This window comes from Lentzea atacamensis, from assembly GCF_003269295.1.
GTDB lineage: Bacteria > Actinomycetota > Actinomycetes > Mycobacteriales > Pseudonocardiaceae > Lentzea > Lentzea atacamensis.
On the sequence record NZ_QLTT01000003.1, the window covers coordinates 57,672 to 113,160 of the forward strand.

General features: G+C 68.5%; 58 protein-coding genes (1 of these 58 running past the window's edge). 36 read left to right on the plus strand and 22 right to left on the minus strand.

Translation table 11 applies throughout. From position 1 onward, the window contains the following. Window positions 1–439, plus strand: the 3' portion of a protein-coding gene (locus C8D87_RS15115) for a DNA-3-methyladenine glycosylase family protein (RefSeq protein ID WP_233442108.1). The gene continues 422 nt to the left of window position 1, outside the view; only the last 439 of its 861 coding nucleotides appear in the window; the start codon falls outside the window, past its left edge; it ends in the stop codon at window positions 437–439. On the opposite strand, the gene C8D87_RS15120 is transcribed toward C8D87_RS15115, so the two are convergent. Beyond that, on the minus strand, window positions 345–1,295 hold the full coding sequence (locus C8D87_RS15120) for a serine/threonine-protein kinase (protein ID WP_109641862.1): 951 nt from the start codon (window positions 1,293–1,295) through the stop codon (window positions 345–347). The genes C8D87_RS15115 and C8D87_RS15120 overlap by 95 nt on opposite strands. Window positions 1,296–1,311: 16 nt before the next feature. Continuing rightward, window positions 1,312–2,694 (minus strand): HsdM family class I SAM-dependent methyltransferase, encoded by a 1,383-nt coding sequence (locus tag C8D87_RS15125; RefSeq protein ID WP_215732316.1) that lies wholly within the window; start codon window positions 2,692–2,694, stop codon window positions 1,312–1,314. Between the two features lie 52 nt (window positions 2,695–2,746). Between C8D87_RS15125 and C8D87_RS15130 the strand changes: the two genes are divergently transcribed. The 3 genes from C8D87_RS15130 to C8D87_RS15140 all read left to right on the plus strand — a co-directional run bounded on the left by C8D87_RS15130 (window position 2,747) and on the right by C8D87_RS15140 (window position 4,987). Continuing rightward, a complete protein-coding gene (locus C8D87_RS15130) occupies window positions 2,747–3,442 on the plus strand; it encodes a PP2C family protein-serine/threonine phosphatase (RefSeq protein ID WP_109641867.1) in 696 nt (231 codons plus the stop codon). 68 nt (window positions 3,443–3,510) lie between these two features. After that, complete coding sequence (locus C8D87_RS15135; RefSeq protein ID WP_109641869.1) at window positions 3,511–4,107, plus strand: RNA polymerase sigma factor; 597 nt, start codon at window positions 3,511–3,513, stop codon at window positions 4,105–4,107. Continuing rightward, entirely contained in the window at window positions 4,100–4,987 is an 888-nt protein-coding gene (locus C8D87_RS15140) for a CU044_5270 family protein (RefSeq protein WP_112227124.1), read from the plus strand. Before C8D87_RS15135 ends, C8D87_RS15140 begins: the two co-directional genes overlap by 8 nt. A gap of 52 nt (window positions 4,988–5,039) precedes the next feature. Here C8D87_RS15140 and C8D87_RS15145 read toward each other — a convergent pair whose 3' ends face one another. The 3 genes from C8D87_RS15145 to C8D87_RS15155 form a co-directional block, all read right to left on the minus strand. Beyond that, window positions 5,040–6,812, minus strand: coding sequence for an alpha/beta hydrolase (locus tag C8D87_RS15145; RefSeq protein ID WP_233442109.1), 1,773 nt, complete (start codon window positions 6,810–6,812; stop codon window positions 5,040–5,042). A gap of 178 nt (window positions 6,813–6,990) precedes the next feature. Next, window positions 6,991–7,875 carry a helix-turn-helix transcriptional regulator gene (locus C8D87_RS15150; RefSeq protein ID WP_233442110.1) on the minus strand — a complete coding sequence of 295 codons (885 nt, stop codon included), beginning with the start codon at window positions 7,873–7,875 and terminating at the stop codon, window positions 6,991–6,993. 35 nt (window positions 7,876–7,910) lie between these two features. After that, the gene (locus C8D87_RS15155; RefSeq protein ID WP_109641873.1) at window positions 7,911–8,732 is read right to left on the minus strand and encodes an oxidoreductase; all 822 of its coding nucleotides are present in this window, start codon (window positions 8,730–8,732) and stop codon (window positions 7,911–7,913) included. 94 nt (window positions 8,733–8,826) lie between these two features. Between C8D87_RS15155 and C8D87_RS15160 the strand changes: the two genes are divergently transcribed. Continuing rightward, a complete protein-coding gene (locus C8D87_RS15160) occupies window positions 8,827–9,348 on the plus strand; it encodes a TetR family transcriptional regulator (RefSeq protein ID WP_233442111.1) in 522 nt (173 codons plus the stop codon). A gap of 40 nt (window positions 9,349–9,388) precedes the next feature. Here C8D87_RS15160 and cobF read toward each other — a convergent pair whose 3' ends face one another. The 3 genes from cobF to C8D87_RS15175 all read right to left on the minus strand — a co-directional run bounded on the left by cobF (window position 9,389) and on the right by C8D87_RS15175 (window position 11,224). Beyond that, window positions 9,389–10,132, minus strand: a complete 744-nt coding sequence (gene cobF / locus C8D87_RS15165; RefSeq protein ID WP_112227665.1) for a precorrin-6A synthase (deacetylating) — start codon at window positions 10,130–10,132, stop codon at window positions 9,389–9,391. A 93-nt stretch (window positions 10,133–10,225) separates the two neighbouring features. Then, window positions 10,226–10,903: a hypothetical protein gene (locus C8D87_RS15170; RefSeq protein WP_112227125.1), complete on the minus strand. Its 678-nt coding sequence runs from the start codon at window positions 10,901–10,903 to the stop codon at window positions 10,226–10,228. A gap of 51 nt (window positions 10,904–10,954) precedes the next feature. Next, window positions 10,955–11,224, minus strand: a complete 270-nt coding sequence (locus C8D87_RS15175; RefSeq protein ID WP_146771715.1) for a phenylacetate--CoA ligase — start codon at window positions 11,222–11,224, stop codon at window positions 10,955–10,957. Between C8D87_RS15175 and C8D87_RS15180 the strand changes: the two genes are divergently transcribed. Next, on the plus strand, window positions 11,213–11,599 hold the full coding sequence (locus C8D87_RS15180; RefSeq protein WP_112227127.1) for a hypothetical protein: 387 nt from the start codon (window positions 11,213–11,215) through the stop codon (window positions 11,597–11,599). The genes C8D87_RS15175 and C8D87_RS15180 overlap by 12 nt on opposite strands. A gap of 99 nt (window positions 11,600–11,698) precedes the next feature. Here C8D87_RS15180 and C8D87_RS15185 read toward each other — a convergent pair whose 3' ends face one another. Next, entirely contained in the window at window positions 11,699–12,346 is a 648-nt protein-coding gene (locus C8D87_RS15185; protein WP_112227128.1) for a peptidylprolyl isomerase, read from the minus strand. A gap of 41 nt (window positions 12,347–12,387) precedes the next feature. After that, window positions 12,388–13,053: a DUF2306 domain-containing protein gene (locus C8D87_RS15190; RefSeq protein WP_112227129.1), complete on the minus strand. Its 666-nt coding sequence runs from the start codon at window positions 13,051–13,053 to the stop codon at window positions 12,388–12,390. Window positions 13,054–13,165: 112 nt separating this feature from the next. Here C8D87_RS15190 and C8D87_RS15195 point away from each other — a divergent pair, with 112 nt between their 5' ends. Beyond that, complete coding sequence (locus C8D87_RS15195) at window positions 13,166–14,779, plus strand: hypothetical protein (RefSeq protein ID WP_112227130.1); 1,614 nt, start codon at window positions 13,166–13,168, stop codon at window positions 14,777–14,779. Window positions 14,780–14,822: 43 nt separating this feature from the next. Here C8D87_RS15195 and C8D87_RS15200 read toward each other — a convergent pair whose 3' ends face one another. Further along, window positions 14,823–16,589 (minus strand): tetratricopeptide repeat protein, encoded by a 1,767-nt coding sequence (locus C8D87_RS15200; protein WP_112227131.1) that lies wholly within the window; start codon window positions 16,587–16,589, stop codon window positions 14,823–14,825. Window positions 16,590–16,690: 101 nt separating this feature from the next. Here C8D87_RS15200 and C8D87_RS45115 point away from each other — a divergent pair, with 101 nt between their 5' ends. From C8D87_RS45115 to C8D87_RS15215, 4 genes are read left to right on the plus strand one after another with little or no spacing between them, the layout of a single operon-like run. Continuing rightward, window positions 16,691–16,930 (plus strand): hypothetical protein, encoded by a 240-nt coding sequence (locus tag C8D87_RS45115; protein ID WP_146771716.1) that lies wholly within the window; start codon window positions 16,691–16,693, stop codon window positions 16,928–16,930. Window positions 16,931–16,979: 49 nt separating this feature from the next. Continuing rightward, window positions 16,980–17,411 (plus strand): hypothetical protein, encoded by a 432-nt coding sequence (locus tag C8D87_RS15205; RefSeq protein ID WP_109641894.1) that lies wholly within the window; start codon window positions 16,980–16,982, stop codon window positions 17,409–17,411. Continuing rightward, on the plus strand, window positions 17,405–18,529 hold the full coding sequence (locus C8D87_RS15210; RefSeq protein ID WP_146771717.1) for a C40 family peptidase: 1,125 nt from the start codon (window positions 17,405–17,407) through the stop codon (window positions 18,527–18,529). The genes C8D87_RS15205 and C8D87_RS15210 overlap by 7 nt, the downstream gene beginning before the upstream one ends. A 14-nt stretch (window positions 18,530–18,543) precedes the next feature. Beyond that, complete coding sequence (locus tag C8D87_RS15215) at window positions 18,544–19,398, plus strand: M23 family metallopeptidase (protein ID WP_109642011.1); 855 nt, start codon at window positions 18,544–18,546, stop codon at window positions 19,396–19,398. 238 nt (window positions 19,399–19,636) lie between these two features. Here C8D87_RS15215 and C8D87_RS15220 read toward each other — a convergent pair whose 3' ends face one another. Then, the gene (locus C8D87_RS15220) at window positions 19,637–22,309 is read right to left on the minus strand and encodes an AfsR/SARP family transcriptional regulator (RefSeq protein WP_146771718.1); all 2,673 of its coding nucleotides are present in this window, start codon (window positions 22,307–22,309) and stop codon (window positions 19,637–19,639) included. A 53-nt stretch (window positions 22,310–22,362) separates the two neighbouring features. Between C8D87_RS15220 and C8D87_RS15225 the strand changes: the two genes are divergently transcribed. From C8D87_RS15225 to C8D87_RS15245, 5 genes are all read left to right on the plus strand, one after another. After that, window positions 22,363–22,824 (plus strand): (2Fe-2S)-binding protein, encoded by a 462-nt coding sequence (locus C8D87_RS15225; RefSeq protein WP_459178191.1) that lies wholly within the window; start codon window positions 22,363–22,365, stop codon window positions 22,822–22,824. Next, the gene (locus C8D87_RS15230) at window positions 22,821–24,623 is read left to right on the plus strand and encodes a molybdopterin cofactor-binding domain-containing protein (protein ID WP_170166434.1); all 1,803 of its coding nucleotides are present in this window, start codon (window positions 22,821–22,823) and stop codon (window positions 24,621–24,623) included. The genes C8D87_RS15225 and C8D87_RS15230 overlap by 4 nt, the downstream gene beginning before the upstream one ends. Window positions 24,624–24,753: 130 nt before the next feature. Then, window positions 24,754–26,883 (plus strand): bifunctional diguanylate cyclase/phosphohydrolase, encoded by a 2,130-nt coding sequence (locus C8D87_RS15235; protein WP_233442112.1) that lies wholly within the window; start codon window positions 24,754–24,756, stop codon window positions 26,881–26,883. Window positions 26,884–26,910: 27 nt separating this feature from the next. Next, window positions 26,911–28,881, plus strand: a complete 1,971-nt coding sequence (locus C8D87_RS15240) for an APC family permease (RefSeq protein WP_112227668.1) — start codon at window positions 26,911–26,913, stop codon at window positions 28,879–28,881. A 46-nt stretch (window positions 28,882–28,927) separates the two neighbouring features. Beyond that, window positions 28,928–30,499, plus strand: coding sequence for a tannase/feruloyl esterase family alpha/beta hydrolase (locus C8D87_RS15245; protein WP_112227135.1), 1,572 nt, complete (start codon window positions 28,928–28,930; stop codon window positions 30,497–30,499). Here C8D87_RS15245 and pip read toward each other — a convergent pair. The 3 genes from pip to C8D87_RS15260 all read right to left on the minus strand — a co-directional run bounded on the left by pip (window position 30,496) and on the right by C8D87_RS15260 (window position 32,688). Further along, a complete protein-coding gene (gene pip, locus C8D87_RS15250) occupies window positions 30,496–31,443 on the minus strand; it encodes a prolyl aminopeptidase (protein ID WP_112227136.1) in 948 nt (315 codons plus the stop codon). The two genes, C8D87_RS15245 and pip, sit on opposite strands and share 4 nt — an antisense overlap. Before the next feature lie 137 nt (window positions 31,444–31,580). Beyond that, window positions 31,581–32,126, minus strand: a complete 546-nt coding sequence (locus C8D87_RS15255; protein ID WP_109641910.1) for a DUF305 domain-containing protein — start codon at window positions 32,124–32,126, stop codon at window positions 31,581–31,583. A 79-nt stretch (window positions 32,127–32,205) separates the two neighbouring features. Beyond that, window positions 32,206–32,688, minus strand: a complete 483-nt coding sequence (locus C8D87_RS15260) for a hypothetical protein (protein ID WP_112227137.1) — start codon at window positions 32,686–32,688, stop codon at window positions 32,206–32,208. A gap of 256 nt (window positions 32,689–32,944) precedes the next feature. Between C8D87_RS15260 and C8D87_RS15265 the strand changes: the two genes are divergently transcribed. The 3 genes from C8D87_RS15265 to C8D87_RS15275 are packed head-to-tail and all read left to right on the plus strand — an operon-like array spanning window position 32,945 to window position 35,323. After that, window positions 32,945–33,661, plus strand: a complete 717-nt coding sequence (locus C8D87_RS15265) for a lytic polysaccharide monooxygenase (RefSeq protein WP_112227138.1) — start codon at window positions 32,945–32,947, stop codon at window positions 33,659–33,661. Between the two features lie 4 nt (window positions 33,662–33,665). Beyond that, window positions 33,666–34,265: a DUF305 domain-containing protein gene (locus tag C8D87_RS15270; RefSeq protein ID WP_112227139.1), complete on the plus strand. Its 600-nt coding sequence runs from the start codon at window positions 33,666–33,668 to the stop codon at window positions 34,263–34,265. Between the two features lie 35 nt (window positions 34,266–34,300). Beyond that, window positions 34,301–35,323, plus strand: coding sequence for an FAD-dependent monooxygenase (locus tag C8D87_RS15275; protein ID WP_112227140.1), 1,023 nt, complete (start codon window positions 34,301–34,303; stop codon window positions 35,321–35,323). Here the strand turns inward: C8D87_RS15275 and C8D87_RS15280 are convergent. Both C8D87_RS15280 and C8D87_RS15285 read right to left on the minus strand, forming a co-directional pair. Further along, window positions 35,292–37,889, minus strand: a complete 2,598-nt coding sequence (locus tag C8D87_RS15280; protein ID WP_112227141.1) for a BTAD domain-containing putative transcriptional regulator — start codon at window positions 37,887–37,889, stop codon at window positions 35,292–35,294. The genes C8D87_RS15275 and C8D87_RS15280 overlap by 32 nt on opposite strands. 4 nt (window positions 37,890–37,893) lie before the next feature. Beyond that, a complete protein-coding gene (locus C8D87_RS15285) occupies window positions 37,894–38,655 on the minus strand; it encodes an AraC family transcriptional regulator (RefSeq protein WP_112227142.1) in 762 nt (253 codons plus the stop codon). A gap of 49 nt (window positions 38,656–38,704) precedes the next feature. On the opposite strand from C8D87_RS15285, the gene C8D87_RS15290 reads away from it, so the two are divergent. From C8D87_RS15290 to C8D87_RS15300, 3 genes are all read left to right on the plus strand, one after another. Next, window positions 38,705–39,103 carry a DUF2000 domain-containing protein gene (locus C8D87_RS15290; RefSeq protein WP_211337759.1) on the plus strand — a complete coding sequence of 133 codons (399 nt, stop codon included), beginning with the start codon at window positions 38,705–38,707 and terminating at the stop codon, window positions 39,101–39,103. Window positions 39,104–39,235: 132 nt separating this feature from the next. Continuing rightward, complete coding sequence (locus C8D87_RS15295; protein WP_215732317.1) at window positions 39,236–39,814, plus strand: Pr6Pr family membrane protein; 579 nt, start codon at window positions 39,236–39,238, stop codon at window positions 39,812–39,814. A 27-nt stretch (window positions 39,815–39,841) separates the two neighbouring features. Then, window positions 39,842–41,047, plus strand: a complete 1,206-nt coding sequence (locus C8D87_RS15300) for an MFS transporter (protein WP_112227143.1) — start codon at window positions 39,842–39,844, stop codon at window positions 41,045–41,047. Here C8D87_RS15300 and C8D87_RS15305 read toward each other — a convergent pair. Both C8D87_RS15305 and C8D87_RS15310 read right to left on the minus strand, forming a co-directional pair. After that, the gene (locus tag C8D87_RS15305) at window positions 40,957–41,784 is read right to left on the minus strand and encodes an alpha/beta fold hydrolase (protein ID WP_112227144.1); all 828 of its coding nucleotides are present in this window, start codon (window positions 41,782–41,784) and stop codon (window positions 40,957–40,959) included. The genes C8D87_RS15300 and C8D87_RS15305 overlap by 91 nt on opposite strands. Further along, entirely contained in the window at window positions 41,781–42,464 is a 684-nt protein-coding gene (locus C8D87_RS15310) for an SRPBCC family protein (protein WP_112227145.1), read from the minus strand. Before C8D87_RS15310 ends, C8D87_RS15305 begins: the two co-directional genes overlap by 4 nt. Before the next feature lie 137 nt (window positions 42,465–42,601). Here C8D87_RS15310 and C8D87_RS15315 point away from each other — a divergent pair, with 137 nt between their 5' ends. Further along, entirely contained in the window at window positions 42,602–43,186 is a 585-nt protein-coding gene (locus tag C8D87_RS15315) for a DUF998 domain-containing protein (RefSeq protein WP_112227146.1), read from the plus strand. 61 nt (window positions 43,187–43,247) lie between these two features. Here the strand turns inward: C8D87_RS15315 and C8D87_RS45890 are convergent, their stop codons facing one another. Further along, a complete protein-coding gene (locus tag C8D87_RS45890; protein ID WP_170155346.1) occupies window positions 43,248–43,472 on the minus strand; it encodes a zinc-ribbon domain-containing protein in 225 nt (74 codons plus the stop codon). Between the two features lie 85 nt (window positions 43,473–43,557). Between C8D87_RS45890 and C8D87_RS15325 the strand changes: the two genes are divergently transcribed. The 8 genes from C8D87_RS15325 (at window position 43,558) to C8D87_RS48565 (ending at window position 49,467) form a co-directional block, all read left to right on the plus strand. Then, a complete protein-coding gene (locus C8D87_RS15325; RefSeq protein ID WP_215732318.1) occupies window positions 43,558–44,064 on the plus strand; it encodes a GNAT family N-acetyltransferase in 507 nt (168 codons plus the stop codon). Between the two features lie 36 nt (window positions 44,065–44,100). After that, complete coding sequence (locus C8D87_RS15330; RefSeq protein WP_109641939.1) at window positions 44,101–44,691, plus strand: nucleotidyltransferase domain-containing protein; 591 nt, start codon at window positions 44,101–44,103, stop codon at window positions 44,689–44,691. Next, complete coding sequence (locus C8D87_RS15335; protein ID WP_109641942.1) at window positions 44,654–44,902, plus strand: BON domain-containing protein; 249 nt, start codon at window positions 44,654–44,656, stop codon at window positions 44,900–44,902. Before C8D87_RS15330 ends, C8D87_RS15335 begins: the two co-directional genes overlap by 38 nt. Next, window positions 44,899–45,621, plus strand: a complete 723-nt coding sequence (locus C8D87_RS15340; RefSeq protein WP_112227148.1) for a metallophosphoesterase family protein — start codon at window positions 44,899–44,901, stop codon at window positions 45,619–45,621. Before C8D87_RS15335 ends, C8D87_RS15340 begins: the two co-directional genes overlap by 4 nt. Next, window positions 45,618–47,375, plus strand: a complete 1,758-nt coding sequence (locus C8D87_RS15345) for a thiamine pyrophosphate-requiring protein (protein WP_112227149.1) — start codon at window positions 45,618–45,620, stop codon at window positions 47,373–47,375. Before C8D87_RS15340 ends, C8D87_RS15345 begins: the two co-directional genes overlap by 4 nt. Beyond that, window positions 47,372–48,322 (plus strand): TIGR03557 family F420-dependent LLM class oxidoreductase, encoded by a 951-nt coding sequence (locus tag C8D87_RS15350; protein ID WP_112227150.1) that lies wholly within the window; start codon window positions 47,372–47,374, stop codon window positions 48,320–48,322. The genes C8D87_RS15345 and C8D87_RS15350 overlap by 4 nt, the downstream gene beginning before the upstream one ends. A gap of 27 nt (window positions 48,323–48,349) precedes the next feature. Then, window positions 48,350–49,015, plus strand: coding sequence for a DUF6766 family protein (locus tag C8D87_RS15355; RefSeq protein ID WP_112227151.1), 666 nt, complete (start codon window positions 48,350–48,352; stop codon window positions 49,013–49,015). Window positions 49,016–49,332: 317 nt separating this feature from the next. Then, window positions 49,333–49,467, plus strand: coding sequence for a hypothetical protein (locus C8D87_RS48565; RefSeq protein ID WP_267899863.1), 135 nt, complete (start codon window positions 49,333–49,335; stop codon window positions 49,465–49,467). Between the two features lie 81 nt (window positions 49,468–49,548). Here the strand turns inward: C8D87_RS48565 and tuf are convergent, their stop codons facing one another. Continuing rightward, the gene (tuf, locus tag C8D87_RS15360; protein ID WP_112227152.1) at window positions 49,549–50,733 is read right to left on the minus strand and encodes an elongation factor Tu; all 1,185 of its coding nucleotides are present in this window, start codon (window positions 50,731–50,733) and stop codon (window positions 49,549–49,551) included. A 205-nt stretch (window positions 50,734–50,938) separates the two neighbouring features. Then, window positions 50,939–51,811, minus strand: a complete 873-nt coding sequence (locus C8D87_RS15365) for a LysR family transcriptional regulator (RefSeq protein ID WP_112227153.1) — start codon at window positions 51,809–51,811, stop codon at window positions 50,939–50,941. A 70-nt stretch (window positions 51,812–51,881) separates the two neighbouring features. Between C8D87_RS15365 and C8D87_RS15370 the strand changes: the two genes are divergently transcribed. From C8D87_RS15370 to C8D87_RS15390, 5 genes are all read left to right on the plus strand, one after another. Further along, window positions 51,882–52,910, plus strand: a complete 1,029-nt coding sequence (locus C8D87_RS15370; RefSeq protein WP_112227154.1) for an FAD-binding oxidoreductase — start codon at window positions 51,882–51,884, stop codon at window positions 52,908–52,910. Window positions 52,911–52,915: 5 nt separating this feature from the next. Continuing rightward, on the plus strand, window positions 52,916–53,536 hold the full coding sequence (locus C8D87_RS15375) for a response regulator transcription factor (protein WP_109641960.1): 621 nt from the start codon (window positions 52,916–52,918) through the stop codon (window positions 53,534–53,536). 70 nt (window positions 53,537–53,606) lie between these two features. After that, a complete protein-coding gene (locus C8D87_RS15380) occupies window positions 53,607–53,972 on the plus strand; it encodes an ATP-binding protein (RefSeq protein WP_112227155.1) in 366 nt (121 codons plus the stop codon). A 16-nt stretch (window positions 53,973–53,988) separates the two neighbouring features. After that, window positions 53,989–55,014 (plus strand): PAS domain-containing sensor histidine kinase, encoded by a 1,026-nt coding sequence (locus C8D87_RS15385; protein WP_233442113.1) that lies wholly within the window; start codon window positions 53,989–53,991, stop codon window positions 55,012–55,014. Next, a complete protein-coding gene (locus C8D87_RS15390; RefSeq protein WP_325049674.1) occupies window positions 55,011–55,379 on the plus strand; it encodes a response regulator in 369 nt (122 codons plus the stop codon). Before C8D87_RS15385 ends, C8D87_RS15390 begins: the two co-directional genes overlap by 4 nt. Window positions 55,380–55,489: the final 110 nt, after the last annotated feature.

Genomic DNA, 55,489 nt, shown 5'->3' on the forward strand with positions numbered 1-55,489 from the left:
GCGCACGCACGCAGCCCGTCTCGTGGCGCGTTACGGCACACCGGTGGGAGACCTGCGCCTGTTCCCGCTGGAGTTCGATCCCGCGGAACTCGCGATGCCCGAGTCCCGCCGCCGCACGATGGCCGCGTTGCTGGAGGCGCTGCAGTCCGGTTTGGACCTGTCGCCGCGAGCCGACAGAGGCGTTGCGCGCGAGTGGCTGGCCACGTTGCCCGGGTTCGGTCCGTGGACTGTGGAATCGATTGCAATGCGCGCGTTGGGGGATCCGGACGCGTTCCTGCCGACCGATCTCGGAATTCGGCTGGCGGCCAACGCGTTGGGCCTGCCGTCGACGCCCGCGGCTCTGGTCAGGCGCTCGGAGGTGTGGCGACCGTGGCGGGCGTACGCGGTGCAGCACCTGTGGGCGACCGGCGATCACGAGGTGAACCGGATCCCGGCCTGAGCTGGACGCTCGCGTACATCGCCGCGGTGGAGGCGTTCTGCACGAAACCCGGCAGCGGCGGCGGGTTCTGCGCGAACCCTTGCAGGTCGGCGAATACGTCTCGCGCGGTCGCGGGCCGGTCGGCGGGCTCCTTGGCGAGCATCCGCTGCACGATCGGGTCGAGCGTGCTGCGCAACCGACGCGGCGGCTCCTTGACGTGCTTGTCGAACACCGCGTAGGCCGTCGGTCCGGTGAAGAGCTGTTCGCCGGTCAGCATCTCGTGCAGCACGCAGCCCAGCGCGTACAGGTCGCTGCGCGGTTCGGCGGTACCGCGCTGGATCTGTTCGGGTGCCATGTAGGACGGTGTGCCGAGGATCTGGCCGGCCCGGCTGAACGGCGCGACGTCGCTCTCCCGCAGCAGCGCGAGCCCGAAGTCCAGCACCTTCACCGCGCCGTCGGGGCACAGCATCAGGTTGGTGGGCTTGAGATCCCGGTGGCAGATGCCGTGTTCGTGGGCTTCGGTGAGGACCGCGGCGGCCTGCGCGGCGATGGTCGCCGCCCACGCTTCCGGCAGCGGGCCGAACTCCTGAACGAGGTCCGCGACCGTGACGCCGTCGACGAACTGCATGACCTGGAAGAGGCGCTGGTCGTAGGTGCCGAAGTCGTACAGCACGGGGACTCCGGGGTGCTCCAGCTTCGCGACGATCCTGGCTTCCCGCGCGAATCGTTGCCGTACCTCGTCATCACTGCCGGGGAGCCGCAGGAGCTTGACCGCGACGCGCCGATCCAGGCGCAGGTCCCGTCCCTCGTGCACGGCACCCATGCCTCCCCGCCCCAGCGGCAGGTCGTCGATCTCGTAGCGGTCGGCGATCAGCACGCGCGAAGCCTAACTCTCACGCCGGGCCGACCTGCCCGCCCAGCAGGCCCGCGTACCCGAGCCGGACGAGCCCCGCGGCCTCCTGCAGCCCGTCTTCGAGTGCCTTGAGCTGGGCGAACACCTGCCCGTACCGCCGCTGCCGCGCGATCGGCAGTGACGGCACCTGCGTCCGGCGCACGTCGAGGCGCGTAGATCCGGTGGGGGTGCGGGCGAACGCGGCGCGCAGCACGCCTTCGAGGAAGTCCGGGTCGACCTTGCCGGGGTCGATCTCGTACGTCGCGCCGGTGGGGGAGGTGACGACGTGCGTGCCGGGTGCGTTGCGCACCAGCTCGCCGATCGTCGTCATCGGCGGGGCGGACTGTTCCCGCAGCTCAGGAAGGCTGGGGATGGCGAACGCCGGTTGGGCGGCGAGATAGGCCGTGGCGTCGGTGCGGCTGCGGCGGGCGGGGCTGAGGTCGACGTCGTCGTCCAGCAGGTCGATGACCCGCGTGTTGGGTTCGACCGGACCCGGCTCCTCGAGGAGCGCGATGTGCTCGGGTGCCTTGCCCACCGGTTGCCGCAGGAGCCAGAGATCGCGGCCGGGCTGCACGGTGATCACCGCGCGGATCGCCCCCGCGCGCAACAGGTTCCCGCGGATCCGCTTGCCCGGCCGTCTGGACGCGGCGGCCGACGGCAACAGCACCGCCACCTGGCCGCCGGGCTTGGCGAGCGAGAGGCAGTGCTGCAGCCACGCCAGCTCCGGTTCTCCGCGCGGTGGCAGCCCGTAGGTCCAGCGGGCGTCTCCGATGAGCTCCTCGTGGCCCCACGTGCGGTCGTGCCACGGCGGATCGCAGATCACCGCGTCGGCCTTCCGATCGACGCCGTTGTGCCGCAAGGAGTCGCCGGTGATGATCTCCGCCTCGGGCATCCGGCGGCGTGCGATGGCCGCAGAGACCGGGTCGAGCTCCTGGCCGGTCTTGTGGCGTGCCTTCGAGGCTTTCAGCAGGCTTCCGGTGCCGCACGCCGGATCGGACACCGTGTCGCCGTCGGCCAGGCTGACGACGAGGTCGATGACCTCTGGCGGTGTCGGGTTCAGCAGCCGCGAGTGGGCTTCGAGGTAGCGCTCGTGCAGGAACTCGAAGGTCTCCGCGTCGGCCCCCACGCCGGCCAGCGCCTCGCCGAGCTTGAGGTCGTCAACGGTCCGCAGCTGGGTCCAGAGGCGTTCGGCCGGCGACACCCGGAACGGCTTGCCGTTGCGCCGCAGCCACGCCTCGACGTCGCGCAACAGGTACAACGGACTTGAGGCCGTCCCGCCCACCGGGGCGGGGAAGTCCTCGAACCGCCGCCGCCAGTTCGACACGGCCGCCCGCCCCACGTCGGCGAGGCGCGCGATGTCCCCGGCATTGACCGTCTCATCCATGTTCACAACCGTATTGCTTGTGAAGTGAGTTCACAACTGGTCTACTGGATGTATGACACACGAGCTGCGCACCGCCGTGGCGACCGATACCGGCCTCGTGCGTGAGCACAACGAGGACTCGGTCTACGTTCGCCCGGACCTGCAGGCCGTGGCCGACGGCATGGGCGGCCACGAGCACGGCGAGGTCGCGAGCGCCATCGCGGTGAACGTCCTCGCCGCGTGGCGGGGCGATCTCGGCCCCGCGGTGGCCGAGATCGCGCGCAGGCTCGACGCCGAGGCCCCGCAGGGCGCCGGCACCACGCTGACCGCGATGCGCTGGGAGGGCCTCGCGTTCCAGCTCGCGCACATCGGCGACTCCCGCGCGTACCTCTTGCGCGAAGGCGAACTGCGGCAGATCTCCCACGACCACACCATGGTCCAGGCGCTCGTCGACGCCGGCCGGATGACACCGGAAGAAGCTCTCGTGCACCCGCGGCGCGCGTACGTGCTGCGGGCGTTGCAGTCGGGCAACTCGCACGACCCGGACCTGTCGTGGCACCAGGCGCTGATCGGTGACCGGTACCTGTTGTGCAGCGACGGGTTGACGGACTACGCGCATCAGGAGGACATCCACGACATCCTGCTGTCCACTGAGGACGGCACGGAAGCCGCCTGGCAGTTGATCGCGCTGGCCAACGAGAACGGCGGCCCGGACAACATCACGTGCGTGATCACGGACGTCGCGAAGAAGAAGTGGTGGCAGCGCTGACCGTGAACTCGTAACGGGGAACCTGCGAATAACGCGGTGAACAGCCCGTCACGACGAAAGGTCGGTCATTGAGCTCACCGGGGGAGGATGCCGACGATGCGACAGTCATCGAGGCATCGCTGCGAGACCCAGAGCGGTTCGCCGTCATCTTCGACCGGCACGGCCCGCACATCTGTCGATACCTGGAACGCCGGCTGGGCCGGCAGGTCGCCGACGACCTGGTGGCGGAAACGTTCCTGACCGCTCTGGCCAAGCGGTGGCAGTACGACCTGAGCCGGCCGGACGCCCGGCCGTGGTTGTACGGGATCGCCACGAACCTCGTCAGCCGGCACTGGCGGGCCGAGGCGCGTGAGCTCAAGCTGCGTGACCGCGTGCCCGGCGAAGAGCCGGAAGCCGGGCACGCCGAGCGGGTCGCCGAGCAGGTCACCGCGCAGGCGATGGGCAAGCTGCTCGCCACGGCACTGGCCGGGCTCGCCGTCGCCGAACGCGATGTGCTGCTGCTGATCGCGTGGGAGGGCCTGGCCTACGACGAGGTCGCCGCCGCGCTCGACATCCCGGTGGGCACCGTCCGCTCCCGGCTCAACCGCGCTCGCCGGAAGGTGCAGCGCACGTTGCGCACCGCTGACGACATCGCGACTCCGGAGGAAGCCAACCACCATGGATGAGATCCAGCTGATCCGCAGCATGGTCGCGGAGACCGAACTGCCCAAGTCCGATGACCTCTCGCCCGTTCGCGAACGCCTGATCGCCGCAGCCCGTGCCGAGACCGGTCCGGCTGTCGCACGCCGCCGCGGTCGTCGCTTCACGCTCGTCGGCGCGGTCGGGATCGCCGCGGCGATCGCTGCCGTGGTCGTCCTGGCGCCGTTCGGCGGTCCGGCACCCAGTGCCGAGGCTGCCGGAGTGCTGCGCCGTGCGGCTGATGTCGTGCGCGGCCTGCAGGAGGCCGCACCACGAGCCGACCAGTTCGTGTACACGAAGACGGAGCACCCCGACGGCGTCCGGGAAGCCTGGCAGTCGGTGGACGGCACGAGGGACGGCATGGTCCAGAACGACCCGTCGGAGGAGCCCGCCTGGCTGCCCGGCTGCCGCGACGGCAAGGCACAGGCCACCAAGGGCGGCAGGCCGGTTCCCGGCCGGTTCACCGACTGCACGCCGGAGCCCGCGTACCGCCCGGACATGCCCACCGACGTCGCGGCCATGCTCGTGTTCCTCAACCGCAACGGCCTCGACGACCTGGACAGGTCCAGTGCGAACGACCGGCCGGTCAACGGTGAGGACGTGGCTTACCTGCTCCGCGAGAACTACCTGTCGCCGCGGTCCAGGGCCGCGTTGTTCGAAGCCTTGGCTCTCGTCCCCGACCTCACGCTGGAGCAGGACGAACGGGATGCGGCGGGCCGTCGAGGAGTGAAGATCTCGTGGCCGGACACCGATGATCACGGGGGTGGTGACCTGATCCTCGATCTGGAGACCTACACCGTGCTCGGCAGCGAGGACACCGCCGTGCTGGCGAGGGGCGTCGTGGACCAGGTCGGTCAGCGGCCCTGAATGGAAACGGGCCCCGGCACGCCGTGCCGGGGCCCGCAGCTCTACAGGGGTGTTACAGGTTGGCCGGCATGCCCGACTCGTCGGCAGCCGCCGTCGAGGAGCCGCCGAGCAGGTCCTTGACGATCTTGTTGGCTTCCTTGACGGCAGGCGTGATCATCTTGATCTTGATCTTGCCGTTGGTCATCTTGCCGCCGACCTCGAAGGTCTTGTCCTCGTTCGGCAGCGGGAGGCCCTGGCAGCCGGTGAACTGCTTGCGCGGGGTCGCACCGGTCTGGAAGTAGAAGACGATCGGGTCGTCGACGCAGTCCGTGTTGTACGGGAACAGGCCGTGCGAACCCTCGTTGTCAACGCTGATCAGCTTGGCGTTCGGCAGAGCCTTGGCCGTGGCGAGACCACCCTCGTACGCGGTGGCGGCGTCGAGCTCGCTCTGCGCGATCAGCAGACGCGGGAACGTCTTCTTGTCCGGCTTAGGCATCGAGTTCTTGGTCGGCCAGTACGCGCACAGCGGCGTGTCCATGAACGGCGCGATGAACGGCGCGTTCACGGTCAGGTCGGCCAGCCAGTACTTCCAGTAGTGCAGGTTCTGGTTCCACTGGCCGTCCTGGCAGCGGATCGCCTCGAACGTGGCGTCCCAGGTCTCGACCTCGGCGGCGGCGGTCGTGGACTTGACCGCGACGCGCTCCTTCTTGGCGATCGCGGCGAGCGCGTTGTCCTTGGCCTTGGCGATGAACGCCTTGTTCTCGGCCGTGAGGTCCGGCGTCGTGAGCATCTTGGAGACGATCTGCTCGACCTTCTCCGAGGCGGTGCCCTGCTCCTTCGAGGCGTCGATCACCGAGGCGACGGCGGAGGCGGCCGCGTGGTACTGCGAGGTGTCGTACATCGCCGGGATCACGAACCAGGCGACGAAGAGCTGACCCACGAACTCACGGGTGCCGCCGGCCTTCTCCCAGTTGCGGCGGATCTCCATCGGGTCGGTGCCCTGGCCGTACTTGGCGTCGTTGCGCGCCATGAACGGCAGCAGCGCCTCCTGGAACTGGCGGTCGCGGGTGCGCGGCTGCAGGTCCCAGGTGTTCTCCAGCGTCGACTGCGAGGCGTCGACGGCCGAGTCGAGCAGGAAGCGGTGCGTCTTGCCCGGGAACGTGGCGGCGTACCAGGTGCCGAGCCACGTGCCGTAGGAGTAGCCGATGTAGCTCATCTTCTTCTCGCCGAGCAGGACACGGATGAAGTCCATGTCGTAGGCGGTCTGCTCGGTGGTGATGAACTTGGTCAGCGGGTTCTCGAGGCAGCCGTCGACCTTCGCCTTGTTCAGCACGTTGACGTCGGTGCTGTTCGGGACGGTGTAGCTGCACTTGAGCGGCGTGGAGAGGCCGACACCGCGCGGGTCGAAGCCGATGAAGTCGTACTGGCCGGCGAGCACCGGGGTGCGCAGGGCCATCGCCGCTCCCCACGGCAGGCCGGAGCCACCGGGGCCACCGGGGTTGACCAGCGCGATGCCCTGGCGGCTGGTGCCCTTGTAGGCAGTCTCGGTCTTGGAGACCCGGATGCCGATCGTGTTGCCGTCGGCGGGGTTGTGCCAGTCGCGCGGCACCTGGATGGTGGCGCAGGCGAGGCCCTTGACGGTCTTGAACTTCTTGACCGTCTCCTCAGCCACGCCGGGGAACGTGCACTCTTCCCAGGTGACCTTCTGGGTGGTCAGCGCACCCGCCAGCTTGGCCGTGTCCGGGTCCTGCTTCGCCGCCGCGCTCGCCGCCGGCGCGAGCACGAGGCTGCTGGCCGCCAGCACCCCCGTCAGCGCGGCGATGCCGCCTCTGAAGTACTTCCTCACGGTGGAGATCCCTTCCTGCCCCCGACACGGCTGGGATCAGCCGTGCCTTCAGAAGGGAGGAAGGGTTTTCAACGCGTTTAACACTCGTGGGTGATGGCAGAAAGTCGCCATGTCTGGAAACTGTCACCAAAGGTGTTCGCAGAGTGATGAACACTTTTCGCGCTATCACCCTGGGTGACTAAAGCCAGCCGCGCCGTGACGCCTGCACGCCGAGCTGGAACCGGGTCTGCGCACCCAGCAGCTGCTGCAGCCGACTCACGCGACGGTGCACCGTCCGTTCGCTGACACCGAGCTCGCGTGCGATCGACTCATCCGTCAGACCGGCGCTGAGCAGCGCCATCAGCCTGCGCGTGGCCGTCGTCGGCTCCTCGTGGGTGTCTTCCTGACTGCCGGGGGTGATCGACACGGCCATCCGCCAGAACGCCTCGAACAACTCGATGAGGGCACTCAGCAGCACGGACGGGTGAATGAGAAGTGCCACGACGTTCCCTCCGGTGACCGTCGGCACCGCGATCAACGCCCGGTCCGAGTCGGCGATCACGAGCTTGAGCGGCACCCCGGGAAACGCCCGCGCCTGCTCACCCACGGCGATGCTCGCCCGCACAGAGGCGAACCCCGGCTCGGTCTGCAGGAGCGAGGAGTCGTAGACGACCCGGTACCCGACACCGCGGGCCAGCGCCGGAGGCTGCGCGGGACTCGCCTGCGGCTGCGGGCTCAGGTACGAACCGGGGTCGAGCGCCCGGATCTCGGTCTTCGCCTGGCTCTGCATCTCCTCGAACGCGCTGATCACCTCGTCCGCGTCCTTGAGCACCTCGACGAAGTCCTGCGACCCGTGCTCGGCATAGGCCTTCGCCAGCACGTCGGCCGTCTCCCTGGCCCTGATGGCCGCAGCCTCGTAACCGGAGGCGACGGCAGCCAGCGCCGATCGCGGCGGCCGCACCTCACCGTTCCTGATCAGTCCGAGCCGTTCGAGCTCCTCGCGCGCCGCACCGGTTTCGGCGTTGTCCCCCGCCAGCATCGCCAGGTACAGCTTCTCGGCTTCCGGCGACAACCCCTCGTGCACACGTCTCCCCTCGGTACCCAACCGAAGGTACCTGCTCAGACCTTGGCAGCGCGCCGCATCGCTCCGAGGAACAGCGCGTCGAACGCCCGGTCGGACAACACCCTTCGTGCGAAGAGAATCGGCCCGGCACCGAACCCTGCCGCGTACCGCGTGCGCGGCCTCCGTGCCCGCGCCGCCTTGACGATCACGTCCGCGATGACCTTGGGCTCCGACCCGCGGTCGGCCTGACCGAAGAACGCGCTCAGCTGCCGGACCTGCTCCTTGTACGCGCCCGCACCGGACGTCTTGCGCAGGTTGTCGAGCGCGATGTCGGCCCACTCGGTCTTGATCGCACCGGGCTCGATCACCACGACGTCGATGCCGAACGGCTTCAGCTCCAGCCGCAACGAGTCGCTGAGCCCCTCCACCGCGAACTTCGTCGAGTGGTACCACCCGCCGAGCGGCTCGTAGATCTTGCCGCCGATCGACGAGACGTTCACGATCCGGCCGCTCCTCCGCTCCCTCATGTGCGGCACCACCAGCTGCACGAGCCGCGCCAGGCCGAACACGTTGACCTCGAACTGGTACTTGCCCTCGGACAGCGGCACGTCCTCGAACGCGCCGTACGAGCCATAGCCGGCGTTGTTGACGAGGAGGTCGATCCGCCCGGTGTCGGCGATGATCCGCTTGACGCCCTCGACCATCGAGTCGTCGTCGGTGACGTCCATCTCGACCACGCGGATGCCCTGGGCGGCCAATCCCTCCATCCGCTGCACCCGGCGTGCCGCCGCGTACACGACGTAGCCGGCTTTGTGCAGCTCAATCGCGGTGGATTCGCCGATCCCCGACGACGCGCCCGTGACCAGTGCGACCTTCATCGCCCACTCCTAACTAACCAGTTGGTTGCTTTCCTTCAGGCAACCACGACACGGCTCGCGTGTCAACCAACTAGTTGGTTAGACTGTGGCGGTGGTGAGGGACAGGGAAGCGACCAAGGCGAAGCTGCTGGAAGCGGCGCTGGCCGAGTTCGCGAAGCACGGGATCGCCGGTGCGCGAGTTGATCGCATCGCGGCCAAGGCCGGGTGCAACAAGGCGATGATCTACGCCTACTTCGGCAGCAAGGAGGACCTCTTCGACGAGGTGCTCCGGATCCAGATCGCCCGTGTGGTCGAAGCCGTTCCCATCACCCCTGACGACCTGCCCGGCTACGCGGGCCGCCTCTTCGACGTCTACCAGCAGCAGCCCGAACTGCTCAGCCTCGCCGGGTACCACCGCCTGGAGAACGGCTTCGAGGCGATCAGCAAGGCCGAGGGTGACGCGCACACCGAGAAGGTCGCCGCCGTCGCCGAGGCTCAGCGCAGCGGAGTGCTACCGCAGGACTTCGATGCCGAGGAGCTTCTCGCTCTCGTCGTGCACATGTCGATACTGGCGTTCTCCACCCCGGTCGCGACTCGCGAACTCGTCGTGAGGGCGGTAGCCCGGCTTCTGAGCTAGCTGCCGGTTTGCAGCGCTGGATTCGCCTGCAGAACCTGAATCAAATCCTGCGCAGCAGGTAGGTGTCCATGATCCAGCCCTTGCGCGCACGGGCCTCGTCCCGCGCCGCCCGGATCTGCGAGGCCACGTCCCCGACCCGCCCGGAGATCAGGATCTCGTCCGGCATCCCCAGGTAAGCACCCCAGTAGATCCACGTGTCGGGATCCACACCCTCGAACGAGTATGACGCGTCCAGCATCACCGCCACGTCGTCCACATCGGAGGGCCAGCCGGCCGCCAGCCGCCGCCCGGTGGTGATCTGCACGGGCTTGCCGACCTGGTTCAGCGACACCTTGTGCCCGGCCGTCAGCGCCGCCACCGACGTGACGCCCGGGATCACCTCGACCTCGAACGACTCACCGCGGCCCAGCAGGTCGTCGAGGATCGCCAGCGTCGAGTCGTACAACGACGGGTCGCCCCACACCAGGAACGCGCCCACCTCGTCGGCGCCCAGTGACGACAGCAGCCCCAGGCACACATCGGCCCGTGCGCGCCGCCAGTCGTCCACCGCCTGCACGTAGTCCGTGGCGGTGCGGTCGCGCTCCGGATCGCGGCCCTCGAGCCAGCGGTACGGGCGCGTCACGTGCGCTTCGAGGATCGACGCGCGCAGGTCGACGAGCTCCTGCTTCACCGTGCCCTTGTCCAGGACGAAGAACACGTCGACGGTCTGCAACGCCTTGACGGCCTGCACCGTCAGGTGGTCGGGGTTGCCCGCGCCGATACCGATGACCAGGATCTTTCGCACGGGCCACACCCTAATCCCACGGCGCGGGGCTCTACCCGCGCATGCCGGGATCGCGGGCCGGCGCGCGTCAGCGCCGTCCGGCCGGCTGAGCGGTCAGCAGGGGTGTTCGTCGATCAGCCGCAGGGTCTTCCCGCTGCGGGGGTTGACCTCGAGCGCCCCCACCCACTCGACTTCCAGCGGTGCCACGGTTCCGCGTCCGGTCTGGAGCTCGAACCGCGGGCTGATCACGTGCACCTGAGCGCGGACGGCCTCGAAATCCTGCACCTCACCGGCGATCCGCAGCACCAGCTGGTCCCGCGCGTCGACCCGCCGGATCACGACCTGAACACCGTTGTGCACCACGCCGGCACGGTCGACCGCGGCGCGCAGGTGGTCGAGGTGCAGGGTCACCGGACCGTGACGTGATCGGCCTGCCGGTCTCGGTGTCGACGATCTCCAGCACCGAGCTGTCCACAAGGATCGGAACACGCGCGGGTCGTCGGAGCCCAGCACGGCGGTGCCGATGATGCCGCCGTCCACGCTGCCGTAGACGAACGACCGGAACTCGGCGTTGGGGAACGCCTCGGCCAGCAGAGCCCGCTGGTCGTCGTACAACGCCTCGCCGCTGAACAGGATCAGCCGCACCAGCGGCAACGCGCCGGCCTCCGCGACCACGTGCGCCGCCAACCGGCACAACGTCGTCGGGAAGCCCGCCACGACGTTCGCGTCGAAGTCCTGCATCGTCGTCAGCGTGAACTCGACGGGCGCGCTGCCGGTGACCGGTAGTTGCACCAGGTCGATCGGCGACCGCTGCAGCGAGTTCAGCGCGAAGATGAAGCTGGGTTACAGCTCACCGGCCGCGAACAGGTTCGCGATGCGGTCGCCGTGCCGCAGTCCCGCCGCGGGGAGCGTTTCCGCGTACGTGCGGCACATCGCGTCCCATTCCCCGTTGGTGTAGAAGGACACCCGAGGAGCCTTGGTGGTGCCGCCGGTCTTGAAGATCAGCCCGTCGGTGTGCGCGCGGGTCAGCACCTGGTTGTCCCGGATGGTGTTCGCGGCCCAGAACGCGGCCTGGTCGACCACCGGCAGGTCGGTCAGCAGGTGCTGGCGCACTACCTGGCGTCGATCTTCGTCGCGATCCGGACGGACGCCCCCAACGTGGCCACCGAGATCGAGATGCTGGCCTGGTACGCCTTCGCGCACGGCCTGCCGCCCCGCATGGAGCTGTCCGAGTACATCGCCCTGGCCGAGCAGACCGAAGGCGTGCGGCTGGGCGAACTGCTCTCCGCCCTGCCGCAACGCCTGCCCGACGAACTGCAGGTGGCCGACCGCGCGATGACGCGGGCGAGCCAGGTCATGCAGGACTGGAGCCCGTTCCTGACCGCGGTGGTGCTGCGCGCCGTCGGGGACGACCGGCCGGGGGTGGAAGAACCTGGGAGATCGGGTTCACCGGCCTGGAACAGAGCGCGGGCACGGGGCCGCTGGTGACTGCGCTGCGCCGTGTTCTGGCCGGTGAACGAGGCTCAGAGCTGTTGGACGGTCTGGGTTTGCTGCCGTACGGGCTCGTGTCGAAGGCGCTCGACGCGATCAGTGAGCAAGAACGTGCAGGATCCTGACCGGCTTCTTCGGCGCGCCGTCGAGCGTCCCGTCCGGCTGGGGCACGATCCCCGCCTTGACGATCCGGTCCAGCGTGTCCATGCCATGGGTCACATGCCCCATCACCGTGTACACGGGCCGGATGTTGGCGAACGAGTGGACGATGAAGAACTCGCTGCCGTTCGTGCCGGGCCCCTGGTTGCCGTACGCGATGGTGCCGCGCGGGTAGGTCTCCTTGCCCGTGACCTCGTCGGCGAACCGGTAGCCGGGCCCGCCCTCCTCGGCGCGGTAGATGTCGCCGCACTGCAGGACGCCGAGGCGCGCGGTGTCGGTCAGCCGCCAGCACCGGGTCATCGTGTAGAACCAGCTGCGGGCCAGGTGCGCGAAGTTCTCCACGCCGCACGGGGCGTTGGCCCGGTCGAGTTTCGCGATCACCACGCCGTAGTTGGTCACGATGGTGACCTTCACGGTGCCCTTCGCGGGCACCGTGGCCGGCGGCGGCTGAACCGGGCGGGCCGCCGGGTTCTCCGGGGTCGGGATGAACTCGCACTTCGCGGTCGGTGGTCCGGAAATCGGCTCGGCCTGGGCCGTGGCGGGTGCCAGCACGGCCGTCATCAACACAGCGAGCAGTAGCCTCATGAATGCCGACCGTAGTCGCGGTGATTCCCCTTGTCAGCTGCTCACACGCTGACCGGTTCGCGCTGCTCGACCGCCACAGCCGTCTTCCGCCGGGGCTCGCGCTCCAGCCACCACTGCGAGATCAGCAACGGCACCACCCACCCGGTCCACGTCGCGATCCCGGAGATCGCGTTCGGCAGCTCCGCCTCCGGCACCCGGTCCGCCAGCGCCATGAACGCGAGCACGCCCCAGATCCGGTTGGTGAGGATCGAGACGGTCAGGGTGAAGCTGCGGATCATCCACTTGCGGTGGTCGCGGAACTGCCGCCGCCGCGCCGCGCGCCAGGCCAGCCACGTGAAGAGCAGCCACAACACGGCCAGGATCACGTTGCTGACCATCGCGACCGGGCCGAACGGCGTCATCCAGCCGATGACCAAGCCGGACAGCCCGGCAGGAAACACACCGGCCCACACGTAGACGCGGCCGACACGACGGTGCCATGCGGGGAAACGGCCGCGGAACCACGGCCAGATCTGCACCACGCACGTGATGATGGCGATGGACGCGAAGACGACGTGCACCACCAGCAGGGGGTAGTGCGGTCCCCAGTCCGACTGCACACGCGCCGATGCACGGTCACCGGTCAGATACGGCGGTAGCGAGAACGCTACGAACGCCACCACCACGAAGGCCAACGGGCCCACCCAAGGCTTGCGCAACCACGTCATGGCACCACCATCGCGAGTGGCGCTTACCGATCGCGCACCGCTCGCTGACGTCCATGAATTGTCCACTGATTGGTCGTTTCGCGACACACTCGGTCGGCTCCAAACTTGCGTGATGACTCCCGAGTCGTTGGCCGCCGCCCTCGACACGATGCCCGAGCAGCGGCAGGCCATCGCCGACGGGATGGCCACCACGGAGACCTACGAGGCCGTTGCCCAGCGGGTGGCGGTCTTCGAAGCGTTGAACAAGAGCTGCACCCAGCTCGCCGAGATCGGCGAAGAGGACTGGGTCGTGATGCAGCAGCACGTGCTCACGTGCGCGCTGTGCAAGCCCGCGGACCCGAAACGGCTCAGGGAACGGGTCGAGTACCTGGCGCCGGGGCTGGTCGCGGTGCCGGAGGACGAGGAACGCCGGTGGCTCGCGTTCTTTCAGAGTCCGGTGCGCTCGGTGTCCGACGTGGTCACCAAGCCGGTCAAAGCGCTGACCGATCTCATCACGAAGAACGGCCCGGTGCTGGCCGACCCGCACGTCTGGAAAGCCGCGGCCGCCGTCGTGGGATTCGTGGTGTTCCTGCTGGCGATGCCGAGCTCGGAACGGGTGGAACCGCCGCCATCGCGCCACGAAGCGCAGAAGATCACCGAGCCGGCTCAGACCCTGCTCGAAGCGACGCCGCCGCTGGTCGCAGGTCCGTCGGTGTCGACGGTGCCACCCACCACCGAAGCGCCCACGCCGGGACCGGTCGTGTCCACCGCGCCGAAGGCGACAACAGCCGGCACGACGAATGCGCAGCAGCCGGGAGGGTCCACAGAGGACAGGAAGCGGGCAGCGGCTCCCACCGGATGGGCCTACGCGAGCACGCCCTATTTCGCCTACGACCAGCCCGTCGGTCAGCAGGTCGAGCTGCATCGGCAGTGGCAGTGGGGAACCTGGCGCCGAAACGGCGTGGAGCGCTATCTCTCGCTGGTGAGGAAGGGCGAGGGTGCATACGAGGTGCGGTTGCCGGAACTCGGCGGGACCAGTGGCACGGTGCACACCGCGCTGAGCAACGGCTGGGGCTACCCGCAGGCGTTCTCGTGCCAGACCGAGGCAACCCGCAGCGACGGACGCGACCTGCTCGCCGATGTGGCCTGCTTCAACCCGAACGGGACGAGGAAGAACCTTCCGTTCGCCATCGTGTTCGTGAGTGACGGACCGGCCGTGGCCTATCGCGGTGGTGCGCCGGGAGTCGCCCGGACCGGAACTGGGCAGTACGAGGTGACCACGTTGGGCGGCAACGGGTTCGCGATGGTCTCGCCGGTCGGCTCGGCGCGGGCGACGTGCCGCTCGGCGGTGGAGGCGACGCGTGTGCGGGTGTCGTGCGACACCGACACCAGCTGGAACCTCACCTACACCGAGAACGCGGCGATCCACCACGACCCGTCCGCGATGGCGGCCTACCTCACCACCGGCATCAACAGGTCGTGGAGCAGCAACGGCGAGACGCCGTCGGTGACGAGGACGGGCACGGGTCAGTACGACGTGCGGTACCAGGGCATCGGCAACCCGAAGGTCTATCCCGCCGACGCCGTGCTGGTCAGCGCGAGCGGGCCGGAGCCGAGGTACTGCCGGATCTGGGCGTGGAACGGCTACTCGTACCCGCCGGGGGTGCTGGTGCAGATCCGCTGTTACGACCAGGCGGGCGCGGCGGCCGACTCGTCGTTCGCGCTCGCCTACGTGCGAAGCCCGTGACTTGTCCACTGATCGGCTGTATCCGCGTGGGTCGAATGGCTCCTCACGGTGACTCGTCCACTGCGGTGAGGTACAGCGACTCCGCTTGCCGCATCCTCCGCAACGCCTGCTCGACGAACCCGGCGGCATGCAGTGAACGTGCGGCATCGGCGAGCAGCTCCTTGTCCCGCATCCGAAACGCGTACTCGGCCGCCCTGTCGTAACAACCGAGCGCCTCTGGGGAGTTCAACGCCTCGTACGCGAGTCCCATGTTCAACAGGAAGGAACCGTCCATGCAGGACTCCAGTGCCAACGAGTAGCACCTGATCGCCTCCTCGTACGAGCCCTCCTTCTGGTGAAGGTTGCCCATGCCGTTGTACGCCCGGCCGAGCCGCACGACGTCACCGATCCGTTCGCAGATGTCACGAGCCTGCTCGTAGTGGTGGATCTTCCCGGTGGCCTGTCCCAGGCTCAACAGGGTCCGTGCCTCGCCCTGCGCGTTACGAGACGCGACCCGAACGGCCAGCACCTCCGTGAAGAGTCTCGTCGCGGACTCCGCATCCCCGATCGCCAGGCAGAGGTTCCCCATCCCCGTCAACGCACTCGGCTCCCGGCAGATCGCCAACGCCTCCGCGTGACATCCCTCCGCCTCTTCGAGGTGCCCGCGTTCGAACCACGCGTGTCCGAGATGCGCGAGCGCCAACGCCTCGGCAGACCGGTCCGCCAGTGACCGCGCCGCCTCCACCGCCGCCGTCTGCACCTCCACCGACATCTCTTCGACGAGACGACCGGCCAACGCCAGCCGGCGCCGGTCGTCAGCCACGAGCACAGCGGCGACGGCGTTCTCGGTCTCGGTGTCCGCGACCGACACGTAGTGGTCGAGCAGCCGGTCGAGCGCCTCGGGTTCGCGCGGTTCCAGCGTTCTGGCGTACTCCCTGAGCAGGGAGTGCATCGTGATCCGGTCGCCCGGCGCGTTCTCCAGCAGGTGCAACGAGAGCAGCCTGTTGCGTGTCGGCCGGACGTCACCGCCGGCCAGCGCGTTGAGCGCGTCGATCGAGAACTCGCGCTCGAAACCGTCCCCGAGCAGCCGGAACACGCGGGCGTCTGCGGGGGAGAGCTGCCGGTACGCCCACTCGAACGCGCCGTACACCTTGCCGCGCTCGGCAGGGATCTCTTCGACCAGCGTCGCAAGCTTCGCCGTCGTGCGAAGCAGAGCGAACCTGGCGGCGACGACCAACGCAAGCGGCAGCCCGCCGCACGCTTCCACGAACCCGCGCGCGGCATCGGGTTCCGAATCGACGCGCGACCCGAGATGGGCGCGCAGCAACGTCAGCGAGTCCTCGGTGCTCATCGGCCCGAGCACCAGGCCGCCCAGCCGTTCGCGGCTCGTCGCGATCACGTTCCGGAACAACGAGAGATCATGTTCCGCACCCGCGTTGTCCAGCAGGAAGAGCACCCGCCGGGTACCGAGCACCTCACGCAGCTGTGCGTGTAGATCGGCCCACAGCCGGACGTCGGGATGGGTGAGCGCCCTGATGAACCCGGCCAGCACGTCGTCCAAGCCCAGCACGGAGAGGTCGGCGCGCAGCTGACCGTCGGGGAACCGGTCCGCGACCGAGTGCGCGAGCCGGAGCGCCAGCGTGGTCTTGCCCGTGCCCGGCGGACCGCACAGTACCGCGACGCCGCTGGAGTCCAGGACGTCCAGCAACAGAGCCAGCTCGCGCGCGCGGCCGTGCACCACCGGATCGGGGCCGAGCTGCCGCGGCGAGCGGCCCGGCGGGTCTGGCAGGGAGAAGCTGCTGCTGGACGCGTCAACTGGGTACTTCGGCACGCCGTCGAACGTAGCGTGTGCAGGCCTTCTGACACCTCGCTGACACCTGACGGGGTGTAGCTGTCAGGTCGCTGTGAGCGCAGTTCAGCAATGTCTGCGCCATGAAGCCGACCAGCCAGATCGCCGCCGCGGTGCGGACGCTCCCGAGCAGCCACCCGGCGCCGGACGCCCGAGCCGCGTCCTGCGGCGGACGTGCCCGCCACGGCCGGGCCGAGCGGCTTCATCGCGCCGGGAACGCCCGGCAACGACTGGGGAACTTGGCTCAAGCGCCCGGCTGCCGCCCGGCCGCAGTCGAGCGACTGCTGAGGGGGCGCGCCGTGACCGGCTACATCACCGACTGACTTTTCCGCCTGCGTCAAAGGCTTTCGCAAAAACCGTTGAGGGAGAAGCATGTTCAGCAAGATCGCCAGCGCACTCGGTGCCGCCGTCATCGTCGGTGGCGCGCTGCTCGGGCTCACCGCGCCCGCACAGGCAGAGTCGGCGCCGGGGTGCGGCGCGGTGACCCAGATCGGGTCGACCGCGTACATCAAGAGCGGCAGCACCACCATCGGCTCGGTCAAGCAGTTCAAGGGTTGCAACAAGAACTGGGCCTACACCTACGTGTGGGAGGGCTTCCGCTCCTCGCACTCGAACTGGGAGGTCTGCGTCTCCGTCGCCACCGGCGCGAGCGCTCCCTACTCGCTCGAAGGCCTGCAGTGCCACGGCAAGAAGGCCGACAACTGGTCGTCGGGCACGAACACGCTGAACGTGTGCACCCACGCCGTCGGCAACATCAAGTGGGGCGGCAACACGCCCACGGCCCGCACGAGCGTCCGTTGCTGAACCTGAAGAAGACCGTTCTCACGGCGATCGCCGCCCTGTCCGTGCTGGCGCCTCTGATGAGCGCCGGCACCGCGCAGGCGGAGGTCCGCTCGTTCACCGCCACGACCACCCTCGACGGCCGCACCGTCAAGGACCCCGACGTGCCGGTCGGCAAGAAGCGCGTCGCCGACATGTACGCCAAGGGGCAGAAGGTCAACGTCGTCTGCCAGGACACCGGTCCGGACTACGGCGGCAAGAAGATCTGGGACCTCACCACCGAAGGCCTGTGGATCCCCGACGGCTACACCAGCAACCCCTCGGACACGATGGTGCTGCCGAAGTGCGCCACCTCGAAGTCCTTCCCCGCGAAGGCCGACCTCAACGGCCGCAAGAACAAGGGCGACGCCGCAACCGCACCCGGTTCGGTCGTCGACAAGTACGAGGCGGGACAACAGGTTCCGGTCAAGTGCCAGGCGCAAGCCGAGAACGGCACGATCTGGGACCTCACCACTGACAACCTTTGGGTGCCGGACCACTACGTCAAGACCGGAACCGAAGGTTACGTGCAGGGCCTGGCGCGTTGCGACACCGACGGCATCGAACCGGGCGAGCAGCCGCCCGGCAACGCCGTCCACGGTCGTAGCAACGGCCCGGCGGGCCCGACCACGGGCACCAACGCGGAGAAGGTCCAGCGCGTGCTGGACATCGCGAAGGCGCAGATCGGCAAGGGTTATCTCTACTCATGGGGCGCGGGTGGCAAGGGCGGTGCGTCGTACGGCGTCCACCACTACCCGGACAACGACCCGTCGCAGGGTGACGACTACAACCGCCTCGGCTTCGACTGCTCCGGTCTGACGCTCTACGCCTTCTGGAAGGGCGCGGGCATGGACATCGGTGCGTGGACCGGTGCGCAGAACACCAAGGGCCGCGCGGTGACGATCGCCGACCGCAAGCCGGGCGACCTCGTCTTCTGGGGTCGTTCGGACAACGACTCGGACGTCACCACGCACGTCGCCATCTACCTGGGCGACAACAAGATTCTGGAAGCCGCGCCGCCGCGTGACGGCAAGAGCATCCGGATCAGCGATCTGAACAGTCACGGAACGCCGTATTCCAAGGTCCGCCGGATCTTCGGGTGAACGAGGGGAAAACCATGGACATCAAGAGAATGCTCTCCGGAGTGGCAGGGCTCGCGATCGGGCTCGGGGTGCTGGTGATCGGTGGCCCGCAGGCCGGCGCCGCCACCAACTTCGAGATGCCGTTCCCGTGTGGACAGACCTGGCAGGGCAACACCAGGACCGGACACAGCCCGGCACAGGCGGTCGACCTGAACCGCAGCGCGGACGAGGGTGACGCGGTCGTGGCGTCCGCGTCCGGCAAGGTCACCAAGGTTCGCAACGAGGGCAGCACGAGCTACGGCCGCTGGATCGAGATCGACCACGGCAGCGGCTGGACCACGCGCTACGCCCACCTCTCCGCGCAGCGGGTGTCGGTCGGCCAGAGCGTCTCGCAGGGCCAGACCATCGGCAACGTCGGCAACACCGGCGGTTCGACCGGCGCCCACCTGCACTACGAGCAGCTGCTGAACGGTTCGCCGCAGAAGATCAAGTGGAGCGGTGACACGATCCTGTACTACGGCACCAAGAACTACAAGTCGAACAACAAGTGCGGTGGCGGTGCCCCGACCAACCCGTACACGCCGGAAGAGGCGTGCGGCGACGGCTACAAGGTGATCGACGGCGCGAACGTCGAGGGTGCCCGCGTCTCGCTGCTGTACAACGCCGCCAACGGCTACAACTGCGTCGTCGCGATCAAGACCACGAAGCTCGGTACCGCGTCGGACGTCGGTGCGTTCCTCGAGGTGCAGGGTGAGGCTCGCACGACCGACCGCGACGAGTACGGCTACTACGCCGGCCCGGTCAAGAAGAAGGCGCCCGGCAAGTGCGTGAAGTGGGGCGGCATGGTCGGTTCCTCCACCTACACCAGCGGCTTCGAGCACTGTGGCTGATCTCAGGGCTGACGTCAGGCTCTGATCTCTGATCCAACAGGTTGTCCTTTCACAGACCGGGTGCGCCGAGCGATCGGCCGCCCGGTCTGCGGGTGTTTCAGGTGTGATTCACTGCCACTGACGTCCCGGTCTCGAGAAACGCCGCTCCTGGGAGGAGTGGTGCGTCGGCGGAGTGCGAGGGGACAGGCTTCGGTCAACGCCCTGGGAACGGAGGAGCTGATCGGCCTGCCGCACGGCGTCAGCTGATCACGCTCTCCAGCAGGTTGTCCTTGCGCAGTCCGGGTGTGCCGAGCAGTTCGGCCGCCCTGTCCTCGTGCTTCTCCGCCCCGGTCTTCGCGAGCGTGCGGTGTGCGAGGCCTTCGCCGTACCGGTCACCTCGGGCGCTGGTGATCTCCAGGCAGCGCTGGGCGTCCTTTGTGGCCTCTTCGGTCTTTCCGGCCGCCAGCAACACTTCCGCGCGGCACAGCAGCGCCTGCCACTCGTCGTTGTGCTCGCCCGTCGCCCGGCACAGCTCGATGCACTCGCCGAGCGCGACCTCCGCCTCGTCCAACCTGCCGAGCTTGAACAGCGCCTGTCCCTGAGACGCCAGCGCGTATGCCGTACCGGCGGCGTCCTGGTGCTCACGGGCGTGCTTCAGGCTCTCGGTGGCCGCTTCGAAGGCCAGTGGGTAACGTCCGGCGACCTGGTGCACCTGCGCCAATGCCGACAGCGGAACCCGTTGTGCGCCAGCGGGTCCGTGCTTCTCGATGAGTTCGACGGCCCGCGCGAGGGTGACCGAGGCCTCGTCCAGTTCACCCAGCTCACGCTGGATCGTGCCGATGCCGGCGAGCGCACGGCCCTGGCCGAACGGGTCGTCGGCCCGCGCTGCCAGCACCTCTGCCAACTGGGCGCGGGCGGTCTCGAACGAGCCGATCCGGCGGTTGGCCGCGGACTGCACCAGGAGCGCCGTCTGCAACGCGGCCGACGTGTTGATCGTCCGTGCCGCCTGGTTCGCGATCTGACCGAGCTCGATCAGGTCGGCGACTCTGTCCTGTTTGAACAGATGCGGGTACAGCATGTGCGCGATGGCCAGGGCGTGTTCGGCCAGCGCCGGCTCGGCCATCGTGGATCGCGCGGCCGCGAGCAGGTTCTCCGCCTCGTCGTTGAGCCACTGCAACGGCTCGTCGAGGTCCTGCCGGGTGACGGAGTTCGTGAGCGCGCCAAAGGCGTGCGGGCGCAGTTTCTTCAGCGCCGCGGTCAAGGTCTCGCGGTAGTGCGTGAGTGCGCGGGTGAGGGCGGCGTGCTTCTCGTCGTTGGCGTGCTCGGCGCCGAACAGCCGCAGGAGATCGTGCACGCGGTACCGCTCCGGCCCGCACGGCTCGACGAGCTTGGCGTCCACCAACGGATCCAGCACCCGGTCCACGTCGTCCTGCCCGAGCAGCGCCTGCGCCACCGGCTCGCTGACCGTCGGCACGTTCAGGCAGCACAACAGGATGAACGCCCTGGTCGAGGCGTCGTTGAGGCCCTCGAAGCTCAGCTGGAAGCTCGACCTCACGCCGAGGTCGTCGAAGTTCAGCTCGTCCAGCCGGTGCCGCTGGTCCGCGAGCCGGCGAGCCAGCGACCTCGTCGTCCAGTCCGGCCGGCTGCGCAGTCGTGCGGCCGCGATGGTGAGGGCGAGCGGCAGGTGGTCGCAGGCCTTGGCGACCTGTTTCGCGGCCTCGCCGTCGTCGCCGAGCAGCTTCACCGCGTCGGCCTCCGGCAACGGGTCGAGCCGGACGTGCCGCGCGCTGAGCGTCGCCAGCATCCGGCGGCTGGTGATCAGCACGGTGGAACCCGCCTCGCCCGGCAGCAGCGGGCCGACCTGTGCCGCGTCCACCGCGTTGTCCAGCACGATCAGGACCTTGCGCCTGGCCAGCGTCGACCGGTAGAGCGCGGCGGCTTCCGAGGTGTCCGTGGGCACCGCGAGCGGTGGTGTGCCGAGCGCGCGCAGGAATCTCCTGAGCACCTCGGCGGAGGACAGCGGCGAACGTCCTGGCGTGGCGCCGTGGAGGTCGACGTACAGCTGGCCGTCCGGGAAACGTCCGGCCATCGTGTGCGCCGCGGCGGTGGCGAGGGCGCTCTTGCCCTGCCCGCCGGGCCCGTGCACGGCGATCACCGTGTCAGCACAGCTGGTGATCAGCTCGATCTCGTCGCGGCGCCCGACGAACGGTTCCGGAGCCTTGGGCAGTTCACGGGGCACGGCCGGGATGTCGCCCTGCAGGATCGCGGCGTGCAGGTCCTTGAGCTCCTGCCCCGGATCGAGCCCGAGCTCCTCCGCGAGATGCCGCCTGCCCTCGTCGTACACCCTGAGCGCGTCCGCCTGCCGTCCGCTGCGGTGCAACGCGACCATGAGCGCGCCCCGCAACCGTTCCCTGGTCGGATGCTCGGTGACGTACCCCGTCAGCTCGCTGACGACCTCGTGGTGCCGGCCCTGCTTGATCGCTTTCTCGACACGTCGCTCGATCGCCCCGAGCCGTTCCTCCTCCAGCTGGTTCGCGAGCTGCGTGTTCGTGGTCAGCTCGGCGAGGGCCGGGCCGCGCCAGTGACTCAGCGCCTCGTCCGGGTCCTCCGCCTCGCGGAACAGCTGCAGGTCGAGCGACCGGTCGGGGATGTCGAGCCGGTACCCCTGCCGCGACCACTTCAGTGAGACCCCGGGCAGGTCCTTGAGAGCGCGCCTGAGCTGGGAGACGTGCACCTGGACGGCCTTGCGTGCGCTGACCGGCGGATCGCCGTCCCACAGGATCGACATGAGGTGGTCGACGCTGACGGTCTGACCGGCGTGCAGAAGCAGCAGTACCAGGACCTGGCTGGGCTGACCGGGGGAGATGCGCACGTCCCGCTGCCCGTGCGTGACGAGCAGCGGCCCAAGCACCCCGAACCGAACGCCGTCCACGGGTGCCACGATATCCGGTTCAAAACCGTGTTGAGGCCGCTACGCTCGGTGACGTGACCATGCACCGGCTGCGAATCAACGGTCAGATCCACGACGTCGACGCCGACCCGGAAACCCCGCTGCTTTGGGTGCTGCGCGACCACCTCGGTCTCACCGGCACCAAGTACGGCTGCGGGGTCGGTGCGTGCGGTGTGTGCACGTCCATAGTGGACGGACAGGCGTTCCGGCCCTGCGAACACCCCGTCGCCGGCCTGCGGGAGCAGGACGTCCTCACCGTCGAGGGCGTCGAAGACCATCCGGTGCAGCAGGCGTGGCTGGACGAGGACGTCACGCAGTGCGGGTACTGCCAGCCCGGCCAGATCATGGCCACGATCGCGTTGCTGACCAAGCACCCCGACCCGACCGACGAGGACATCGACGAGGCGTTGCGGCACAACGTCTGCCGGTGCGGCACCCATCCCAGGATCCGCAGGGCGATCAGGAACGCCGCCGCGCGGATGAGGGCCGACTCGTGAACCCCTTCGTTCGCATCGACCCGGAGTCCGGCCGGATCACGGTCACCGTCCCGGTTCCGGACACGGGCCAGGGCGTGCGCACGGCCGTCGCGATGATGGTCGCGGAGGAGCTGAAGGTCTCCGTCGAGAGCCTCACGATCGAGCAGGCGGAGGGCGACCCGGACACCTACGGCGAGCAGATCTCCGCCAACTCCAACACGATGCAGCGCCTTCACGAGCCGATCCGCACCGCCGCCGCCACCGTCCGGCAGCTGCTGGTCGAGGCTGCCGCGCAACGCTGGCGGGTCCCAGCGGCCGACTGCCGTGCGTCCGACGGCTTCGTGCGGCACGGCGACGACCGCCTCAGCTATGGCGAACTGGCAGAGGAGGCCGCGAAGCTCACGCCGTCCGATGTCGTCCTGACGCCACGCGGCGAATGGCACGTTCTCGGCAACCCGCAGATCAAACGGGTCGACCAGGACGCGATCGTCACGGGCAAGCTCGCGTACGCCATCGACCAGCCGGCCGACCTGGTCGCCGTCGTCGCCAGGCCACCGTGGATCGGCGCCACGCCAACGGGTTTCGACGACACCGACGTCCGCAACGCCGAGGTCGTCCAGCTGGACAACGGTTTCGCGTTGCTCGCCAGGGACACCCACACCGCCCTCAAAGCCAGGAAAGCGCTCAGAACGACCTGGCAGGGCGGCTCTCCGCACGCGGACAGCGACGAGTGGCTGGCCGCCCTCGAAGCCGCCCTGCCGGAAGGGAAAACGCCACCGGGCGACTACGTGGAGAAGATCTACGTCATGCCCATGCTCGCCCACGTTCCGATGGAACCGCCGACGGCGACGGCCTCGGACACCGAAGTCACCGTGTGGGCTCCGACCCAGGCGCCTGATCAGGTGCGCAAACTTCTCGAAGCGGACTTCGCGAAGGTCAGGGTGATCCCGACGCGCGCGGGCGGCGCGTTCGGGCGGAAGTTCGAAGTCGACTTCGTGCTGGAGGCAGTCCAACTCGCACGGCACACCGGCAGGACGGTGAAAGTGCTGTGGACAAGAGACGATGACATGCGACACGACTCGTACCGTCCATTGTCGGTCCATCGCGTACGAGCAACGGTCAACGACGAAGGTCTACCCACGTGGCGGGATCACGCCGTTTCCACATGGCCTCTCTCGTCGGTGCTCGAAGTCACGAGCAACCCCCAGATCATGCAGATGATGGCGAACAAGTATCCGTACGACGTAGAGGGAGAGGTCCACTTCGCCATCTCGCCACCACCGATCAGAACAGGGTTCTGGCGCAGCGTCTACGCAGGTCAGTCCGTTTATGCGGAAGAGATGTTCCTGAGTGAGCTGGACATGGCGGACAACCAGCTCGAACGCCGGTTGAAGCTGTTGACTGACCGGCGCGTCAGAAAAACTCTCGAAGCGGCTGCGGAAGCCCATCACGGAGAACCACAAGCCGTGGCCTGTCATCGTGACTACGGCTCGGCGGTCGCGGTGATCGCCGAAACAACACGGGACAGGCGTACGAAAATCACCGCGGCGGTGGACGTCGGCCCGGCACTGCACCCCTCGGGTGTACGCCAACAGGTCGAAGGCGCGATCATGGACGCGGTCTCGGTGGTCAAAGGTGTGCGAATCACCGTCAAGCAGGGAAAAGTCGTGCAAAAATCGTTCGGGGACTACCCGTGGGCGCGGATCGGCGACACACCCGAGATCAACGTCGTCGTGATGGCGTCGGACGCACCTGTGGGCGGATTGGGTGAGCTGGCGTACCCGGCTGCCGCAGCGGCACTCGGATTTCTTTCGCTCTGAAAACAGAACAGGGATTTGCGGTAGCGTCCGTATTAGTGGGTCACCTCATTGGAGTAACGGCGGTGCCGCGATCATCCCAAGTCGGGCATCATCACCTGGCTCGACCAAGTCGTAGAACGAGGGGTCTCGTGTGACCATCTTCCGTGCCGGCCGGACCGGAGCGTGGTGGATGTACCTGGTGGCAGGTCACCTGCTGCTGGGCGTCTACTACCTGATTCCGGTCAGCCCTGCGGGGACAACGGGTCAAACGGTACGAGTGGTGCTCTACTGCACGATCAGCGCCTCGGCGGCGATCGCCACATTCACGGGGGTGCGCCGCAACCGTCCCCAATGGAGGCGGCCTTGGGTGTTCCTCGCACTCAGCCAGGTCGTTTACGCGATCGCCGACCTCACGTTCTACACATCGCACTACGTCTTCGAGTACACGGTTTACCCGTCCTACGCCGACATCTTCTACCTCGGGCACTACCCGTTGATGGTGGCGGGCGTGATCCTGCTGATCCGCCGCCGCACCCCGGGGCTCGACCTGCCGAGCCTGCTCGACGCCGCCGTGCTCGCGGTCGTCGCGGGCATGGCGTCCTGGCTCTACGTGATCGGCCCGCAGGCCCGGCTCACGTCACCGGTGCTGGTGAAGGTCGCGTCGCTCGGCTACCCGATGATGGATCTCGCGCTCTTCGTGGTGGCACTGCGTCTGATCTTCGGCGCCGGCCCGCGCCCGCGCGCGTTCATCCTGCTCACGGCAAACCTGCTGGGAATCCTGACCGCGGACACGATCTACGTGCTGCAGCGTCTCGACGGCAGCTACCACGCGGGCAACTTCCTCGACGCCATCTGGTTGTCGGCCAACCTGTGCATGGGTGCAGCCGCACTGCACCCGACGATGGCGCGGCTCGTCGACCGCGCGCACGTCAAGGACGTCGGGCTGAGCCGCGGCCGGATCATCGCGCTGTCGTCGGCGGCGCTCGCCGCCCCGGTGCTGATGCTGATCCACGACGTCGGCCAGTCGTCGCAGGACGTGCTGGTGCTCGCGGCGGGCGGCGCGCTGCTGTCGTTGCTGATCATCGCGAGGCTCGCGGGGCTCGTGGCGGACCAGCGCAAGCTCGCGATCACCGACAGCCTCACCGGGCTGCACACCCGCAGGTTCTTCGAAGCCCAGCTGCCGCTGGAGATCGCCCGCGCGCGGCGCAGCGAGGGCTCGGTGGCGGTGTTCATCATCGACGTCGACCGCTTCAAGTCGATCAACGACAACTACGGCCACCCGGCGGGTGACGACGTGCTCATGGAGGTCGCCGCACGGCTGCGCGCGGCTTCCCGATCAGGTGAAGTGCTCGCGCGGTACGGCGGCGAGGAGTTCGCGCTGCTCGTGCCGGACGCCGGGCCCGGCCGGCTGTCCGTGATCGCGAACCGGCTGCGTGAACGCGTCGCGGAGAAGCCGATTCCGGTCAACGCGGGCAACGACGACATCCCGTTGTCCGTCACGGTGTCGGTCGGCTCGGCGAGCTTCCCGACGCACGGCGACGGCCCCGACGACATCGTGGTGATCGCGGACCGGGCGCTGTACGCGGCGAAGGCCGCGGGGCGCAACCGGATCGCGGTCGGCCCTGAGCCGCTGCCCGCGGTCGACCCGGACACCGACGGCGCGATGGCCGAGTTCCTCTGCCAGGTCGCCGACCGGGTGGACGGGTGGCTGCACCGCTACGACCACAGCCGCTCGGTCTCGCGCTGGGCGGGTGTCGCCGCCGGCGAGTTCGGGCTCGACGCGCCGACGATCAGGGTCGCGCAGCTCGCTGGCCGCCTGCACGACATCGGCAAGATCATCATTCCCGAGGTGGTGCTCACCAAGCCGGGGGCGCTGTCGGAGGAGGAGTGGCGGCTGTTGCGCCAGCACCCCGACTTCGGCTACCGGCTCGCACGGATGGTGCCGGGGTTCGCGGGCGTGGCGCACGTGATCAGGCAGCAGCACGAGCGCTACGACGGCGACGGCTACCCGGACGGGCTGCGCGGCGCGGACATCAGAGCCGAGGCGCGCATCCTGTCCGTTTGCGTGGCTTGGGCCGCGATGCGGTCAAATCGTCCACATCAGACAGCGCTGGACGAGAACCGGGCGCGGCGCGAGCTGTGGGCGGGCCGAGGTCAGCAGTTCGACCCGGACGTCGTGGACCTCTTCCTGGACCTGCACACCCAGGGCAGCATCGGAATGCTCCGTCCGTCCGGATTGTCCATTCAGGAGGCTGGCTTCCCCGCCGACTTCAGGCCGTGATCGCCGGGTGATGGCATGCTCTGCGCCATGAGCACGGAGTACGCCATTCCCGCTGAGGTGCCGAGCCCGGAACGTCCGGCACCGCCGGGTGGGCCGCTGGGGAAGTGGTTGCTCGCGGATCGCGTGGCGCCGTCAGGGCCGGAGAGCCACGACTCGCACGCGAAGCCGCACGCGTGGTGGAAGGTCATGACGCTGACCGGCGTCGACTACTTCTCCACGCTGTCGTACCTGCCGGGCATCGCGGCACTGGCCGCGGGAGCGTTGTCACCGCTCGCGACGCTGCTCATCGTGGCGTTGACGCTGCTCGGCATGCTGCCGATGTACCGGCGGGTGGCGCGCGAGAGCCCGAACGGCCAGGGCTCGGTCGCGATGCTGGAGGACCTGCTGCCGTTCTGGCGGGGCAAGGTCTTCGTGCTGGTGCTGCTCGGCTTCGTGGCGACGTCGTGGATCATCACGATCACGCTGTCCGCGGCCGACGCGTCGGTGCACGCGCTGGAGAACCCGTACGTTCCCGAGTCGTTGCGCGGTTACGAGCTCGCGCTGACGATCGTGCTGCTGCTGATCCTCGGCGGCGTGTTCCTGATGGGCTTCAGCGAGGCCGTGGGCGTCGCGATCCCGTTGGTCGCGGTGTTCCTCACCCTGAACGCCGTCCTGGCCGTGGTGGGCCTCGTGGACGTCTTCGCGACGCCGGACGCCCTCGATCGCTGGATCTCCGCGCTGGGGGCGCACGGCGGCGTCTTCGGAGTCGTCGGCCCGGCGATTCTGGCGTTTCCGTTGCTGGTGCTCGGTTTGTCCGGCTTCGAGACGGGCGTCAGCATGATGCCGCTGGTCTCCGCCTCCGGGAAGACGCCGGAGGAGCGCATGGAGAGCCGGGTGCGCAACACCCGCAAGCTGCTCACCACGGCCGCGTTGATCATGTCCGTGTACCTGATCGCGACGTCGTTCATCACGACGGTGCTGGTGCCGCAGGACAAGTTCGCGGAGGGTGGACCGGCGAACGGCCGCGCGCTCGCCTACCTCGCGCACGAGCTGCTCGGCGAGGCGTTCGGCACCGTCTACGACATCAGCAGCATCCTGATCCTGTGGTTCGCGGGCGCGTCCGCGATGGCGGGTCTGATCAACATCGTGCCGCGTTACCTGCCCTCCTACGGCATGGCACCGGAATGGGGCCGCGCGATCCGTCCCGTGGTGATCGTCTACACGATCATCTGCATCATCATCACGATCATCTTCAACGCCGACGTCAACGCGCAGGCCGGCGCGTACGCCACGGGAATCCTGGCGATGATGGTGTCCGGCTCGTTCGCGGTGACGGTGTCGGCGTGGCGCAAGAAGCAGCGCCGAGCCACGATCGGCTTCACCGTGCTGACGCTGGTGCTGGTGTACGCGCTGGTGGAGAACGTGATCGAGAAGCCGGACGGCATCACGATCTCGTTCGGCTTCATCATCGGCATCGTCGTGATCTCGTTGGTGTCCCGCGTCTCCCGCACCACCGAGCTGCGCGTCGACAAGATCAAGTTCGACGAGCAGGCTCGCCGGTTCATCACCGAGACGATCGCGCACGACGACCGGATCACGTTGATCGCTAACCGCCGCCAGGCCGGTGACAGGGCGGAGTACGACGAGAAGGAGAACGAGCAGCGCGGCATGAACCCGGTGCCCGGTACGGCGGACGTGATCTTCCTGGAGATCGACATCGTCGACCCGTCGGCGTTCAGCGACGTGCTGTGCGTGCGGGGCGTGGAGATCGACGGGCATCGCGTGCTGCGCGCCTCCGCTCCGGCAGCGCCGAACGCGATCGCGGCGATCCTGCTGGCGTTGCGCGACTCGACCGGAGTGATCCCGCACGCGCACTTCGAGTGGTCGGAAGGCAATCCGCTCGCGCACCTGTTCCGCTACCTGATCCTCGGTCGCGGTGACACACCACCGGTCGTACGCGAGATCATCCGCTCGGCCGAGGCGGATCCGTCCCGACGGCCACGCGTGCACGTCGGATAGCTGGCAGACTTCCCCCGTACGTCCGACTAATAGGGGGAAGGACGCCATGCATCGCAGGTTTCTGCTCGTCGGTCTCGCTCTCGCACTGGTGGCGGCGGGGATTTCTCCAGCCGCCGCAAGCGAGTCCGCCGAGACGACCGTCCGGCCTGTACGTTCGTGCGCCGATCTGGTGCGCTCGTACGACGTGCCGGACGCTCGCACACGTGTCGCCTCGGCCGTCGTGGTGCCCGCCACCGCAACAGATCCGGAGCACTGCGCCGTCAAGGGAACGATCGAGCCGAACATCGGCTTCGAGCTCAAGCTGCCCACCACGACCTACCGCGGCCGGTACCTGCAGTACGGGTGCGGCGGCTTCTGCGGCGCCGTCATGTTCTTCGGCCAGGTGTTCCCGGAGTGCGGTCCGGCCTTCGGTGACGCGGCCGTGGCGGCGACCGACGACGGCCACGAGGCCCCGCCGGAGTACGTGTTCGACACGAAGTGGGCCGCGAACAACCAGCAGGCCCGCGACGACTACTTCTTCCGCGCACCACACGCGTTGTCGAAGGTGTCGAAGCGGATCATCTCGGTGTTCTACGGCGCCGAGCCGCGCAAGTCGTACTTCAGCGGCTGTTCCAACGGCGGTCGCGAGGCACTCCTGCTGGCCCAGCGCTACCCGCACGACTTCGACGGCATCATCGCGGGGGCGCCGGCGTTCACCTACACCGGCCTGATCGGCTACCAGGCGTGGCTCGCCCGCAACGTGATCCCGCAGGACAAGATCGTCCTCTTGCACGGCGCGGTGATGAAGGCGTGCGACGGCCTGGACGGCCTGGTGGACGGGCAGCTCGAGGATCCCCGGTTGTGCAAGTTCGATCCGGGTTCGCTGGCAGGTCAGCTGACGCCGGACGAGATCGAACGCGCCCGGCGGCTCTACGCCGGACCGGCCGACCACGGCGTGCGTCTCTACCCCGGCGGTCAGGCCTACGGGTCGGAGCTGTCGTGGTCGTCCTGGATCCACCCGTCGCCCCAGTTCGGCGAGGCGATCGCCGCGGGTCTCGCGGACAACGCGTTGAAGCACCTCGTGTACCCGATCGGCAAGCCGCACTCGTCGCTCGCGACGTTCGAGTTCACCGTGCGCGAGTTCCGGCGGCTCGTACCGGAAACGGTGAAGGCGAACGCGATGTCACTGGACCTGCGCGAGTTCCGGCGGTCGGGCGGCAAGCTGATCATCTGGCACGGTGCGGGAGACCAGGCCATTCCGGTGGAGGGCACGCTCGACTACTGGCAGCGGCTGACCGGCGGCCGTACGCCGGACTGGGCGCGGCTGTTCGTCGTGCCGTCGATCTGGCACTGCCAGGGCGGCGACACCCTGACCGACTTCGACCCGTTCAAGGAGCTCGTCTCGTGGGTCGAGGGAGGCCAGGCGCCTCATCGCGTGGTCGCCTCGGGCCGTGACGCTGCGGGCAACGTCGTGCGCACACGCCCGGTGTTCCCGTATCCGTTGCGCGCCAAGTACGACGGCTCGGGATCGGTGGACGACGCGGCGAACTTCGTGGCGGCACCGGGCTTCGGCTTCTCCGACCGGATCAGGTGGGCCGGCGAGGATCTGTACCACCGGCCCGGACCCGTTGCGCCCTAACGGAACTTCTCGACGGCGGCGGTGATGGCCTGACTCATGCCGTTGCCGTCCTTCGCCTGGTGGCCCGCGTCGTTCAGAATCACGAGTTCGGCGTCGGGCCACCGCTTGGCGATCTCCCACGCGGTGGTGAGCGGTCCGCCGAAGTCGTTGCGGCCGTGGATGAGCACGCCCGGGATGCCGTTGAGCTGGTCCAGGTTGTCCATGATGTAGGTCGGCTCGAGGAAGCAGTCGTTGCCCCAGTAGTGCGTGACCGTCCTCGCGAGCCGGTACCGCACGACCGGGTCTTCGTACGGGGTGCCTTCGAAGTCGTTGTCGCCACCGGTGATGGTGGACAGGTCCCACTTGTTCCAGTCCCACGCGGCTTTCTCGCGCACCTGCGGGTCCGGGGAGTTGAGGAGCTTGTTGTAGGCGAGGGCCAGGTTGCCCTTCCGGTCTTCCTCGGGGACGCCGTTCTGGAAGGCTTCGAAGTGGTCCGGGAAGAACATGCCGAGGCCGCGGGTGATCCACTCGATTTCTTCCGGGCGGCCGGCGGTGACCGCTGGGATGACGATCTCGCTGACGCGGTCCGGGTGCTGGATGGCGTAGGCGAGGATGAGGGTGGAGCCCCAGGAGCCGCCTGCCAGCAGCCACTTTTCGATGTTGAGGTGTTCTCGGAGCTTCTCGGCGTCGTTGATCAGGTGCTGGGTGGTGTTGTGCTCCATGCTGGTGGCCGGGTCGCTGACGGGCGGGGTGCTCTTGCCCGTGCCGCGCTGGTCCCAGAGGATCAGGTTCCAGTGGGACGGGTCGAAGTCCTGGCGCCAGCGGGGGTTGGAGCCGGAGCCCGGGCCGCCGTGGAAGACGACCGCGGGTTTGCCGTTCGGGTTGCCGCTTGCTTCCCAGTGGATCTGCTGGTCGTCGCCTACTTCGAGCATGCCTTGGGCGTAGGGCTCCACCTGTGGGTACATGGTGGGGAGGGTATTGGGGTGCGGTGGGTGGTGCCGACCGGATTTCGGTGGCGCTGCGGCGGCCGCCGGTACGCCGACACGCCCACTGCGAAGGCGCGGTGGGCGTGTGCCTGGTGCGGATGAAGTTCGTCGGGGTGTCAGGCCTTCTTCTTCGCGGCGATCTGGTCGATGACCTCGGTCTGCGACACGATGATTTTGCCTGCGAGCGCCTTGGAGCCCACGTGCACGCCCTGGGCCTGGGCGTCCTTGGCCATGTCCACGCCGCTGCGGAGGTGGCGGGAGAGTGCGGCCAGGAAGAGGTCGTCGAACTGCTTGCCCTGGGCTGCCTTCAGGCCTTCGACGTCCTTGGCGGTCATCATGCCCGCCATCTTGTGGGTGGCTTCGGCGTCGTCGCCGGGGATCGGGATGTTCCAGGAGCGCAGGTAGGTGGACATCTGCTCGATCTCGCCGGCTTCGATTGTGGTGATCTTCTCGGCCACGTCGAGCACGAACTGGTCTTTCGAGCGTTCCAGGGCCACCTTGGAGATGTCGATCGTCTGCCGGTGGTGGGGGATCATTCTCAACGAGAATGTCGCATCCGCCTTGTTGGCCGCCGGTTCGCCGGAGCTGGTAGCGCCGCCGACCGCCGAGCAGCCCGTCAGCGCTAGCAGTCCTAGCACGATGATGAGCAGACGCGCACGCATGAAGCCTCCCGTCTTGGTGTTCCCTGACGAGGGATACGGGTGGCCGTTGTGTCCGGTTCAGTGAAACTTCCGGAGCCGGTCAGCTCAGCTCGTTGAGGGCTTTGACCACGCCGAACACCACGTCGGGGTGGCCCAGCGGGAGTGGCGCCGGGATGCGGTCGTCCGGGGCGTCGTGGGTGCGGACCACCACCTGGGCGAACGGTTCGTCGACCTCCACCTCCGGGTCGACCAGCAGGACCGAGCGGACCAGGTCCTCGTGGTGGCGGACCAGGTCGATCACCTCTGCGGCGATCGGGCCGCTGGTGACCACGTCCAGCACGGTGCGGGGGTCGTCGCGGTGCATGCTGAGGACCCTGTCCACTGTGGACTTCCATTCCGGGGCGGCAGGCACCCTGAGCCACACGACGCGCATCCGGTCCGTCAGTTCTCGCCAGGTGGCGGGGATCTCGTCGTGCGAGGCTTCGCCGGCTGGATCGATCACGAGCACCGTTGCCGATCCGGCGGGGCCGTCGGCCACGACACCGGGGCCGGTCGCCCTGGCGGGCTGGTTCAAATCGCGCATGCCCGGGGCTACCCGTTCTGGCGGTGGTTTGCACTCAATACCAGTGGCGTGATTGGTCCTGGGGCAGGCGGGCAGGACCACCTGTGAGCGTGGACTTGTTGACAGCCACCGATTCTTCGTCCGCTTCCGGTGACCGCTTGACCACTTTCCGAACCCAGGTTTATGGTCTAGACCACACCGAAACTGGATCGGCGAGCGATCTAGGTGCTCCCGGTTCCCTCCCCCTGCCATGGGAACGATCCAAGGAGTTCGGACGATGAAACTCACCCGAAAAGCGGCGCTCGTCATGGCCGCGGTCCCTGCAATTGTGTTCATCACGCCGGTCGGTTCGGCGAGTGCGCACGGCTACGTGTCCTCGCCTCCCAGCCGGCAGGCGCAGTGTGCGTCGGGCGCGGTGCAGAACTGCGGTGGTCCCCAGTGGGAGCCGCAGAGCGCTGAAGGCAACAAGGGCCTGGTGACCTGCAGCGGCGAGGATCGCCAGGACTTCGCCGTGCTCAACGACGACAGCAAGCCGTGGCAGGTGACCAACACCGGCACCACCCTGACGATGACCTGGACGTTCACCGCCCGGCACCGCACGCGTGACTACGAGTACTACATCGGCAACACCCGCGTGCACTACGTCGACGGAGGAAGCGCGGCGCCGGTCGACCCGGTTCGGCACACCATCAACCTGAGCGGGTTCTCCGGCCGCCAGAAGCTCCGTGCGGTCTGGAACATCGCCGACACGGTGAAGGCGTTCTACTCCTGCGTCGACCTCAACATCGGCGGGACAGGCGGCAACCCGACCCCGCCGCCGACCACGACCAACCCCACGCCACCGCCTGTTGGCGGCACCTGGGCGGCGAACACGTACTACGCGGTCGGCGCGGCGGTGACCTACGGCGGGTCCTCGTACCGGTGCCGGCAGGCGCACACCTCGCTGACCGGCTGGGAGCCGCCGAACGCGGCCTCGTTGTGGGAGAAGATCTGATCCGATGAGGCGCCTGGTGATCGTGGTCGCGGTCCTGGCGCTGGCGGGGTGCGGTGGAGAGGCGATCGTGCCGGGAGGCCAGTCCGCCCACGGCGGGCACGACGCTGCCTCCACCGCACCACCCGCTCCCGCCGCCAGCGCGAGGTTCAACGACGCGGACGTGATGTTCGCTCAGATGATGGTCGACCACCTGCAGCTCGGCATCAGCCTCTCGCAGCTGGCGCTGGCGAAGGCCACCAAGCAGGAGGCGAAGGACCTCGCGGGCGTGATCGACACGACCCAGCGGGAGGAGCTCGCCATGCTCAAGTCCTGGTTGAAGCTCTGGGGCAAACCGGAGGGTGGCGGTGCGAACCTGCACGCGGCTCACGGTGGCCAGCCGTTGCTCGACGACAAGGTCATCAACGACACCAAGGAGAAGAGCGGAGCCGAGTTCGACCTCACGTTCCTCAACCTGATGGCCGGGCACCAGGGTGCCGCCGTGGAGATGGCCCTCACGGAGAAGAAAGAGGGTTCCAACCCGGAGACCATGGCCTACGCCGAGCGCGTGGCCAGCACCCGGCAGGGCCAGATCGCGCAGATGCTGAAGGTCATCAGCGAACAGTAGGCGTTTGGTCAGCGGCCCGGCGTTCCCTTCCCGGCATGGACGTTTTGATCTCGGGAGCGGGCATCGCGGGGCCCGCACTCGCTCACTGGTTGTCGCGTTTCGGCTTCTCTCCCACGGTCGTGGAACGGGCGCCGTCGCTGCGTGCCGGCGGCCAGGCCGTGGACTTCCGCGGCGAGGCCCACCTGTCCGTGCTCAAACGGATGGGAGTGCTCGACGCGGTGACGGCTGCGAGCGTTTCGTTGCCGGACATGGTGTTCCGCGACCCCTCCGGACGTGAGCGGTGCCGGTTGCCCGCGTCCTTCACCGGTGGCGAAGTGGAGATCCGGCGCGGTGACCTGTCACGGCTGCTGTACGAGGCGAGCGTCTCCGATGCCGAATACGTGTTCGGCGACTGGATCGCCTCCCTGCACGACGATGGTGCAGGCGTCGACGTGACGTTCGCGCACGGACGGTCGCGGCGGTTCGACTTCGTCATCGGTGCGGACGGCATGCGCTCCGGCGTGCGGCGGCTGGTCTTTCCCGAGTACCGGCCGAAGTTCCACGGCTACTACTTCGCCATCTGGGACGCCGACGGCGACGACCGCGACATGACGTGCGCGCCAGGCGTGCTCACCGCGCCCGGCTGGCTGATGTTCAAGTCGTCGATACCGCCGGAGCTGATGCCGGACGCGCTGGTGGCGCCGGGTGTCTACTTCGACTCGATCAGCCAGGTGCGGATGCCGAAGGTCAGCTCGGGACGGGTCACGTTGATCGGTGACGCCGGGTACGGATCGACGCTGGGCGGCATGGGCACCGGGCTCGCGGTCGTCTCCGCCTACGTGCTGGCGGGGGAGATGGCCGCTGGAGGCGATGCCTTCGCCAGGTACGAGGCCCTGATCGGCCCGTACGCGCGGGGCTGCCAGGGCAATCCTGGACCGTTCCTCGCACCCGCGACCAGGCTCGGGATGTGGGTGCGGGACCGGATGTTCGGCTTCCTGCCGAAGGCGCCGCTGTTCGCCAGGATCGACCTCCAGCGGGCGAGCGCGATCAAGCTTCCCGACTACGCGCCAGTTCGCTGAGCGCGTCCTCGACCTGTTGCTTGGCCGCGTTGTGCATCCAGCCGAACCCCAGCTCCTGCTGGGCTTCCCGCAACAGCTGCTCCGCCCTGGCCGGATCGCCCCTGTGCTGGGCGATCTTGGCCAGGCCGGTGTTCGCGAGCGCCCTGGTCGCGGCCAGGCCGGCCTGCGTCGCCATCTCCAACGCCAGCAGGTAGTCGCGCTCGGCCTCGTCCTGGTCGAGGTCGAGCAACCGGTCCGCGCGCCGCCCGCGCAGCTCGGCGAGCTCCTCCACGGCGCCCAGCTCCTCGACGGCCCGCAGTGCCTCGTCGGTGAGGGCCAGTGCCTCGTGCGGGTCTTCGGTGAGGTTGGCCAGCACGTCCAGAACCTGGGCGGAACCCCAGCGTTCACCCAGGTCGTGGAACTGCCGCAGTGCCTCGCGGGACTTCTCGATCGCCGCCGCCCGGTCGCCGTCCGCGGTCCAGCTCAGGTAGGCGCTGCTGAAGCCCAGCAGACCCTTGATCCACGGGTCCTCACTGCTCTCCACCTCGTCGTGCAGCCGGATCCGCGGGGTGCTGGGGTCCGGCGGGCCGGCGAGCATGGCCCACGCGATGAGCACGAACGGTTGCTTGATCGGGCCGCTCAGTTCCCGCAGCTTGACCTGAACCCGCTCTGGCGCAGCCAGCGCCAGCAGAATCGCATACTCCTCTGTGGACTCCTCTGGCACTCGCGCGAGGAGTTTTTCCGCCAGGCCTTGGACTTCCGTTCGGCTGCCCTTCACGTACCAGTACCACGACAGCTCACGCACCAGTTGCAGAGCCAAAGCAGGATCGTGGTCGGTGGCCCACTCGACGGCCTGCATCAGGTTCGCGTGCTCGGCGGTGAGCCGCGCGAACCACTGCACCTGGTTCCGCAGGCGCAGCTCGGGATCCGCGCGGCGGGCCAGCGCGTGGAAGTAGGCGGCGTGCTCGGCGTCGACGCGCTTGTGCTGCGAGCAGAACTCGCGGATGGTCACCAGCATGCGGTAGCGGCCGTCGCTCGCCTCCACCAAAGACTTGTCCACCAACGCTTCCAGCACCTCGATGTCGTGCCGGCAGACCTGCTCGACGGCTTCCAGCGTCGCGCCGCCGCTGAACGTGGCGAGCGACGCGGCGAGATCGCGTTCGTCCGCGTCGAGCAGGTCCCAGCTCCACTCGACGACGGCGCGCAAGGTCTGGTGGCGGGGTGCGGCGGCGCGATTTCCCTTGATGAGCAAGCGGAAGCGGTCGCTCAGCCGGGAGGAGATCTCCTCCGTCGTCAACGTCCGGGTGCGAGCCGCGGCGAGCTCGATCGCCAGCGGCAGGCCGTCGAGCTCGCGGCAGATGTCGACGGTGTGCCGGTCCTGCACGAACGCCGGGTTCACCAGGCGGGCGCGGTCGGTGAACAAGGCCACGCTCTGCTCGGGCTTCAGCGCAGGCACCGGGCACAGCGTCTCGCCGGTGATGCCCAGCGGTTCGCGGCTCGTGGCCAGGACGCGCAACGAAGGACACGTGCTGAGCAGGTGCTGCGCGAGCCGCGCGGCCTCGGCGATCACGTGCTCGCAGTTGTCCAGGATCAGCAGGGCCTCGCGGTCGCGCAACGCCAGCGTGAGCCGGTCCTCCGGCGCGAGCACGGTTTCCTTGAGCCCCAACGCCTGCAGCGTCGCCGCCGGCACGTCCTTCGCCGGTGCCAGATCGACGAAGATCGCGCCAGGACCGGCGGCCTGCAGGGCGAGCCGGGTCTTGCCGGCACCGCCCGGGCCGGTCAGCGTGATCAGCCGCGACGTCAGCGACGCGATCCGCCGCAGTTCCTCCTCCCTGCCGATGAAGCTGGTGAGCTGCGCCGGCAGCTCGCGGTGCGTCTGGCCGCGCAGGATCTGCAGGTGAATCGCACGCAGCTCGTGCGACGGATCGGTGCCCAGCTCCTCCGCCAGCAACGACCGCGCGTCCTCGTACGCCTGCAACGCTTCGGCCTGACGCCCCTGCTGGTTCAGCGCCTGCATCAGGTAACCGCGCAGCCGCTCGTCCAACGGGTGCTGCCGCACCAATGAGGAGATCTCCTGCACGTCGGCCTTGCCGAGCCGGATCCGCGCGGCGATCAGCGCACTGGTTGCCGCCGACCGCTGCTGCTCGAGCCGGGTCACGTGGTCAGGGGCGTCGACGTCGGCGAGCGCAGGACCGCGCCACAGCCCGAGTGCCTCGGCCAGCAGGGATTCCGCCACCTGCGGATCACCCTGCTCCAACGCCTGCCGCCCGTCCGCGGCGAGTGCGGCGAACCTGTGCGCGTCCACCTGGTCCGGTGCCAGGACCAGCCGGTACCCGGCCGGGTGGAACTCGATCAGCGACGCGTCCCCGAGCGCCCGGCGCAGCCGCGACACCTGGCCCTGCAACGCGTTGGCGGCATCCGACGGCGGCTCGGCACCGTAGAGCTCGTCGACCAGCCGGTCGAGCGGGACGATCTCGCCTGCCCGCATGGCCAGCAGCGCGAGCAGGGTGCGCGGCCGCGGCCCACCCACCGCGACCTTGCCGTCCGGGGAGTGCGCTTCAACTGGGCCGAGAATGCCGACGTGCACGGTGTCAGCGTACGAACCGGCCGGGACTCGTACCCAGGACACGGCGAAAGTGGCGAGTCAGGTGCGACTGGTCGTGGAACCCGGCCAGCACCGCCGCCTCTGCCGCCGGACGTCCCTCCACCAGATACCCGCGCGCAAGATCCACGCGGCGCCCGGTCAGATACCGGTGCGGCGGCAGCCCGAACCGCCTGCTGAACGCCCGCACCAGATGCGTCGGGCTGGACTGCAGCTCCACCGAGGCCTCGGCGAGCGTGATCCCGGCGGGCAGCGACGCGTCCAGCAGCTGCCGCAACCGATCGGCCAGCGTCGGATCCGCGTGCACGGCGGGCGACGTGCCCGCGAAGCGGTGCCGGAGCCGTTCGGTGATCAACGCCAGCCGGCTGGACGCCTCGAACGGGTCGTCCAGCGTCACGTGCAGCTGGTGGACCCGCTGCCGCAACAGGGGATCGACGAGCATCGGCGTGTCGACGGCCTTGCCGATCAGGTCTGACGGTAGCGCCGAACTGTCGAGGTACAGCACCCGCTTGTGGAAGCCGGTCGGATGCGCGGACCGCCCGTCGTGCGGCACGTGCGGCGGCAACAGCGTGACGCCGGAAACGAGAGCGCCGTGCTCGTGCCGGTCCAGTTCGTAGCGCACGGCACCCGTGTCGATCAGCATCAACGTCCACGCGTCGTGCGTGTGCGCCGGGTAGACGTGAGTGGTGAAGGAGGCGTGGAAGACCTCCTTGATGCCTTCCACCGCCGGCTTCCAGGCGGCGACGCTCATGTCAGAAACGTACAAGACCCCCATCCCGAATGCCCGCGATCGTGGGTACATGTTCGACACCAAGATCGCTGTGTTGCTGCGCGACGACCTGGCCGGATGGCAGGCGCTGAACGTGACCGCCTTCCTCGTGAGCGGGCTGCCCGACGAGCTCCGCGGCGAGCCGTACGTGGACGCCGACGACGTCAACTACCTGCCGATGTTCCGCCAGCCCGTCGTGGTCCTGCAGGGCGACCAGGAGCTGCTCAGGAAGGCCCACGAGCGTGCGCTGAACCGCAACCAGCCGATGGCGATCTTCACGGCGGACCTGTTCGCGACGGGCAACGACGCCGACAACCGTGCCGCGGTGCGCAAAGTCCACACGCAGGACCTCGACCTGGTCGGGATCGCGGTGCACGGCCAGAAGAACGCCGTCGACAAGATCTTCAAGGGCGCCCGCATGCATCCGTGATCGACTTCGAACCATGTCGGTCGGTACGCGTGAGCTCTGGAGCATTGCGCACCCGACGGTGATGATGCCGTCTCGTCGCAGGCGCATCACCGAGGTCAGCGCGGCCGCCGGAAACGCGCTTCAATTCTGACCGTGATCAAGCTGCTCCGGATGGCCGTGTTCCTGCTGGTTCTTTCGGCGGAGGTCTACCTGATCGTGGTGCTGGGGGACCGGTTCCGTCCCGTCAACCACTTCAGCTACTTCACCGTGCTGTCGAACGTGTTCGCGGCGTGCGTGGCGTTGCTGGGGGTGTTCAGACCGGTCTCCCCGCAGATCAGGGGCGCGGCCGTGCTCTACATGACCACCACGGGGATCGTGTACGCGGTCCTGCTGCAGGGCGTCGACGTGCAGACACCCGCCTATGCGAACTGGGTGCTGCACGTCGTCGTCCCGATCCTGGTCGTCGTGGAGTGGCTGATCGCGCCGGAACGAACTACGAGAGTGTGGATCTGGCTGTCGTTCCCGCTCGCCTACCTGATCTACACGCTGGTCCGCGGGCCGATCGTGGGCTGGTACCCGTACCCGTTCCTCGACCCGCGCCCACGTGGGTACATGGACGTCGCACTGACCTGCGTGTCCGTTGCCGTGATCCTCGGTGCGCTGGCGCTCTTCGTCTCGTGGGCTGGTGCGAAATTGGCCCAGAAAAACAGCGCTGTCTTGTCCCATGACTAGGGCCAATCATCGCCCTACGGTCTAGTCATGACCAGGCGACTCGCGTACGCGCAGCTGACGAACTCCATCGGTGACGGCGGGTTTCTCGTCGTTTCGGCGTTGTACTTCACCCAGATCGTCGGCCTGGGCGCGGCACGGGTCGGGCTCGCCCTGACCCTCGCGTGGGGCGTCGGTGCCGTCGCCGGCGTCGCGCTCGGACACGTCGCCGACCACCTCGGCCCGCGCACCACCGCCGTTGTGCTCGCGAGTGCCACCGCGGTGAGCATCTCGATCCTGCTCCTCACCCGGAACTTCGTGGCGTTCGTGCTGGTCATGTGCCTGTACGCGAGCTTCCAGAGCGGCCTGCAGGCGTCGCGGCAGGCTCTGCTCGCCGGCCTCACGACGCCGGAGGAACGGACACGAGCCCGTGCGCGGATCCAGTCCACGGCCAACGCGGGCATCGCGATCGGCGCGGCGATGGGCGGGTTCGCGTTGCACCTCGGCACCGAGGCCGCCTACACGGCCGTGTTCGTGCTCGACGCGCTCAGCTTCCTCGCCGCGGCAGCGATTCTGGGCACGCTGCCGGAGACCGCGATGACCCGTGCCAAGGGCAGGTTCGACGTCCTGAAGGACCGCCCGTACGCGCTGATCACGTTGATCAACGCGGTGATGCTGCTCTACATGCCGCTGCTGAGCCTGATCATCCCGCTGTGGATCGTGCAGCGGACCGAGGCACCGGCGTGGCTCGCCGCCGCACTGCTGGTGCTCAACACCGCTGCCGTCGTGCTGTTCCAGGTGCGGATCGCCAAGCGCGCCACCGGTCTCGGCGAGGCGTCCAGGCTCGTGCGGCACGCCGGGCTGATCATGCTCGCGTCCTGCGCGGTGTTCGCGGTGACGGCGTTCAGCTTCGGCGCCTGGCCCGCGGCGGCGTTGCTGATCGCGGCCGCCGCGCTGCAGGTGCTCGGCGAGATGTTGCTCGCCTCCGGGGCGTGGGAGATCAGCTTCTCCCTCGCGCCCGCCGACCGGCAGGGCCAGTACCAGGGCTTCTTCGCGACCGGCACCGCGGTCGCGCGCATGGTCGGCCCCGCGCTGCTCACCACCGTCGTGCTCGGCTGGGGCACGATCGGCTGGCTCGTGGTCGGCGGGCTGTTCGTCGTCGCCGGCTACGCGATGGGACCTGCGGTGCGCTGGGCCCGCGAGAAGAACTCCACCAGCTCCGGCGCCATGACGGACGGCCTGTACATGTGCGTCTGACCCGGCAACGTCCGGTACTCCACGTCTTTCCCGAGCACCTCCGCGACGTTCTTCATGGTGTTGCGGAGGTACTGGGGGCTCTTGCCGCCGTCCATCGCGAGCGTCGGCACCTTGACGTTCCAGCGGTCGGTCGGCAGCGGCGAGCCGCGGCCGTCGTCGCCGAGGATGGTCAGGTCCCACGGCAGCGTGTGCGCGACGAGCTTCAGCTTCTTCCACATCGGGGTCAGCTTCATGATCGCGACCCCGAAACCGGGCACACCGACGATCTTCATGAACGTCGAGAGCATCCCGGAACGGTCGCCCCGAGCGAGCATGTCGTTCATCTGCTCGACGATGTCGGCGGGCCGTGGCTTGTACGTGTCGTCCACGACGAACGGCGTCTCGTAGAGAGCGAGCCGTGAGATGCCCGGCAGCCGTGACGCGGCCTCCATCGCCAGGACCGCTCCCGAGGACACACCGAACACGAAGGCGCTGCCGCCGGCTTCCTTGATCAGCGCGTCGATGTCCTCGACCTCGCGCTCCAGGGACCACGGCGTCGCGCCGTCGCCGGTCTCGCCGCGGCCGCGCCGGTCGTAGGTGTAGACGGTGAAGTTCTTGTCCAGCACGGACGCCAGCTCGGTCGTCGGCCCGAACTTCCGGTGGCACATCGCGCCGTCCACGAGGATCAGCGCGGGTCCGGAACCGGTGATCGAGTACGCGATCTCGGTGCCGTCGGCGGAGGTCGTGAGGCGCGTCATTTCTGCTCTCCCAGGGTGATGTCGAGGAAGCTCTGCCAGTCCTGCTCGGACTCGTCGCCGGAGAAGACGTGGTGTGCGGCGATCATCGGACCGTGGAAGCCGCGCAGGAAGCGGTACATGCCGCGTTCGGTGCGCAGTCCGAGGGTGTGCGCGTTGCGGTGGTACTCGACGGCGCCTGAGAGCTTCTCCGCGAGCGCCTCGTCGAGCGTCTTCCAGGCCGCGTCCCAGTCGCTGATCATCGGCCCGAACACCGTGAGCGGGCGGGCGGTCCGGCCGGGGAAGTGGTGCAGGTACTCGACCAGCGTCCGCCAGAACAGCGCGCCACCGAGCTTCATCGCCTCGAACTCGTCGGCCCAGTCGTCGCCGGGCAGGAAGCCGCTCGTGACCATCCGCAGCACGGTGCTGCCGTGGTCGCGGCCCTCGACCATGAACTCGTAGGCGATGAACCGGCCGTCGGGTTCCACGCCGCTGTCGTGCTTGAAGTGGTGGGGCGGGTCCCACGCGGTGATCTCGTGCGTCGGCCGGTACTCGCCGAACGCGAGCTTGACCTGGCCGTCCTCCACCTCGTTGCGACCCATGAACCACGAGTCGATACCGGGACCGGTCGCGATGGCCTCCCAGACGTCCTCGACGGACGCCGGCACCTCGATCTCCTCAGTGCCCTCGAACCCGTGGCCCATCAGTTCTCCCCTCCTGGCTTCGTGGATGGTCCCATCCTGGCGCCGACGACTCTTTTAGTCAAGACAGTCCTTCTAGTCTTGACAAAAAAAGTTGTCGGTGGTTCCGTTCTCGCCACCAACTTCGTCAGGAGGAACCCATGTCCCGCATCGCGTGTGGTGTCGTCGCCGGCCCGCTCTACCTCGTGGTCGGCTACGCCCAGGCCTTCACCCGCGAGGGCTTCGACCTCTCGCGGCACCCGTTCAGCATGCTCAGCCTCGGTTCGCTCGGCTGGATCCAGATCGCGAACTTCGTCGTGAGCGGCGCGTTGTTCGTCATCGCCGCCACCGGCATGGCGAAGCACACCAAATGGGGCGCGCGGCTCATCGGCCTGATGGGCGTGGGGATGATCCTCGGCGGGGTCTTCGTCGCCGATCCCGGGCTGGGCTTCCCGGCAGGCGCACCGGAGGGGCCACCGTCGTCGATGTCCTGGCACGGCGCGTTGCACGCGGTGGCGTTCGGACTCGCCATGATCGGCTGGATCGGGGCGTGCTTCGTGTTCGCGCGTAGGCTCGGGGGATGGCTGGCGGTGATGAGCGGCCTGACGGGCGTGCTCCTGATGGTGCCGATGGCGTTCCTGGGCAACCCGTCCGGCACCGTGCTGCTCTACGTGGTGGCGACGATCGGCTGGCTGTGGACCTCGGCCGTGTCCCTGAAGCTGAGCCGGTCTGCCTGCTCGAACTGATCTGCCCCGAGTGCGGGCGCGTCACCACCGACGAGGACGCGCCCGGTTGTGCGGCCTGCCTTCAGACGAGCTGATGGGCGTGCATCTTGCTGATGTCGTAGGACACCCCGCAGAACGTGCACTGCAGCCCGTACCTGCTGCTGATGGTGAACAGCGGGATGAAGAAGATGGTGGGCTTCGTGTAGCGCCGGAACAGGTTGTGCGCGGCCTGGTGGTGGCAGTGCCCGCACACCAGTGACAGCATCCGCAGCTGCTCGATCGTCGTCCGCCAGCCGAAAATGACCATCTGCGCTCCCTGGGTTGGCTGTCCCTTTGACGTCTGACGTCCTGTTCGAGTTGCAGTGAGCCCGGCATCTTCAGAAGCTGCACAGGTGGACGACCTGCTGCGGCCATGGCAAGCCTGCGACGCTCCGATCATCCTGGCCGCGGCCGCCGAGCCCGGGATGGACCGCCAGTTCACCGCTCCGGTGGACTCGCTGGCCGCCGCCGAGGAGTGGATCGCGCTGTGCACGGCCCGGCAGGTCCAGGGTGGCGCGTACGCCTTCGCCGTGCTGGACGACGGCGTACCCGTCGGGAACGTCACGGTGTCGAACGTCGAACTCCGCCACCTCACCGGGTGGGTGTCGTACTGGGTGCTGTCCGAGGCGCGCGGCAAGGGGCTGGCCACGAAGGCCTGCCGGGAGGTCAGCGAGTTCGCGTTCGCGGAGCTGGGGCTCTTCCGGCTGGAGCTCGCGCACCGGCTGGACAACCCCGCGTCCTGCCGGGTGGCGGTGGGCGCCGGGTTCGGGGCGGAAGGTGTGGAACGGGCCAAGCTGCTCTACGACGGGGTGCGGTACGACACCGAGACCCATGCCCGGCTCGCGACTGATCAGTTCTGAGGTTCGCTTCCGGGGCAGCCGGGTAACCGGCTGTGCATGAGCGACGTGCAGGACGAGCTGCTGCGGACGCTGACCAAAGTCGCGAACGCCTTGCGCAGCGCGGAGATACCGTTCGCCCTGACGGGCGGATGCGCGGGTTATGCACGCGGTGGGCCGGCGAGCGAACACGACGTGGACCTGCTGGTGCGTGAACAGGACGCGGCCGAGGCGGTCCGCGTCCTCGTGCAGCGCGGCCTGCGAGCCGCGGAGCCCCCTGAGGACTGGCTGCTGAAGGTCTACGACGGCGACTCGCTGGTGGACCTGCTGTTCCGGCCCAACGAGCGCCCGGTCACCGACGAGATCCTTGCCATGGCCGAGGAGCTTCCCGTCGGTTCGGTCGTGCTGCCGGTGATGCCGGCGACGTTCGTGCTGAGCAGCAAGCTGCTGGTGCTGGACGGGCACCGCTGTGACTTCAGCGAGCTGCTGCCGTTCGCCCGCGCCCTCAGAGAGCAGATCGACTGGGACCAGGTGCGCGAGGAGACCAAGCACTCCCCGTACGCGGAGGCGTTCCTGGTGCTCATCGAACGCCTGGAGATCATCGGGAGGGGCAATGGAATCCGAGCAGTACCTCGCGGCAAACCTGCGTAGGGCGATGGCGGAGGACCCCAGAACGGCCGAGCTCGGCGTGCGGGTCACCGTGCGCGGTGATCACGTGATGCTCTCCGGCGACGTGGCGTGCGCGGAACGGCGGAAGGCGCTCGAAGAGGTGCTGCACGAGGCCGCGCCCGAGCTGAAGATCTTCAACGACGTGCGGGTGACGCCGGCTGGAGAACCGGAGGGTGAGGAGGACCTGCGATGATCCGGATCGCAGCTGTCGGCGACATCCATCTCGGCGAGGACATGCGCGGCAGGCTCCGCCCGGCCCTCGAGAAGGTCGGTGAGCACGCGGACATACTGCTGCTGGCCGGTGACCTGACTCGGCACGGCACGGTCGCCGAGGCGCAGGTGGTCGCCGAGGAGTTCGCGGACCTGCCGGTGCCCGTCGTCGCCGTGCTCGGCAACCACGACCACCAGGACGACAAGCCCCTCGAAGTCACCAAGACGTTGCAGGACAAGGGCATCCACGTGCTGGAGGGCACGACGTTCGAGGCGCGGATCAACGGCTGCACCCTCGGCGTCGCGGGCGTGAAGGGCTTCGGCGGCGGGTTCGCGGGCAAGTGCGGGAGCGCGTTCGGTGAGCGCGAGATGAAGGCGTTCATCCAGCACACCTGTGACATCGCGGAGACCCTGGAGCAGGCACTGTCCGAACTGGACACGGACATCAAGGTGGCGCTGACCCACTACGCGCCGGTGCCGGACACGTTGCGCGGAGAGCCGCCGGAGATCTACCCGTTCCTCGGCTCGTACCTGCTGGGCGAGGCGATCGACTCGACCGGCACGCATCTCGCCATCCACGGGCACGCGCACTTCGGCACCGAGCAGGGCATGACACCGGGCGGGGTGCGGGTCCGCAACGTGGCGCAGCCGATCATCCGGTCCGCCTACACGGTCTACGTGATGGAAGGTGCGAACGCATGACCGTCGGTGACTTCATCGTTGGACGGTTGCGCGACTGGGGCGTCAAGCAGGTGTTCGCGTATCCGGGCGACGGCATCAACGGGATCGTGGCCGCGTTCGGCAAGGCGGACAACGATCCGAGGTTCATCCAGACGCGGCACGAGGAGATGGCCGCGTTCGCCGCGGTCGGCTACGCGAAGTTCAGCGACGACGTCGGTGTGTGCCTGGCGACATCGGGCCCAGGCGCGATCCACCTGCTCAACGGCCTGTACGACGCGAAGCTCGACCACGTTCCGGTCGTCGCGATCGTCGGACAGACCGCCCGCACCGCGCAGGGCGGCAGCTATCAGCAGGAAGTCGACCTGCACTCGTTGTTCCGCGACGTCGCCTCGTACCTGGTCGACGTGACAGTGCCGGAACAGCTGCCGAACGCGCTGGACCGCGCGATGCGCACGGCACAGGCCGATCGCGCGCCGGCCGTCCTGATCATCCCGAACGACGTGCAGGAGCAGGAGTACGAGCCGCCCAAGCACGAGTTCAAGTACATCCCGTCGAGCCCGCCGTCGCGGTCCTCCTCGTGTGTCGTCCCGGCGAACGACGAGGTGCGGCGCGCGGCCGACGTGCTGAACAGCGGGTCGAAGGTCGCGATCCTGATCGGTCAGGGTGCCCGCGGTGCGGCTTCGGAACTGCGCGAGGTCGCTGACCTGCTGGGTGCCGGTGTCGCGAAGGCGTTGCTGGGCAAGGACGTGCTGCCCGATGACCTGCCGTACGTGACCGGGTCGATCGGGTTGCTCGGCACGCGGCCGTCGTACGAGCTGATGCGCGACTGCGACCGGCTGCTGATCGTCGGATCGAACTTCCCGTACTCGCAGTTCCTGCCGAAGTACGGTGCCGCCCGCGGCGTGCAGATCGACGTCGACGGTCGCGCGATCGGCATGCGCTATCCGACCGAGGTCAACCTCGTGGGCGATGCGCGGGAGACGTTGCGGTCGCTGATCCCGTTGCTGGAGCGCAAGACCGACCGCTCGTGGCGGCACACGATCGAGGCGAACGTCGAGCGCTGGTGGGAGGTCGTGGAACGGCAGGCCGCCGTGCCCGCCGACCCGGTCAACCCGATGCTGATCGTCTCGGAGCTGTCGAAACGACTGCCCGCCAACGCGATCGTCACCGCGGACTCGGGTTCCGCCACCAACTGGTACGCGCGGTTGCTGCGCATCCACGGCAACGTGCGGTCGTCGTTGTCCGGCACGCTGGCCACGATGGGGTGCGCTGTGCCGTATGCGTTGGGTGCCGCCTTCGCTCAGCCCACACGCCCGTTGATCGCGTTGGTCGGCGACGGCGCGATGCAGATGAACGGCATGGCGGAGCTGTTGACGTTGAAGCGTTACGGCATCCGATGCGTCGTGTGCGTGTTCCACAACAACGACCTCAACCAGGTCACGTGGGAGCTGCGCGCGATGGGTGGCGCGCCGAAGTTCGAGGAGTCGCAAACGCTGCCCGACCTGTCGTACGCGGCTTACGCGCGGTCGATCGGCCTGCAGGGCATCGAGGTCGACTCGCCGGACCAGCTCGGCCCGGCCTGGGACACGGCCCTGGCGTCCGAGGGCACGGTGGTGCTCGACGTGCGCTGCGACCCGAACGTGCCGCCGATCCCGCCGCACGCGACGTTCGACCAGATCAAGGACATGACCGAGGCTGTGCTGCGCGGCGACCCCGACGCGTGGGAGGTGCTGCGCCGCGGCCTGCAGACCAAGATCCAGGAGTTGTTGCCGTGAAGCTCGGCTATTTCCTTTCTTCAGAAGAACACGGCCCGCGTGAGCTCGTCCGGCACGCCAGGATGGCCGACGATCACGGCTTCGAGGCGCTGTGGATCTCCGACCACTACCACCCGTGGAACGACGAGCAGGGCCAGTCGCCGTTCGTGTGGGGCACGATCGGCGCGCTGTCCGAGACCGTGTCGCTGCCCATCACGACCGCAGTCACCTGCCCCACCCTCCGCATCCACCCGGCCGTGATCGCCCAGGCCGCGGCCACGGCGGCCGTGCAGTGCGAGGGCCGCTTCGTGCTCGGCGTCGGCAGCGGCGAGGCGCTGAACGAGCACGTCCTGGGCACGCACTGGCCGTCCGCGGAGGTGCGGCTGGAGATGCTGGAGGAGGCGATCGGCCTCATCCGCACGTTGCACCAGGGCGACGAGGTCACGCACCACGGCAAGCACTACACGGTCGAGAACGCCCGCGTCTACACGCTGCCCGAACGCCCGGTGCCGATCTACGTGTCCGCGTTCGGTCCCAAGGCGGTCAAGCTCGCGGCCCGGTGCGGCGACGGCTACATCTGCGTGGGCCCGTCCGGTGACCTGGTGCGGCAGTACCGCTCAGAAGGCGGGCGCGGACCGGCGCAGAGCGGCCTGAAGGTCTGCTACGCGGAGTCCGAAGAGGACGCGGTGAAGACCGCGCACCGCCTGTGGCCCAACGACGGCCTGCCCGGCGAGCTGGCGCAGGTGCTGCCCACACCGCGCCACTTCGAGCAGGCGTCCGAACTGGTCACGCCCGAGATGATCCGCTCGTCGATTCCGTGTGGCCCGGATCCGGAGAAGTACGCGGAGAAGATCAAGGAGTTCGCCGACGCCGGGTTCGACGAGGTCTACGTGCAGCAGATCGGGACCAACCAGCAGGAGTTCTTCGAGTTCTGGGCCAAGGAGGTCACGCCGTTGATCGATGTTTAGACGCAGGTGCGCAGGGCATCCGGTCCTATGAGGAGATTCCTGCGCGAGCACAGCCTGACGCTCGTTTTCGCCGGGCTTTTCCTCGCGGCGCTGGTCGGCCAGCTGTTCACGGGCCACGCCGACTACAACGAGCGTCAGGCCGCGCTGGGGCAGCCGTTGCTGTCCCTGGGGTCCTACCTGTTCTCCGCCGACTACCTGGTCGACGTCACGGAGAACTGGCAGTCCGAGTACCTGCAGTTCTTCCTGTACGTCACCGCCACCGTCTGGCTGATCCAGAAGGGTTCGCCCGAGTCCAAGCCGGCGGGCAAGGTCGGTCACGAGAGCGACGAGGAACAGCAGGTCGGTCAGTACGCGACCGAGTCGTCGCCGACGTGGGCGCGCGCGGGAGGCTGGCGCACCGCGGTGTTCTCGAAGTCGCTGGGACTGGCGATGCTGGTGTTGTTCCTGTTCTCCTGGTCCATGCAGTGGGTCGCCGGCTGGTACGCCAACAACTCCGACCCGCTGGCCGAGAAGATGGGCCTGTTCCAGTACTTCCTGAGCGCCGACTTCTGGAACCGGTCGCTGCAGAACTGGCAGTCCGAGTTCCTCGCGATCGCGTCGATGGCGATTCTCAGCGTCTACCTGAGGCAACGCGGCTCGCCCGAGTCGAAACCGGTGGGTTCGGCTCACTCGGTGAGTGACGAGTCTGGCTAGGTCAGGCAGAATCAGCGGCATGACCACCAGAAAGGGCCATGCCGCGTAGGCGCCCCGCACAGGTCCGCGCACAGCTGCCGTTCCGGCGGCCGCAGCCGGTCCGTCAGATTCCGCGTGTTGCCGCACTCACGACCCGCTCCACAGCTGAGCTCGAACGCGCGCGCTTCCGTCCTGGCAGAACCGCTGAAGCCCTCGAGGGCTGGGCTCGGTTCGTGCGCGGCCCGTCGGCCGCCATCGCCCGCTACAGGATCGAACCGAATCCATGTCCGTGTTGCGACGATGACGATCCAGCCGTGGGACGCGCATTCCTTTGCACGGTGCTGAACACCTTGCCCGCCAAGGCGGCCCGCGAGTTGCTCGAACTCGTCCATCCGCTCGACCAGCTCTACCTCGCCCGCTCGTCGCGGACCCCGGAGCACGCCGAGCTGCGCGCTCTCCTCACCTGCCGATGAGAAAGCGCGGCGGGACGTGTTGTCCCGCCGCGCCCTTCTACAAGGCAGCGCGACCACCTTCTCGGGCCGTCGCCACCGCCTCTACGCGAGGATCTCGCCGACCGTGCCGGCACCCACGGTCTTGCCGCCCTCGCGAATCGCGAAGCCGAGCCCGGTGTCCATCGCCACCGCCTTGCCCAGCTCCACCGTGACCTCGACGGTGTCTCCCGGCATCGCCGGCGCGCCGTCCGCCAGCTCCACCACGCCGACGACGTCGCCGGTGCGGAAGTGGAACTGCGGCCGGTAGTTCGACGCGATACCGGTGTGCCGGCCGCCCTCCGCGTGGGACAGCAGGTACACCGACGCGCGGAACCTCGTGTGCGGCGCCACGCTGCCCGGCAGGGCCAGCACCTGGCCGCGCCTGACCTCGCCGCGACGGACACCGCGCAGCAGCACCGCGGCGTTGTCTCCCGCCTGGGCCTGTTGCATCGGCTTGCCGAACGTCTCGATGCCCGTGGCGACCGAGGTCACCGCGGAACCGAGACCGACCACCTCGACCGCGTCGCCGAGGCCGAGGACACCGCGCTCCACCGCGCCGGTCACGACGGTGCCGCGACCGGTGATGGTCATGACGTTCTCGATCGGCATCAGGAACGGCCCGGAGAGGTCCCGGACGGGCACCGGTACGTGCGCGTCCACGGCCTCCAGCAGCGACACCACCGAAGCGGTCCACTCCGGGTCGCCCTGCAACGCCCGCAGACCGGACACGCGGACCACCGGCGTGGCGTCGCCGTCGAAGCCGTAGCGGGAGAGCAGGTCGCGGATCTCCAGCTCCACCAGGTCGAGCAGCTCCGGGTCGCTCACCGCGTCGGCCTTGTTCAGCGCCACCACCACGTGCGGCACGCCCACACGGCGCGCCAGCACCACGTGCTCGCGCGTCTGCGGCATCGTGCCGTCCTCTGCGGACACCACGAGGATCGCGCCGTCCAGCTGCGCCGCACCCGTGATCATGTTCTTCACGTAGTCGGCGTGGCCGGGCATGTCGACGTGCGCGTAGTGACGCGTGGGCGTCTCGTACTCGACGTGCGCGATGTTGATCGTGATGCCGCGGGCCAGCTCCTCCGGCGCGCGGTCGATGCGGTCGAACGCGGTGAAGGTGGTGCCCGACGGGTCCATTTCGGACAGAACCTTGGTGATGGCGGCCGTCAGCGTGGTCTTGCCGTGGTCGACGTGACCCATGGTGCCGATGTTGAGGTGCGGCTTGGCGCGCACGAACTCCTGCTTCATTTCCCTTGTCCTCGAAGCTGCAGCTGGGATCTCAGAACCCGTGGATCGCTACCACCCTCCTCCAGCGGTCCTGAAGGAGAGGACTGGAGAAGGGTCAGATTCGGGCGCCGGCCAGCTGTGCCGAGGCAACGGCGAGCGCGCCCGCAGGAACACCTGCGCACGTGTTGAGCTCAGCCGTCAGGAACATGCCGTGATCGTGACAGACCTACGGATTCGCTGTCATCCGGTTTTCCGCGAGCCTGATCAGCGCACGGGCGGCGGGGCTGTGCGGACCGGCGGAACGCCACGCGAAACCGAGCCGGCTCCACGGCGACGGGTCGGTGATCCGCACCGCGTGCAGCTCGGAAACCATCGACAACGCCAGGATCGCCGGGCCGAGCCCGCGCTGGGCCAGCGTGATCACCATCGGTGGCGCCGAAGCCTCGAACGCGATCCGCGGCTGCCGTCCGCCGCAAGCCGCGTCCAGCGCCCCGCGCAACCCCGTCCCCGGTGGCAGGCTGATCAACCCGCGCGTCAGCAGCTCATCCAGCGACACGGATTCCCTGCCGTACCAAGGATCCGAAGCGGACACCGCGACCACGAGCGGCTCGTCGGCCAGTACCCGGACTGCCAGCCCTTCAGGCGTCGAACCGGCGTACCCGACCAGAGCGAAGTCCAGTTGACCGTCCAGAAGGGACGCGATCAGAGAATCGGAGTTGGCCTCCACCAACGTGATCTCGACGTCAGGGTGCAGCGAGTGGAACGAGGAAAGCAACTCCGGCAGGTCCATGATCCCGCACGACACGACCATCCCGACGCGCACGGCACCACGCACCAGCCCGGCCATCTCCTCGACGGTCCGCCGCGCGGACTCCACCGACCGCAACGCCGCCCGCGCCAACGGCAACACCGCCGCGCCGACGTCGGTCAGCGTGACCGTGCGCCCCGACCGGTCCAGCAGGTCGTGCCCGAGCTCCCGCTCCAGCCGCCGGATCTGCGCACTCACCCCCGGCTGCGCGACGTGCACCCGTTCGGCGGCCCGCGTGAACGAAGCCTCCTCCGCGACCGCGACGAAGTACTCCAGCTGGCGAAGCTCCATAACCAACGATTATAGAAGCAAGCACAACTAGATCTTGGACATATAACCGCAGCACAACCATGCTGAAGTCATGCAGATCTTCCACCCCGGTGACACCGGCTACGACGAGGAACGCGGCGGCTTCCAGACCGGACTCCGCCATGAACCGCAGGTCATCTTCGCTGTGGAGAGCGCGAAGGACGTCGAAGAAGCCCTGCGGTACGCGGAAACCCACGGCCTCGACCACGCCGTCCAAGCCACCGGCCACGGCCTGATCACCACGACCACCGGCGTTCTCATCTCCACCAAGCGCATGAACGCGGTCGAGGTGGATGCGGAAACCAGGACCGCGCGGGTGGAAGCGGGCGCGATCTGGCAGCAGGTGCTCGACGAGGCAGCACCGCACGGCCTCGCTCCGCTCAGCGGCGACGCGAGCGACGTCGGTGTGGTCGGCTACACCCTCGGTGGCGGCTACAGCGTGCTGGCGCGCGAGTTCGGCTTCGCGAGCGACCGCGTCCGCGCCACCGAGACGGCCGGCGACGTCGTCACCGCGCTGGAGTTCGAGCTCCTGCCGATCGACCTGGTCCACGCGGGTGAGCTGTACTTCGACGTCACCCACGCGGAAGCGGTCTTCGAGGCCTTCCACAAGTGGGAGCTGCCGGACCACGTCACGGCGTCGCTGACGACCATCGCCTTCCCCGCCGGTTTCCCCGGACCGCTCGGTGGCCGCAGCGTCGTCCGGGTGACCTGCGCGAGCACTCAGCCGTTCGACATCGACCACCTCCGCGTGGCACCGAGGCTGATCGAGGAGTTCGGCCGGAAGCCGTTCGCGGCGGCGGGCAAGCCACTGCCACCGCACACCTACCAGGGCGACAACGTCCTGCTCAGCGACCTGCCGCTGGACGCGCTGCACCGCGTCCGGGAGAAGGCGGCCAACGCGGAGGTGCCGGTCTTCCTCGGCCTCATGCCGCTCGGTGGCGCCCTCACCGCGAACGCCACCCACCTCCTCAAGCTGATCTCGCCGCAGCTCGGCGCAGAAGCGTCGCACGCTGAGGTGTTCGACGAAGTGCGATCGTTCGTCGTGGGCAGTGCGCGAAATTTCCGTTACGCCGTAGGCTGACCGATATGACCACAGTGGTTCTCGTGGAGGACCACGACATGGTCGCCGAGGCGATCGGGCTGGCGCTGGAACGTGCCGGGATCGAGGTGGTCGCCCGCGCGACCACCGTCGCGACCGCGCTCACGGACACCCGCCGGGCCAGGCCCGACATCGTCCTCCTCGACCGCAGGCTGCCCGACGGCGACGGCACCACGCTCATCCCCGAGCTCGTCAAAGGGGGTGCCAGGGTGCTGGTGCTGACCGGGGAGGCCACCGCGTCGGTCGCCGCCCGCGTCGCCGAGGCCGGTGCCGCCGGGCTGATCCTCAAGTCCGCGCGGCTGGACGAGCTGGTCGAGGCCGTCCGCAGGGTCGCGGACGGCGAGGTGGTGTTCGACCCGAAGCTGCTCGCGGGTGTGCTGGACCGGCTCACCGGCCGGGTCAGGATCGCCGGCACCACCCTCACGGCCCGCGAGCAGGAGACGTTGTTGCTGCTCGCGGACGGTGCGGGCACCGAACAGATCTCCAGCAGGCTCGGCGTCGCCCGCAACACCGCGCGCAACCACGTCCAGCGCGTGCTCGACAAGCTCGGTGCCCGGTCGAAGCTGGAGGCGGTGTCGATCGCCCGCCGCGAAGGCCTGCTGGACTGATGCAGATGCACCAGACGGCTTGGTTGGCCTGCGTCTGCCCCCGGCAGCCTGGTTGAGGCACTGTGCAGCAGTGGCCACGAGCTCGCTCACCGAAGCTGTGTTCTCGCTGCCGGAGGTCGACCGGCGCGGCGGCGTGGCACTCGCCCGCGACTTCGCCCGCCGCGCCGCGTCCGTCTGCGGTTACCTCGGCTGCCACGAGGACGTCGTGGTGGTGGTCAGCGAACTCGCGACCGACGCCGTCCGCCACGGCAGCGGCCGCCCGCTCGTGCGCATCCTCGGCGGCAGGGACCGGCTGCTGGTCGAGATCGTCGACACCGCCTGGCCGCGGCTGCGTGACTTCGGCTGGGGTCAACAGCTCGTCGCCAAGCTCAGCGAGAGCTGGGGTATGACCGTACGTGCTGGTCAGAACGTTGTCTGGTGTGAGATGACGGCCTGACCCGCATGATGAGGCCGTGCAATCGGACTCGTGGAGGGAGAGCGACCTCTTTCGGCTGCTCGTGCTGGGCGTGCGCGACTACGGGATCTTCATGCTCGACCCGGGCGGGCACATCGTGAGCTGGAACCAGGGCGCCGAGCGCATCAAGGGCTACACCGCCGAGGAGATCATCGGACGGCACTTCTCGACGTTCTACCCTCAGGAGGACGTCAGGGCGGGCAAGCCGGCGTGGGAGCTGCGGGTCGCGAAGGCCGAGGGCGCGCTCGAGGACGAGGGCTGGCGGGTGCGCAAGGACGGCACCCGGTTCTGGGCGAATGTGATCATCACGGCCCTCTACGACGACACCGGCGAGCTGCGCGGGTTCGGCAAGGTCACCAGGGACATGACCGAACGGCGGCGCGCCGAGCAGCAGCTCACCGACCGGCGCAGGCTCCTCGCCCACCTCGTCGAGGCGCAGGAGCGGGAACGGCAGCGCATCGCGTGGGACGTCCACGACGACACGATCCAGGCCATGGTCGCGGTCGACATGCGGCTGCAGCTTCTCACCCGCAAGCTGCCGGAGGAGCACCGCGAGTCCGTCGAGCAGCTCGACGACGCGATTCGTACCGCCATCAGCAGGTTGCGCAACCTGGTCTTCCGCGTCCGGCCGCCCGGCATCGAGCGGCAGGGGCTGCGCGACTCGCTCGCCGCGTACCTCGCCGACACCGCCATGGTGGGACAGGTCGACAACAACCTCGAACGCGAGCCCGGCGACGACGCGGCGATCACGATCTTCCGCATCTGCCAGGAGGCCCTCACCAACGTCCGCAAGCACGCCAAGGCCTCCTCCGTCGCCGTCCAGATGTCCACAGTGGATCGCGGGTTCCTGGTCAGGGTGGTGGACGACGGCGTCGGGCTGCCCGATCTCGACCCGAACGCGGGTCACTTCGGCCTGATCGAGATGCGGGAACGCGCGGAGGCCTCAGGTGGCTGGTGCACCGTGAGCGCGCAGGACAGCGGCGGCACCGTGGTGGAGTTCTGGCTCCCGGACGTGCGGCCGTGATCGTCAGGGTGCTGATCGCCGACGACGATCCCCTGATCAGGGACGTCCTCCGTGACGTGCTCGACGACGAGCCGGACCTGGAGGTGGTGGCGGTCGCGTCGGACGCCCGCGAGGCCGTCGAGCTGGCCGAGCGGCACTCGCCGGCGGTCGTCGTGCTGGACGTCCGGATGCCGCACGGCGGTGGTTCGCGCGCGGCGAGCGAGATCCTGCACCGCGCACCCAGGACGCGAATCCTGGCGTTCTCCGCCTACACCGACGTGGGCGCGGTGGACGAGATGCGCCGCGCGGGCGTGGCCGACTACCTGGCCAAAGGCGTGCCGAACGCCGAACTGGTCGCGGCCGTGCGCAGGCTCGGTGTGCGTTAGGTTGCACACAGCAATAGGTTGTGGTGTGGAAGCAACAGCCGTAACGTCGAAGTCTCAGCCGGGTTCAGCAGGGTGCTCGGAACGGTATCTATGCGCTTCGGCCACCGGGG

Bases quoted from the DNA above. Each gene is read 5' to 3' on its own strand.
- C8D87_RS15125 (WP_215732316.1), bottom strand. From the start codon at position 2,694: ATGGATGAGACGGTCAATGCCGGGGACATCGCGCGCCTCGCCGACGTG.
- C8D87_RS15130 (WP_109641867.1), top strand. From the start codon at position 2,747: ATGACACACGAGCTGCGCACCGCCGTGGCGACCGATACCGGCCTCGTG.
- C8D87_RS15140 (WP_112227124.1), top strand. From the start codon at position 4,100: ATGGATGAGATCCAGCTGATCCGCAGCATGGTCGCGGAGACCGAACTG.
- C8D87_RS15155 (WP_109641873.1), bottom strand. From the start codon at position 8,732: ATGAAGGTCGCACTGGTCACGGGCGCGTCGTCGGGGATCGGCGAATCC.
- C8D87_RS15185 (WP_112227128.1), bottom strand. From the start codon at position 12,346: ATGAGGCTACTGCTCGCTGTGTTGATGACGGCCGTGCTGGCACCCGCC.
- C8D87_RS15190 (WP_112227129.1), bottom strand. From the start codon at position 13,053: ATGACGTGGTTGCGCAAGCCTTGGGTGGGCCCGTTGGCCTTCGTGGTG.
- C8D87_RS15195 (WP_112227130.1), top strand. From the start codon at position 13,166: ATGACTCCCGAGTCGTTGGCCGCCGCCCTCGACACGATGCCCGAGCAG.
- C8D87_RS45115 (WP_146771716.1), top strand. From the start codon at position 16,691: ATGAAGCCGACCAGCCAGATCGCCGCCGCGGTGCGGACGCTCCCGAGC.
- C8D87_RS15205 (WP_109641894.1), top strand. From the start codon at position 16,980: ATGTTCAGCAAGATCGCCAGCGCACTCGGTGCCGCCGTCATCGTCGGT.
- C8D87_RS15215 (WP_109642011.1), top strand. From the start codon at position 18,544: ATGGACATCAAGAGAATGCTCTCCGGAGTGGCAGGGCTCGCGATCGGG.
- C8D87_RS15240 (WP_112227668.1), top strand. From the start codon at position 26,911: ATGAGCACGGAGTACGCCATTCCCGCTGAGGTGCCGAGCCCGGAACGT.
- C8D87_RS15245 (WP_112227135.1), top strand. From the start codon at position 28,928: ATGCATCGCAGGTTTCTGCTCGTCGGTCTCGCTCTCGCACTGGTGGCG.
- pip (WP_112227136.1), bottom strand. From the start codon at position 31,443: ATGTACCCACAGGTGGAGCCCTACGCCCAAGGCATGCTCGAAGTAGGC.
- C8D87_RS15255 (WP_109641910.1), bottom strand. From the start codon at position 32,126: ATGCGTGCGCGTCTGCTCATCATCGTGCTAGGACTGCTAGCGCTGACG.
- C8D87_RS15260 (WP_112227137.1), bottom strand. From the start codon at position 32,688: ATGCGCGATTTGAACCAGCCCGCCAGGGCGACCGGCCCCGGTGTCGTG.
- C8D87_RS15265 (WP_112227138.1), top strand. From the start codon at position 32,945: ATGAAACTCACCCGAAAAGCGGCGCTCGTCATGGCCGCGGTCCCTGCA.
- C8D87_RS15270 (WP_112227139.1), top strand. From the start codon at position 33,666: ATGAGGCGCCTGGTGATCGTGGTCGCGGTCCTGGCGCTGGCGGGGTGC.
- C8D87_RS15275 (WP_112227140.1), top strand. From the start codon at position 34,301: ATGGACGTTTTGATCTCGGGAGCGGGCATCGCGGGGCCCGCACTCGCT.
- C8D87_RS15285 (WP_112227142.1), bottom strand. From the start codon at position 38,655: ATGAGCGTCGCCGCCTGGAAGCCGGCGGTGGAAGGCATCAAGGAGGTC.
- C8D87_RS15290 (WP_211337759.1), top strand. From the start codon at position 38,705: ATGTTCGACACCAAGATCGCTGTGTTGCTGCGCGACGACCTGGCCGGA.
- C8D87_RS15300 (WP_112227143.1), top strand. From the start codon at position 39,842: ATGACCAGGCGACTCGCGTACGCGCAGCTGACGAACTCCATCGGTGAC.
- C8D87_RS15305 (WP_112227144.1), bottom strand. From the start codon at position 41,784: ATGACGCGCCTCACGACCTCCGCCGACGGCACCGAGATCGCGTACTCG.
- C8D87_RS15310 (WP_112227145.1), bottom strand. From the start codon at position 42,464: ATGGGCCACGGGTTCGAGGGCACTGAGGAGATCGAGGTGCCGGCGTCC.
- C8D87_RS15315 (WP_112227146.1), top strand. From the start codon at position 42,602: ATGTCCCGCATCGCGTGTGGTGTCGTCGCCGGCCCGCTCTACCTCGTG.
- C8D87_RS45890 (WP_170155346.1), bottom strand. From the start codon at position 43,472: ATGGTCATTTTCGGCTGGCGGACGACGATCGAGCAGCTGCGGATGCTG.
- C8D87_RS15330 (WP_109641939.1), top strand. From the start codon at position 44,101: ATGAGCGACGTGCAGGACGAGCTGCTGCGGACGCTGACCAAAGTCGCG.
- C8D87_RS15335 (WP_109641942.1), top strand. From the start codon at position 44,654: ATGGAATCCGAGCAGTACCTCGCGGCAAACCTGCGTAGGGCGATGGCG.
- C8D87_RS15340 (WP_112227148.1), top strand. From the start codon at position 44,899: ATGATCCGGATCGCAGCTGTCGGCGACATCCATCTCGGCGAGGACATG.
- C8D87_RS15345 (WP_112227149.1), top strand. From the start codon at position 45,618: ATGACCGTCGGTGACTTCATCGTTGGACGGTTGCGCGACTGGGGCGTC.
- C8D87_RS15355 (WP_112227151.1), top strand. From the start codon at position 48,350: ATGAGGAGATTCCTGCGCGAGCACAGCCTGACGCTCGTTTTCGCCGGG.
- tuf (WP_112227152.1), bottom strand. From the start codon at position 50,733: ATGAAGCAGGAGTTCGTGCGCGCCAAGCCGCACCTCAACATCGGCACC.
- C8D87_RS15365 (WP_112227153.1), bottom strand. From the start codon at position 51,811: ATGGAGCTTCGCCAGCTGGAGTACTTCGTCGCGGTCGCGGAGGAGGCT.
- C8D87_RS15370 (WP_112227154.1), top strand. From the start codon at position 51,882: ATGCAGATCTTCCACCCCGGTGACACCGGCTACGACGAGGAACGCGGC.
- C8D87_RS15375 (WP_109641960.1), top strand. From the start codon at position 52,916: ATGACCACAGTGGTTCTCGTGGAGGACCACGACATGGTCGCCGAGGCG.